58 protein-coding genes and 1 pseudogene (2 of these 59 cut by a window edge) are annotated in these 55778 nt (G+C 71.7%); 33 read left to right on the forward strand and 26 right to left on the reverse strand.

Features of this window, described 5'->3' with window-relative positions:
- On the reverse strand, positions 1-249 hold the start of the coding sequence (ppk1, locus tag G569_RS45525; RefSeq protein ID WP_037494742.1) for a polyphosphate kinase 1. 1890 nt of this gene lie to the left of the window's left edge; only the first 249 of its 2139 coding nucleotides appear in the window; its start codon is at positions 247-249; its stop codon lies off the left edge, out of view.
- 33 nt (positions 250-282) lie between these two features.
- Entirely contained in the window at positions 283-1155 is an 873-nt protein-coding gene (locus G569_RS57255; RefSeq protein WP_053225855.1) for a Ppx/GppA phosphatase family protein, read from the reverse strand.
- 33 nt (positions 1156-1188) lie between these two features.
- Here G569_RS57255 and G569_RS0104515 point away from each other — a divergent pair, with 33 nt between their 5' ends.
- The 5 genes from G569_RS0104515 to G569_RS0104535 all read left to right on the forward strand — a co-directional run bounded on the left by G569_RS0104515 (position 1189) and on the right by G569_RS0104535 (position 5099).
- Positions 1189-2043 (forward strand): ABC transporter ATP-binding protein, encoded by an 855-nt coding sequence (locus tag G569_RS0104515; RefSeq protein WP_037494902.1) that lies wholly within the window; start codon positions 1189-1191, stop codon positions 2041-2043.
- Positions 2040-2789 (forward strand): ABC transporter permease, encoded by a 750-nt coding sequence (locus G569_RS45535; RefSeq protein ID WP_053225856.1) that lies wholly within the window; start codon positions 2040-2042, stop codon positions 2787-2789. Before G569_RS0104515 ends, G569_RS45535 begins: the two co-directional genes overlap by 4 nt.
- A gap of 189 nt (positions 2790-2978) precedes the next feature.
- Positions 2979-3134, forward strand: coding sequence for a hypothetical protein (locus G569_RS62230; RefSeq protein WP_157591814.1), 156 nt, complete (start codon positions 2979-2981; stop codon positions 3132-3134).
- A 53-nt stretch (positions 3135-3187) separates the two neighbouring features.
- Positions 3188-4750 (forward strand): APC family permease, encoded by a 1563-nt coding sequence (locus G569_RS45540; RefSeq protein ID WP_053225857.1) that lies wholly within the window; start codon positions 3188-3190, stop codon positions 4748-4750.
- A 22-nt stretch (positions 4751-4772) separates the two neighbouring features.
- On the forward strand, positions 4773-5099 hold the full coding sequence (locus G569_RS0104535) for an ArsR/SmtB family transcription factor (protein ID WP_084284200.1): 327 nt from the start codon (positions 4773-4775) through the stop codon (positions 5097-5099).
- 77 nt (positions 5100-5176) lie between these two features.
- On the opposite strand, the gene G569_RS0104540 is transcribed toward G569_RS0104535, so the two are convergent.
- Positions 5177-5572: an SRPBCC family protein gene (locus G569_RS0104540; protein WP_028062540.1), complete on the reverse strand. Its 396-nt coding sequence runs from the start codon at positions 5570-5572 to the stop codon at positions 5177-5179.
- A gap of 52 nt (positions 5573-5624) precedes the next feature.
- Here G569_RS0104540 and G569_RS0104545 point away from each other — a divergent pair, with 52 nt between their 5' ends.
- On the forward strand, positions 5625-6029 hold the full coding sequence (locus G569_RS0104545; RefSeq protein ID WP_028062541.1) for a MarR family winged helix-turn-helix transcriptional regulator: 405 nt from the start codon (positions 5625-5627) through the stop codon (positions 6027-6029).
- A gap of 56 nt (positions 6030-6085) precedes the next feature.
- Positions 6086-6511: a methyl-accepting chemotaxis protein gene (locus G569_RS0104550; protein ID WP_157591816.1), complete on the forward strand. Its 426-nt coding sequence runs from the start codon at positions 6086-6088 to the stop codon at positions 6509-6511.
- An 8-nt stretch (positions 6512-6519) separates the two neighbouring features.
- Here the strand turns inward: G569_RS0104550 and G569_RS45545 are convergent, their stop codons facing one another.
- A complete protein-coding gene (locus G569_RS45545) occupies positions 6520-7503 on the reverse strand; it encodes an SDR family NAD(P)-dependent oxidoreductase (RefSeq protein ID WP_028062543.1) in 984 nt (327 codons plus the stop codon).
- A 24-nt stretch (positions 7504-7527) separates the two neighbouring features.
- On the opposite strand from G569_RS45545, the gene G569_RS0104560 reads away from it, so the two are divergent.
- Complete coding sequence (locus G569_RS0104560) at positions 7528-8106, forward strand: TetR/AcrR family transcriptional regulator (protein ID WP_028062544.1); 579 nt, start codon at positions 7528-7530, stop codon at positions 8104-8106.
- A gap of 49 nt (positions 8107-8155) precedes the next feature.
- Here the strand turns inward: G569_RS0104560 and G569_RS65870 are convergent, their stop codons facing one another.
- Positions 8156-9823, reverse strand: a complete 1668-nt coding sequence (locus tag G569_RS65870) for an ankyrin repeat domain-containing protein (RefSeq protein ID WP_053225858.1) — start codon at positions 9821-9823, stop codon at positions 8156-8158.
- A 42-nt stretch (positions 9824-9865) separates the two neighbouring features.
- On the opposite strand from G569_RS65870, the gene G569_RS0104570 reads away from it, so the two are divergent.
- Positions 9866-10753 carry a MerR family transcriptional regulator gene (locus tag G569_RS0104570; RefSeq protein ID WP_037494744.1) on the forward strand — a complete coding sequence of 296 codons (888 nt, stop codon included), beginning with the start codon at positions 9866-9868 and terminating at the stop codon, positions 10751-10753.
- Here the strand turns inward: G569_RS0104570 and G569_RS0104575 are convergent.
- The 3 genes from G569_RS0104575 to G569_RS0104585 form a co-directional block, all read right to left on the reverse strand.
- A complete protein-coding gene (locus G569_RS0104575) occupies positions 10742-11788 on the reverse strand; it encodes a hypothetical protein (protein WP_028062546.1) in 1047 nt (348 codons plus the stop codon). The two genes, G569_RS0104570 and G569_RS0104575, sit on opposite strands and share 12 nt — an antisense overlap.
- Before the next feature lie 118 nt (positions 11789-11906).
- Positions 11907-12335 carry a hypothetical protein gene (locus G569_RS0104580; protein WP_028062547.1) on the reverse strand — a complete coding sequence of 143 codons (429 nt, stop codon included), beginning with the start codon at positions 12333-12335 and terminating at the stop codon, positions 11907-11909.
- The gene (locus G569_RS0104585; RefSeq protein ID WP_028062548.1) at positions 12336-13685 is read right to left on the reverse strand and encodes an aminotransferase-like domain-containing protein; all 1350 of its coding nucleotides are present in this window, start codon (positions 13683-13685) and stop codon (positions 12336-12338) included.
- Between G569_RS0104585 and G569_RS60820 the strand changes: the two are divergent.
- Positions 13684-14811: pseudogene (locus tag G569_RS60820) on the forward strand (DMT family transporter); the annotation flags it as partial. The gene G569_RS0104585 and the pseudogene G569_RS60820 overlap by 2 nt on opposite strands.
- Before the next feature lie 81 nt (positions 14812-14892).
- Here G569_RS60820 and G569_RS65150 read toward each other — a convergent pair.
- Positions 14893-15516, reverse strand: a complete 624-nt coding sequence (locus tag G569_RS65150; RefSeq protein ID WP_084284206.1) for a GNAT family N-acetyltransferase — start codon at positions 15514-15516, stop codon at positions 14893-14895.
- 24 nt (positions 15517-15540) lie between these two features.
- On the opposite strand from G569_RS65150, the gene G569_RS45565 reads away from it, so the two are divergent.
- From G569_RS45565 to G569_RS0104615, 4 genes are all read left to right on the forward strand, one after another.
- Positions 15541-16206 carry a metallophosphoesterase family protein gene (locus tag G569_RS45565; RefSeq protein ID WP_053225859.1) on the forward strand — a complete coding sequence of 222 codons (666 nt, stop codon included), beginning with the start codon at positions 15541-15543 and terminating at the stop codon, positions 16204-16206.
- Entirely contained in the window at positions 16203-17249 is a 1047-nt protein-coding gene (locus tag G569_RS0104605) for a hypothetical protein (RefSeq protein ID WP_028062550.1), read from the forward strand. Before G569_RS45565 ends, G569_RS0104605 begins: the two co-directional genes overlap by 4 nt.
- Positions 17246-17917, forward strand: a complete 672-nt coding sequence (locus G569_RS0104610) for a ZIP family metal transporter (RefSeq protein WP_028062551.1) — start codon at positions 17246-17248, stop codon at positions 17915-17917. The genes G569_RS0104605 and G569_RS0104610 overlap by 4 nt, the downstream gene beginning before the upstream one ends.
- Positions 17918-18022: 105 nt before the next feature.
- Positions 18023-19309 (forward strand): hypothetical protein, encoded by a 1287-nt coding sequence (locus G569_RS0104615; RefSeq protein WP_037494750.1) that lies wholly within the window; start codon positions 18023-18025, stop codon positions 19307-19309.
- Here the strand turns inward: G569_RS0104615 and G569_RS62240 are convergent.
- Genes G569_RS62240 through G569_RS45580 form a run of 8 tightly spaced genes read right to left on the reverse strand, consistent with a single transcriptional unit; the run spans position 19306 to position 26708 of the window.
- Positions 19306-19476, reverse strand: a complete 171-nt coding sequence (locus G569_RS62240; protein WP_157591817.1) for a DUF1059 domain-containing protein — start codon at positions 19474-19476, stop codon at positions 19306-19308. The genes G569_RS0104615 and G569_RS62240 overlap by 4 nt on opposite strands.
- Before the next feature lie 14 nt (positions 19477-19490).
- Entirely contained in the window at positions 19491-19949 is a 459-nt protein-coding gene (locus G569_RS0104625; protein WP_028062553.1) for an RpiB/LacA/LacB family sugar-phosphate isomerase, read from the reverse strand.
- Positions 19946-20947, reverse strand: coding sequence for an ROK family protein (locus tag G569_RS45570; protein ID WP_053225860.1), 1002 nt, complete (start codon positions 20945-20947; stop codon positions 19946-19948). Before G569_RS45570 ends, G569_RS0104625 begins: the two co-directional genes overlap by 4 nt.
- Positions 20944-21630 carry a 6-phosphogluconolactonase gene (gene pgl, locus G569_RS45575; protein ID WP_037494752.1) on the reverse strand — a complete coding sequence of 229 codons (687 nt, stop codon included), beginning with the start codon at positions 21628-21630 and terminating at the stop codon, positions 20944-20946. Before pgl ends, G569_RS45570 begins: the two co-directional genes overlap by 4 nt.
- Before the next feature lie 3 nt (positions 21631-21633).
- A complete protein-coding gene (locus tag G569_RS0104640) occupies positions 21634-22683 on the reverse strand; it encodes a glucose-6-phosphate dehydrogenase assembly protein OpcA (protein WP_028062554.1) in 1050 nt (349 codons plus the stop codon).
- A complete protein-coding gene (gene zwf, locus G569_RS0104645) occupies positions 22683-24227 on the reverse strand; it encodes a glucose-6-phosphate dehydrogenase (protein WP_028062555.1) in 1545 nt (514 codons plus the stop codon). Before zwf ends, G569_RS0104640 begins: the two co-directional genes overlap by 1 nt.
- Position 24228: 1 nt before the next feature.
- A complete protein-coding gene (gene gnd / locus G569_RS0104650; protein ID WP_028062556.1) occupies positions 24229-25140 on the reverse strand; it encodes a phosphogluconate dehydrogenase (NAD(+)-dependent, decarboxylating) in 912 nt (303 codons plus the stop codon).
- 2 nt (positions 25141-25142) lie between these two features.
- Positions 25143-26708: a phosphoglucose isomerase-related protein gene (locus tag G569_RS45580; protein ID WP_053225861.1), complete on the reverse strand. Its 1566-nt coding sequence runs from the start codon at positions 26706-26708 to the stop codon at positions 25143-25145.
- A gap of 95 nt (positions 26709-26803) precedes the next feature.
- Here G569_RS45580 and G569_RS65875 point away from each other — a divergent pair, with 95 nt between their 5' ends.
- Positions 26804-28423, forward strand: coding sequence for a methyl-accepting chemotaxis protein (locus tag G569_RS65875; protein ID WP_037494754.1), 1620 nt, complete (start codon positions 26804-26806; stop codon positions 28421-28423).
- Here the strand turns inward: G569_RS65875 and tkt are convergent.
- Positions 28410-30437: a transketolase gene (gene tkt, locus G569_RS0104670; RefSeq protein ID WP_028062558.1), complete on the reverse strand. Its 2028-nt coding sequence runs from the start codon at positions 30435-30437 to the stop codon at positions 28410-28412. The genes G569_RS65875 and tkt overlap by 14 nt on opposite strands.
- A 389-nt stretch (positions 30438-30826) precedes the next feature.
- Here tkt and msrB point away from each other — a divergent pair, with 389 nt between their 5' ends.
- Positions 30827-31231 (forward strand): peptide-methionine (R)-S-oxide reductase MsrB, encoded by a 405-nt coding sequence (msrB, locus tag G569_RS0104675; RefSeq protein WP_028062559.1) that lies wholly within the window; start codon positions 30827-30829, stop codon positions 31229-31231.
- Here the strand turns inward: msrB and G569_RS0104680 are convergent.
- Together G569_RS0104680 and G569_RS0104685 are read right to left on the reverse strand one after the other, a co-directional pair.
- Entirely contained in the window at positions 31210-31671 is a 462-nt protein-coding gene (locus G569_RS0104680; RefSeq protein ID WP_028062560.1) for an SRPBCC family protein, read from the reverse strand. The genes msrB and G569_RS0104680 overlap by 22 nt on opposite strands.
- A 13-nt stretch (positions 31672-31684) precedes the next feature.
- A complete protein-coding gene (locus G569_RS0104685; RefSeq protein WP_028062561.1) occupies positions 31685-31981 on the reverse strand; it encodes an ArsR/SmtB family transcription factor in 297 nt (98 codons plus the stop codon).
- Positions 31982-32045: 64 nt separating this feature from the next.
- Here G569_RS0104685 and G569_RS0104690 point away from each other — a divergent pair, with 64 nt between their 5' ends.
- The 6 genes from G569_RS0104690 to G569_RS45585 all read left to right on the forward strand — a co-directional run bounded on the left by G569_RS0104690 (position 32046) and on the right by G569_RS45585 (position 40121).
- Positions 32046-32714 carry an ABC transporter ATP-binding protein gene (locus G569_RS0104690; protein WP_028062562.1) on the forward strand — a complete coding sequence of 223 codons (669 nt, stop codon included), beginning with the start codon at positions 32046-32048 and terminating at the stop codon, positions 32712-32714.
- Positions 32715-32841: 127 nt separating this feature from the next.
- On the forward strand, positions 32842-35142 hold the full coding sequence (locus G569_RS0104695; RefSeq protein WP_028062563.1) for an ABC transporter permease: 2301 nt from the start codon (positions 32842-32844) through the stop codon (positions 35140-35142).
- 2 nt (positions 35143-35144) lie between these two features.
- Positions 35145-36656 (forward strand): metallophosphoesterase family protein, encoded by a 1512-nt coding sequence (locus G569_RS0104700; protein ID WP_169542065.1) that lies wholly within the window; start codon positions 35145-35147, stop codon positions 36654-36656.
- A 62-nt stretch (positions 36657-36718) separates the two neighbouring features.
- On the forward strand, positions 36719-38953 hold the full coding sequence (locus tag G569_RS0104705) for a WD40/YVTN/BNR-like repeat-containing protein (RefSeq protein ID WP_211232909.1): 2235 nt from the start codon (positions 36719-36721) through the stop codon (positions 38951-38953).
- A 41-nt stretch (positions 38954-38994) separates the two neighbouring features.
- Positions 38995-39342 (forward strand): DoxX family protein, encoded by a 348-nt coding sequence (locus G569_RS0104710; RefSeq protein ID WP_028062889.1) that lies wholly within the window; start codon positions 38995-38997, stop codon positions 39340-39342.
- Complete coding sequence (locus G569_RS45585) at positions 39321-40121, forward strand: phosphotransferase (protein ID WP_053225862.1); 801 nt, start codon at positions 39321-39323, stop codon at positions 40119-40121. Before G569_RS0104710 ends, G569_RS45585 begins: the two co-directional genes overlap by 22 nt.
- Here the strand turns inward: G569_RS45585 and G569_RS0104720 are convergent.
- Positions 40111-41490, reverse strand: coding sequence for an MFS transporter (locus G569_RS0104720; protein WP_245602401.1), 1380 nt, complete (start codon positions 41488-41490; stop codon positions 40111-40113). The two genes, G569_RS45585 and G569_RS0104720, sit on opposite strands and share 11 nt — an antisense overlap.
- Positions 41491-41649: 159 nt before the next feature.
- On the opposite strand from G569_RS0104720, the gene G569_RS45590 reads away from it, so the two are divergent.
- From G569_RS45590 to G569_RS45595, 3 genes are read left to right on the forward strand one after another with little or no spacing between them, the layout of a single operon-like run.
- Complete coding sequence (locus tag G569_RS45590; protein WP_037494759.1) at positions 41650-42255, forward strand: TetR/AcrR family transcriptional regulator; 606 nt, start codon at positions 41650-41652, stop codon at positions 42253-42255.
- Positions 42256-42266: 11 nt separating this feature from the next.
- Positions 42267-44087, forward strand: a complete 1821-nt coding sequence (locus tag G569_RS0104730) for a M3 family oligoendopeptidase (RefSeq protein WP_028062567.1) — start codon at positions 42267-42269, stop codon at positions 44085-44087.
- A gap of 48 nt (positions 44088-44135) precedes the next feature.
- Positions 44136-45302 (forward strand): MFS transporter, encoded by a 1167-nt coding sequence (locus G569_RS45595; RefSeq protein ID WP_053225863.1) that lies wholly within the window; start codon positions 44136-44138, stop codon positions 45300-45302.
- Positions 45303-45499: 197 nt separating this feature from the next.
- On the opposite strand, the gene G569_RS0104740 is transcribed toward G569_RS45595, so the two are convergent.
- Entirely contained in the window at positions 45500-46720 is a 1221-nt protein-coding gene (locus G569_RS0104740) for a M20/M25/M40 family metallo-hydrolase (RefSeq protein ID WP_028062568.1), read from the reverse strand.
- A gap of 71 nt (positions 46721-46791) precedes the next feature.
- Between G569_RS0104740 and G569_RS0104745 the strand changes: the two genes are divergently transcribed.
- Complete coding sequence (locus G569_RS0104745) at positions 46792-47346, forward strand: ATP-binding cassette domain-containing protein (protein WP_028062569.1); 555 nt, start codon at positions 46792-46794, stop codon at positions 47344-47346.
- 83 nt (positions 47347-47429) lie between these two features.
- Positions 47430-47978, forward strand: a complete 549-nt coding sequence (locus G569_RS0104750) for a helix-turn-helix domain-containing protein (protein ID WP_028062570.1) — start codon at positions 47430-47432, stop codon at positions 47976-47978.
- Here G569_RS0104750 and G569_RS0104755 read toward each other — a convergent pair.
- Positions 47975-48757 carry an isocitrate lyase/PEP mutase family protein gene (locus tag G569_RS0104755; protein WP_028062571.1) on the reverse strand — a complete coding sequence of 261 codons (783 nt, stop codon included), beginning with the start codon at positions 48755-48757 and terminating at the stop codon, positions 47975-47977. The genes G569_RS0104750 and G569_RS0104755 overlap by 4 nt on opposite strands.
- Positions 48754-49380, reverse strand: a complete 627-nt coding sequence (locus tag G569_RS45600) for a class I SAM-dependent methyltransferase (RefSeq protein ID WP_053225864.1) — start codon at positions 49378-49380, stop codon at positions 48754-48756. Before G569_RS45600 ends, G569_RS0104755 begins: the two co-directional genes overlap by 4 nt.
- Positions 49381-49391: 11 nt before the next feature.
- Between G569_RS45600 and G569_RS45605 the strand changes: the two genes are divergently transcribed.
- Positions 49392-50369: a LacI family DNA-binding transcriptional regulator gene (locus G569_RS45605; protein WP_037494761.1), complete on the forward strand. Its 978-nt coding sequence runs from the start codon at positions 49392-49394 to the stop codon at positions 50367-50369.
- A 21-nt stretch (positions 50370-50390) separates the two neighbouring features.
- Here G569_RS45605 and G569_RS0104770 read toward each other — a convergent pair whose 3' ends face one another.
- A complete protein-coding gene (locus G569_RS0104770; RefSeq protein WP_157591820.1) occupies positions 50391-50768 on the reverse strand; it encodes a hypothetical protein in 378 nt (125 codons plus the stop codon).
- 64 nt (positions 50769-50832) lie between these two features.
- Here G569_RS0104770 and G569_RS45610 point away from each other — a divergent pair, with 64 nt between their 5' ends.
- Positions 50833-52287 carry an MFS transporter gene (locus tag G569_RS45610; RefSeq protein WP_037494763.1) on the forward strand — a complete coding sequence of 485 codons (1455 nt, stop codon included), beginning with the start codon at positions 50833-50835 and terminating at the stop codon, positions 52285-52287.
- A 59-nt stretch (positions 52288-52346) separates the two neighbouring features.
- On the opposite strand, the gene infA is transcribed toward G569_RS45610, so the two are convergent.
- Positions 52347-52565, reverse strand: coding sequence for a translation initiation factor IF-1 (infA, locus tag G569_RS0104780; protein WP_028061634.1), 219 nt, complete (start codon positions 52563-52565; stop codon positions 52347-52349).
- Between the two features lie 68 nt (positions 52566-52633).
- Between infA and G569_RS45615 the strand changes: the two genes are divergently transcribed.
- From G569_RS45615 to glgP, 4 genes are all read left to right on the forward strand, one after another.
- Positions 52634-53257, forward strand: coding sequence for a trimeric intracellular cation channel family protein (locus G569_RS45615; RefSeq protein ID WP_037494765.1), 624 nt, complete (start codon positions 52634-52636; stop codon positions 53255-53257).
- 102 nt (positions 53258-53359) lie between these two features.
- Positions 53360-53842: a methylated-DNA--[protein]-cysteine S-methyltransferase gene (locus G569_RS0104790; protein ID WP_028062573.1), complete on the forward strand. Its 483-nt coding sequence runs from the start codon at positions 53360-53362 to the stop codon at positions 53840-53842.
- Positions 53820-54839 (forward strand): aldo/keto reductase, encoded by a 1020-nt coding sequence (locus G569_RS0104795; RefSeq protein WP_028062574.1) that lies wholly within the window; start codon positions 53820-53822, stop codon positions 54837-54839. The genes G569_RS0104790 and G569_RS0104795 overlap by 23 nt, the downstream gene beginning before the upstream one ends.
- 269 nt (positions 54840-55108) lie before the next feature.
- On the forward strand, positions 55109-55778 hold the 5' end (the start) of the coding sequence (glgP, locus tag G569_RS45620) for an alpha-glucan family phosphorylase (RefSeq protein WP_169542066.1). The gene runs 1460 nt beyond the window's last position; 670 of the gene's 2130 nt are visible here — the first part of the coding sequence; the start codon lies at positions 55109-55111; the stop codon falls past the right edge of the window.

Consider the following 55778-nt stretch of genomic DNA (forward strand, 5'->3'; position numbering starts at 1 on the left):
CGCCTCGATCTGGTCGTGCAGACCGGCGACGCGCACCATGAAGAACTCGTCGAGGTTGGACGAGTAGATCGCGCAGAACTTGACGCGCTCCAGCAGCGGAACGGACGCGTCCTCCGCGAGTTCGAGCACACGCTCGTTGAACTGCATCCAGCTCAGCTCGCGGTTGTAGTAGAGCGCGGGATCCTGAAGATCCGGCGCAGCGACGGTCTCGGTCGCGCTGGTGGTCTCACTCACGGCGTTCTGAATCATCGCACCCTCGGTGGGTCGATCGTGAACGAGTTGTTACAGCCCGGCGAGGTCGATCAGGACGCCTTCGCGAAGCCCCCCGCAGCCGATCTGCAGCGGGCGGCCGAGCGCCTTCGCGGCTGCGTCGAGCGCCAGCAGGCCGGCGGGCATCAGCCGGACCCGCTGTGCGTCGAGGTCGAAGCGGGCGGCGACGTCCACCGCGGGACCACTCGCCAGTACCCGCAGCGCCTGCGCGAGGCTTGCGTCGTTGAGCTCATCGCCCACGAGCCGGCGCAGCGACGCCGCGCTCCCGCCCACCGCGAGCGCGTGGTCGATGGCGCCGGGATCGATCGGCGTCAGCGCGCGGACGGCGTGCATTCTCACGGCCGCCAGCTCCTCGTCGCCGGGCGGGTCGCCGCCGAGGTAGGCGTCGGCGAGGAAGCCGCTGCCGAAGGCGTAGGACTTCGCCCACTCGACGCCGTGATCGGTGGTCCCGATCGCGATCTCGGTCGAGCCGCCGCCGACGTCGACCACCGCGACGCGCCCCGGAAGCGGCCGCCCCGCGGTGCGGGTGGCGCCGAGGAACGCGAGCCGCGCCTCCTCCTCCCCGTCGAGCACGTTGACCTCGACGCCGCCGTGCGCCTTGATGGCCCGACAGAACTCGTCGCGGTTGGCGGCGCGCCGGATCACGGCGGTGGCGACGGCGCGGATCGTGCTCGCGCCGGCCTGCTCGGCGAGCGCGTGCAGCTCGGCGACGACGGCCGCGGTCTCGGCGATCCGGGCCGCCGGAATCGTCCCGCCCGGCGCCAGGCCACGGCCCAGGCGGGTGAAGGCGCGGCGCTGCAGGACCTCCCTCAGGCCACCAGGGCATGCCTCGGCGACCAGCACGCGGGTGGTGTTCGTCCCGATGTCGATGCAGCCGCAGAGCATTCGCTCGGAAGCGATGTTGCCATGATGGAGGTGATGACGAGCGGCGTTCCCGCGATCGAGGTCCACGGCCTCACCAAGGCCTACGGATCGCACGAGGCCGTGCGCGGGATCGACTTCACCGTCTCGCGGGGCGAGGTCTTCGGCCTGCTGGGCCCCAACGGCGCGGGCAAGACGACCACCGTCGAGGTGCTGGAGGGTTACCGCACGCGCGATAGCGGAACCGTCACCGTGCTGGGTTACGACCCGGAGAACCGCTCGCAGGCGATGCGCTCGCGCGTCGGGATCGTGCTGCAGAGCTGCGGCACCTACCCGCACCTGACGGTCGCCGAGACGGTGGAGCACTTCGCGTCGATGTACCCCGCGCCGCGCCGGGTCGACGAGGTGCTGGCGCTGGCAGGGCTCGACGAGTGCGCCGGGCGCCGGGCGCGGACGTTGAGCGGCGGCCAGGCGCGGCGGCTGGACTTCGCGCTGGCGTTGGTCGGCGACCCGGAGCTGATCTTCCTCGACGAGCCGACGACGGGCTTCGACCCGGGCGCGCGGCGCGCCGCCTGGGATGTGATCCGCGCGCTGCGCGACCTCGGCAAGACCGTCGTGCTGACCACGCACTACCTCGACGAGGCGCAGACCCTCGCCGACCGCGTCGCGATCCTCCAGGGCGGGCGGATCCTGGCCGAAGGGCCGCCGGACCAGCTCGGGGCCTCGCGCTACCGGGTCGCCTGGCGCGGCGCCGACGGGTCGTTGGAGGAGCGCTTCACAGAGAACCCGACGGTGCTGCTCGCCGAACTGACCGCCGAGGCGCTGGCCCGCGGCGAGCGGCTCGAGGAGCTCAGCGTGACGCGCCCGAGCCTCGAGGACGTCTATCTCGAACTGACGGAGACCTTCGCGTGAGTACGGCCGCACTCGCCTGGCGCCAGTACCGGCTCGAGCGCCGGATGTTCTGGCGCAACCCGAGCGCGGCGTTCTTCGGGGTCGTCCTGCCGCTGCTGCTGCTCGCGATCTTCGGCGCGGTGTTCGCCGGCCGCGACGAGGACCTCGACGTGATCGTCCCCGGCATCGCCGCGATGAGCGTGATGTCGGCGACGTTCACCTCGCTCGCCTACAACCTCACGACGCTGCGCGAGCGCGGGATCCTCAAGCGCCTGCGCGGGACGCCTTTGCCGACGAGCGCGTACCTGACCGGACTGGCGGCCAACGCCGTCGCCAACGCGGTCCTGCAGGTCGCGATCGTGCTGGTCGTCGGCCACGTCCTGCTGGGCGTCTCGTGGCCCGGCGACTGGTTCTCCCTGGCCGTCTTCGTGGTCGCGGGCGTGGTCTGCTTCGCGCTGCTGGGCATCGCGCTCTCGCACGCGATCCCCAATCCGGAGTCCGCGCCCGCCTACGTCAACGCGGTCTTCCTGCCGCAGATCCTGATCGCGGGCGTGTTCTACGACGCGCAGGACGCGCCGAGCATCATCCACGACATCGCGCAGGCGCTCCCGCTGACCCACCTGGTCGACGGACTGTCCGGAGCGATCGTCGACGACCAGGGTCTGACCCACCATTGGGTCGCGCTGCTCGTCCTCGGCTGGTGGGCCGCGATCGGGCTCGTGCTCGCTGTGCGGGGCTTTTCCTGGGAAGCGCGGAGAGTGCGCTGAGCGGTTTGCACGTAGTCCGCCGCAACATGTAGGGTCAGCGCCAATACAGCCGTCAACCGCTGTCCACGGTTAGAGCGGCACTATCGACCTGTCAGGAGAGGGATGGCAGCTGGCGTACACGGTCGGGCACGTATCGGTCGTTCGCTTTCAGCCGTAAGGGACGTCGCGTCCCTGCCGGGCTGGCTCCAGATGTTCGTCATCGTCGCGGTCGCCGCGACGATCGTGTTGATCGCCCACGTCGCCGGGGTGCCCGGCCGCTGGGCGCCGCTGGTGATCGGAGGAGCGCTGGGTCTGATGACCGCATTGGTCGCGGGCGCTCCGCGTCGGGAGGATGGAGAAGGCTAGGTCTGGACCACCGGTCCCATCCATCCCTCACTCGAATCAAGTGGGATGGGTTCATGTCGCTGGAACCGCACGCAGTTGACGAAGTGATCGCCGAGACCCAGGCGGCTCTCGACGAGAAAGCGAAGCTCAAGAAGCACTTCGGGCGCTTCGACATGCTGTTCTTCCTCATCTGCACGCTCGTAGGCGTGGACACGCTCGGCGCGGTCGCGAGCAACGGCCCGGAGGGCTTCACGTGGCTGATCGTGCTCGCGGTGCTCTTCTTCGTGCCGTACGCGCTGCTGACCGCCGAGCTCGGCGCGGCGTTCACCGACGAAGGTGGCTGTTACGTGTGGACGAAGCTCGCCTGGGGCCGCTTCGTCGCCTCGATCAACTCGGTCCTGTACTGGCTGTCGAATCCGGTCTGGATGGGCGGCCTGCTGTGCATCACCGCGGTCACGACGTTCAACACGTTCTTCGGTGACCTCGGCAACGTCGGCCAGTACCTGTTCTCGCTGGCGTTCATCTGGTTCGGCGTGTGGGCGGCGATCCTGTCGTTCGGCGTCGGCAAGTGGATCCCGACGCTCGGCGCGTGGGCGCGGATCGTGCTGCTCGCGTTCTTCACCTTCAGCGTGATCATCTACGCGTTCAAGCACGGGCTCCACTCTCCCGCGCTGTCGGAGTTCTCGCCCTCGTACACGCTGTTCATCGGGCTCGTGCCGCTGCTGTTCTTCAACTTCGTGGGCTTCGAGCTGCCGAGCGCCGCCGGCGACGAGATGAAGGACCCGCAGAAGGACGTGCCGTTCACGGTCCTCCGTTCGGCCGTCACGGCGGTCGTGCTGTACGGCGTGCCGATCCTCGCGATCATCATGGTCCTGCCGGCCGATCAGATCACCGGCCTGGGTGGCTTCATCGACGCCATGAAGACGGTCTTCACGGTGTATGGCGGCGAGGTGACCAAGAACGGCGCCGAGCTGAGCGGGTTCGGTTCGGTGCTGGGCAACCTCACGGCCGCGATGTTCATCCTCGTGCTGCTCTCCAGCGGGACGACGTGGCTGATGGGCTCGGATCGCTCGCAGGCGGTCGCCGGCTACGACGGCGGCGGGCCCCGCGTCCTGGGCACGTTCTCGGCGCGCTGGGGCACGCCGATCGTCGTCAACTTCCTCTCCGGGACCGTCTCGACGATCGTCATGGTGCTCGCGTTCCAGCTCTCCGGCGGCGACGCGGAGAAGTACTTCAACGCGGTGCTGAACGTGGTGCTGCTGTTCACCACGGTCTCGTACCTGGCGATCTTCCCGGCGCTGATCAAGCTGCGCTACTCGCACGGGCACGTCTACCGGCCGTACAAGGTGCCGTTCGGGATGGCCGGCGTGTGGATCTGCGGGGTGCTGACGACGTTCTGGGCGCTGTTCGCCTCGCTCGTCGGGTTCTTCCCGGGGCTGGGCGACGGGTCGTTGTTGAACGATTCCGCGCTGCCCGACGGGTTCTCGCGCGGGACGTTCGAGCTCGTGGTGTTCATCCCGTTCGCGATCACGCTGCTGATCGGGATCGGGTTCTACATCGCAGGGCGGGGGACGCGCGCGCGGCTCGCCCCGACGGCGCCGCCGTCGCTCCCGCCCAACATTCAACCTGTCGGTTGACAGTTCTGTTATTCTCAACCTCATGGTTGAGAGTCTGGACGCCGTCTTCCACGCCTTGTCCAGCGAGCCGCGCCGGGACCTCCTCGGCGCGCTCGCCGGCGGGGAGCGCACCGTCGGCGACCTGGCGGTCCCGTTCGACATCTCGCTCGCCGCGGTCTCCAAGCACCTCAAGGTGCTCGAGGGCGCGGGGCTGGTCGAGCGGCGCGTCGAAGGTCGGACGACGATCTGCCGGCTCCGGCCTGAGCCGCTGGGCGACGTGCGCGAGTGGGTGACGTTCATCGAGCAGTTCTGGACCGGGCGGTTGGAGCGGCTGCAGCAACTGCTGGAGCAGGAGCCCGAGGCCGTATGACGTTGTTCGCCCACGTCGCCGGCGTCCCGGTCGAGGAGCTGCTGCCGTTCGTGGTCGTCAGCGGCGCCGGGCTGGTCTCAGCCGCGCGCGGCTGGCTCAGCGAGCGCACGCACCGTGCGCAGCTCTTCCTCCACGACGGCCATCTGCGCGACGATCGCGGTCTCGTCGGTCCCGTCCGGGAAGAAGAGCGTGAAGAGGTACTCGCTCCCGGCGCCGTTGGGCACGACGCGACTGAAGGCGCCGGTCCGCGGGTCCGCGAGCCGCAGGATGTCGGCCGTCCCTAGGACGCGGTCCACGCGCAGGTCGATGTGGAGTTCGCCGTTGACGATCCAGTGATCGCCGTCGGGCTCCACCGTGGTCGCGAAATTCGGCGCCCAGCGGGGGAGCGCGCGGGCGTCGCCGACGATGTCGAGGACGTCGTCCGGCGCCGCGTCGATCGAGATCTGGCGCGTTTCCGATCTATTCGTATGCACGTGCTTATCGTAAGCGTGTGCATACGATATGTCAACGCGTACGATCCCGTGGGTGCGCGAGGACCTGGGAGCGCTGTTCGCCCGCATCACCCGCCGGCTGATCGAGCTCGAGCGGCCGATCCTCGACGCCCACGGGCTGACGATGTGGGGCTACGTGGCCTTGAACCACGTCGCGCTGTCGCCTCCATCGACCCAGCTGGCGCTGGCGGCGGCGATCGGCCACGACAAGACGCGCCTGATCGGGGTTCTGGACGGGTTGGAGCGCGACGGCCTGATCACCCGCTCGGCCGACCCTTCGGATCGCCGCGCCAAGCTCGTCCGGATCACGTCGGTGGGTGTGGAGCGCCACACGGCGGTCGTCGCCGACATCCGGACGATGGAGGACGAGCTGCTCGCGTCGCTGCCGGCCGGCGAGCGCGAGGCGCTGCTCGCGGCGTTGCGCCGGCTCGCGGCTTGACCGTTTCTTGACTTTCCCCGGACATCCGCTTGACCTCGTGGCCCGATACAGCTGTCGTGCCGTGCTTCAGTCCTGATCCCGCCCGCCCCGACGACCTCGTGGCGTCGATCGTCGCGCTCACCGAGCGCACGACCAAACTGGCGCTCGACTCAGCTATGGAGGCTGCTCAGGCTGACGCCCTGGGCAAGCTGAGCGTCGTCGTCGAGCACGTCTGCCGCCTCGCCGTGGGGTGCGGCGTCGCGGCCGGCGAGATCGGCTGGCTCGTGACCGAGCTCGGCACCGCGGGCGCCGATGAGGGGCAGCTCGCACAGGCCGAACGGGCGATCGCCGCGCTCCAGAGCGCGGTGATCTCGGTGGCCTGCGCCGTTCAGGAGTTCTCAGCCCTAGGTGGACCGGTCGAGCTCAGCTCCTCCGCCGATGCGTTGCGCCGCTCGGCGATGCAGCTCGACGACCGCCTGCTGGAGCTCCACCCCGCGGCCTAGGAGTCGGCCTAGCGGAGGTAGGCCGTATCCCCGCCGAGTGATTCGGCGGCCGTCAGCGCGTCCAGCCTTCCCGTCAGGTAGGCGCGCAACCATCCGAACGCTTCGGCTCCGAGGGGGAGCCGGAGCGGCGGATGCTCGGCCTCTACCGCGGCGATGATCCCCAACGCGCCGCGGTAGGGGTCGTTCGGCTGCGTGCCGTGGGCGGCGGTGAATGCCGCTGTCGCAGGCGCCAGCATCGGCGCGTAGGCGGGCATCGGCTTCGCGACCTTCAGCGATCGCCCGCTGAAGTCCGTCCGGAACGGGCCCGGCTCGACGATCGTGACCTTGATGCCGAGCGGCCGCAGCTCCGCCGCCAGCGCTTCCGACCAAGCCTCCAGGGCGGCCTTGGGCGCCGTGTAGCCGGTGCCACCAGGGCCGGACGTGACGCCCACGACGCTCGACATCTGCACGATGTGGCCGGCGCGTTGTTCGCGCATGATCGGCAGCACCGCGCGGGTCACCGCCATGGCGCCGAAGAGGTTCGTGTCGAATGCGTCGCGGAGCTCTTGGTCCGTGCACTCCTCGAAGGCGCCGAGCAGGCCGTAGCCGGCGTTGTTGACGAGGACGTCGATGCGCCCGTGGGTGTCGTGGGTGTGTTTGACCGCTTCCGCGATCGACGCTTCGTCGGTGACGTCGAGGCGGACGCCGTCTCCGTCGCTGCCGCTGACGCTGCGGCTGCGGCTGCGGCTGCGGCTGTCGCTGCCGCTGTCGCTGCCGCTGTCGCTGCCGCTGTCGCTTTCGCTGCCGTTGCCGTTGCCGTTGCCGTTGCCGCTGCCGCTGCCGCTGCCGCTGCCGCTGCGCCTGCCGTTGCCGCTGCCGCTGCCGCTGCCGCTGCGCCTGCCGTTGCCGCTGCGCGTCGTCGCCACCGCGATGTCCCCGTGCTCGTCTACCGCCCGCGCGAGCGCCGCGCCGAGCCCGGAGCTCGTTCCTGTGATCAGCCAGACCCTATTCATACAGTCAGTGTAAACTTTCGCTCGATGAACTCAGGACTGCGCGAGCGCAAGAAGGCGGAGACGCGCCAGGCAATCTCCGATGTCGCGACCCGCCTGTTCGAGGCGCGTGGCTTCGAGACCGTCACCGTGGCGGAGATCGCGGCGGCCGCCAACGTGTCGGCCAAGACCGTCTTCAACTACTTCCCGGCGAAGGAGGACCTGTTCTTCGACGCCGAGGACGCGGTCCGCGACGCGCTCGTCGCAGCGGTGCCCGACGTCCGCCCACTGCTGCTCGACGGGCCGGTCCTGGGCGCGCTGGAGTGCCGCTGGGAGGACTTCCACGGCGAACTGTACGAACGTATGCGGGTGTGGACGGCCACCGAGCACGCCTCCCCCGCCCTGCGCGCCCGCCGGCTCGTCATCACGAACTCGTGGGTGGCGCCGCTGTCCGTGGCGATCCACCCCGCCTGGGCCTCGATGCTCGTCGGCCTCATCAACCTCCGCAACGACACCTTCGCCCGCGCCCTCCTCGCGGGCCACGACGCCAAGAAGATCTCCGCCCACCTCCGCGCCACGGTCGGCCCGGGCCTGGACACGCTCTGGCACTCCCCCCGCTTTAGATAAACAACTCTGACCCCTTACCTGGCCTTTAGGTAAAGGGCCCGGGCCTGCTTTAGGAAAGGTGGGTGGCGAGGGACGTGTGGCCCGCGTGGGACGCCCAGCCGGCGGCGTCGGCGTTGAACTCGCGGTCGCGGATGGTGCGGTCGGCGCCCGCGGCGAGGAGGAGGTCGACGATGGCGCGGTCGCCGCGGAAGGCCGCCTCATGGAGAGCGGTGGCGCGGCCGGGCATCGCGTTGACGTCGGCGCCGCGTTCGAGGAGGAGGGCGACCGCATCGGCTTTGGAGGACGCCGCCGCGCGGGCGATCAGGCCGGGCGGCGGCGGGGCGGTGACGGAGACGTCGGCGGCCATGTAGGCGGCCTCGACCCGCTCGGCCTCGGTCAGCTCGGGCTCGGTGGCGCCCGCGGCACGCAGGGCGCGAACGACGTCGGTGTGGCCGTGGGCGAGCGCGAGCTCGAGGGCACCGCGGCCTTCGAGGATCGGGTGGGCCGTGCCGCGACCGTCGGGGTCGACGCCCGCGCGAGTGAGCAGCTCGACCCTGTGCGCGAACCCCTCGACCGCCGCCCACATCAGGCAGTCCTCGGCGTTCTCACGCGGGGTCGGGTGATTGCCGGCGAGGCGCGCATGCCACACGCCGCCATCCCCGCCGCCGAAGCCGAACTCCAGCAGCAGTTCGAGCCAGCCATCGTCGGCGTGCCAGTGCAGGTTGTAGACCGCCTGGGCGTCGTTCGGGTCCGCGCCCGCCTCGAGCAGCAGGCGGGCAAGCGCGAGCGAGTCGCGATGCGGCGGCGGGTCCCCCTCTCCCGACCCGAACGCGCCGGTGAGCGCGGTGAACGGCGGTGACAAGCCTTCCCAGAGGTAACCGGCGTTCGGGTCGGCGCCCGCTTCGAGCAGCAGCCGCGCGACGGCGAGTGCGTCACCGCCCGGCACACGCGAGTACAGGACGTAGAGCAGCGGCTCCCACCGATGAGGGCCGCCGAGGGCGTTGACCGCGGGCGGAGCGGCGGCGTCGCCCGGCGCGCTCGGCGCGGCGTCGCCCGGCGCGCTCGCCGCGGCGTCGCCCGGCGCGCTCGGCGCGGCGTCGCCCGGCGCGCTCGGCGCGGCGTCGCCCGGCGCGCTCGGCGCGGCGTCGCTCGGCGCGGGCGGAGCGGCGGCATCGCCCGGCGCGGGCGGAGCGGCGGCATCGCCCGGCGCGGGCGGAGCGGCGTCGCCCGGCGCGGGCGGAGCAGCGGCGTCGCCCGGCGCGGGCGATGCGGCGTCGACGGGGGCGGGCGGTGCGGGGTCACGCCGGGAGGCCGCGGCCAGGAATGAGCGCACGGCGTCGGCGTCGCCCGCTCCCGCGGCGGCGTGCAGCGACGACCGGGCGATCTCGGGCGCCGCGGCCAGCATGCGGGTGGCCGCCTCCCACCGTGCCGGATCGTCGCCCGAGTAGGTCAGGCACGCGAGGCGGAGGAACTCGTCCGCCGGGTCCGCGCACTCACCCACCGCGTGCGGCGAGCGGTTGAACCGCGCGACCACGTCGAGGTACGCAACCAGCGCGACCCACCCCTCGAAGCCGACGGCGCGCGCGACGACCAGCCGGGCGTCCTCCACCCCGAGCGAGGCCGGCGGGGACGGGTGGTACGCGCGCACCCACTCGCCCGCCTCCTCCCCGCCCGCGAGCAGCCGCTGGACGTAGCCGTCCATGCCCTCGAGCGTCGGGTTGTGCGGGAGGCGTGGCACCGGGCTTGACTCTCCAGTTGGTGGAGACTGCACGATGATCGCATGACCGCCCTGCTGAGCATCGGAGAGCTCGCGAGCCGCACCGGGTTGCCCGTGCGGACGATTCGCTTCTACTCCGACGAGGGTGTCGTGCCGCCGGCCGACCGCACCGACGCGGGTTACCGGCTGTACGGCCCGGACGCCCTCGCGCGGCTCGGGCTCGTGCGCACCCTGCGCGACCTCGGCCTCGACCTCGCGACGATCCGCCGCGTGCTCGAGCGTGAGGTGGACCTCAAAGACGTCGCCGCCGCCCACGCGGCGGCGCTGGAGGCGCAGATCCGCGTCCTCAAGGTCCAAAAGGCCGTGCTGCAGGCGGTCGCCCGACGTGGCAGCGACCCCAAGGAGATGCAGAAGATGCACCGACTCGCCCAACTGTCCGACGACGAGCGCAAGCGCGTCGTCGCCGACTTCCTCGACCACATCTTCGACGGCCTCGACATCGACCCCGGCTTCGAGCAACGGATGCGCAGCGCGGCCCCCGAGCTGCCCGACGACCCGACGCCTGAGCAGGTGGACGCGTGGATCGAGCTCGCCGAGCTGGTCCAGGACGGCGACTTCCGGGACACGATCCGGCGCATGTCCGAGCAGCAGTCGGCATCGCGTCAGGCGGGTGAGGAGCTGCCGGACATGCGTGCGGCGGCGGCCGCGGTGAGCGAGAAGGCGGACCCGTCGCTCGACCCCGAAAGCCCACAGGCGCAAGCGATCGTCGCGGAGATCCTGCCGGCGTTCGGCGAGGCCGACCGACACGCGCTCGCGGACCGGATCGCCGTCGGCACCGACGCGCGTGCCGAGCGCTACTGGCAGCTGCTGGCGATCATCAACGGCTGGCCCCCGGTGCCGACGACCGTTCCGAAGTGGGAGTGGTTCGTCGCCGCGCTCCTAGCGGACTGACGGCAGCTTCTGCTGGTCCGGGGCGTTGCGTTGATCGACCGGGCCGGCGGCCTGCTGGTTCCACTTGTCGACGGCGGCGCCGAAGGTGCCGGAGGGCTTGTCGCTGACCTTCGGCGCCTTCGGCACCAGGACGAAGTTCTCGTCCACGGTGAAGCCCCAGGCGCAGCTCGAATAGATCACGCCCTCGTCGCTGCCGCCCTTGCCCACGACCGCGGTCTCGAAGGACCAGTCGGTGCTCGGCACCGCCGCGCTCGGGCGGTCGGTGTAGCTCGCGAAGCCCGACGGGTTCTCGGGGTTCCACTCGGTGGCGTTCGGGCCTGGCTGGGCGTCTGTCGTGTACCCGGCGTAGCCGCTCTGGCCGCCGGTCGAGCGGTCGACCGCGGTGTGGTCGCCCGTCTGGCGCGCCTTGCTCTCCTTCTGCCAGTCCGCGTCGTCGTTGGTCCCCGTGTGGACGAGCCGGACGGTCTGGATGTAGGCGATCGCGGTGGCGCGCACGATGTCGGCGTCCGGCGCGAAGGAGAACGACATCTCGAGCGAATACGGGTTGCCGCTCACCGGCTGCCCGGCGAGGACGTTGAGCTTGCCGAACACCGACCCGGGCGCCTTGCCGAGCTTGGCCATGATCGGGTCGTGGACGCGCCCGGCGAAGCTCGGGATCTGCCGCATCGCGCCCGCGTCGAGCTGGCGCAGCTGGTTCTTGTTGAGCGTGGCGAGCATCCGCTGGATGTCCTCCTCGTTCAAGCCGTTCAGCCACTCCGCCGCATCGCCCCAGCTGCCCTTGGCCTTGGCGGCGTTGAAGCCGGCGATCTTCCGCGCTCGCTCGTCGACTTCCCGAGCCAGCGCGGCGGCGCGGGCGATCGTCGTGTTGCTGTGCCCGGCGACGAGCTTCGCGCGGGAGAGCGCGGCGCCGCCGCCGCGCATCCGGCCGGCGCGACTCAAGGCGCGCAGCGGCGCCGGAGCCAGTGGCATCGCCGCCGGTGAAGCCGGCGTCGCGACCATGGGCTCCGCGGGCGTCAGGCTCGCTCGCTCGTCCACGCGCGGAACCCTCTCAGATGGGGATAGAGGATGTGTGAGGGCGGGCTGAGAGGCGTCGCGGGGCGATGACGGGCGGGAGAGCGAGGCGCGCGGGCGGAGCGGCGCGAGCGAGGCGCGCCTACTCGGGCGCGTCGAGTGGGCGGCCGAGGAAGGCCTCGATCGCCACCCACGCGGCCTGGTGGGCGAGCGGGCCGAGGCGCAGCGTCGCGCCGCCCTCCTCGTCGTCGCGGACCGTCGCGTAGACGTTGACGCGCTCGAGGCGCGCCTTCTGCTGGGCGGCGCGGGCGGCGCCGCTCTCGCCGTGGTAGCGGGCGTCGATGCCGAAGCGGCCGCCCTCGACCGGCCAGATCGAGAGCTGATCGGGTGCGAACGTCGGCCCGGTCTCGGCGGGGAGCGCCATGTAGGGCACGAGGTCGGCGCGGGCGGCGCGCTCTGGGACGTTGCGGCGCGAGGACCAGGAGCGGTCGTCGGGCTGCGTGTCATCGCGCGGCTCGCGCGTGGGCACGAGATCGGTGGTCGGAGGCTTCTCGCGCTTGCGCCGCGGCATCTATTCCATGATGCCGCGCAGCCGCGCGACGGCCATCGCCAATCTGTCGAGCGGCTCGGCCGCGAACGTGAGCCGCAGGAACGGGCGCGGCGGCTCGCCCGCGAAGAACGGGCGACCGGGCGAGACGACGACCCCGGCGGCGAGCGCGCGCTGTGCGAGATCGCGGTCGTCGCCCTCGATCTCCAGCCACAGGTTCATCCCGCCCTCCGGCAGGCGGACCGAACCGCCCCAGGCCGCGGCGAGGGCGTCACGGCGCTCGCGCAGCACCCGCCGCAACCGGCGCAGGTGCGCGCGCCACGCCGGCGTGCCGACGAGTTCGAGCGCCGCCTCCTGCAGCGGCCCGGCGACGTAGAGGTCCTCGACGATCCGCGCCGCGCGCAGGCGGGCGAGCGCCGGGCCGCGGGCGATGACCGCCCCGATCCGCAGGCCGGGCGCCGACGGCTTGGTGAGCGAGCGGACGTTGACGACATGGCCGTCCGGGTCCTCGCCGAACAGCGGCGGCGGCGCGGGGCCGAAGCTGAGGTCCCGGAACGCGTCGTCCTCGATCAGGAACGCGTTCGCCGCACGCACCGCGTCGAGGACGGCCCCGCGGCGCTCGGGCGCGAGCGACGCCCCGTGCGGGTTGGCGTGGATCGGCTGGAGGTAGACGAGCCGGGCGCCCGAGCGCTCGAGCGCATCGGCGAGCAGGTCGGGCCGCACACCGCGCGCGTCCGTGGGCACCGGGACCGGGACGAGCCCCTGCGCCCGCGCGGCGGTGAGCGCGCCGAGGTAGGTCGGCGCCTCGACGACCACCGGCGCGCCCGGCGCCGCGAGCCCGCGCAGGCACGCCGCCAGACCCGCCTGCCCGCCCGGGCAGATCAGCACGTCGCCCGGCGCTGCGCCGACCTCCGCCGCGAAGTACGCCCGCAGCCCGCCGATGCCCTCGAGCGGGACGCGATCCCACGCGCCCGGCCGCCGCGCCGCCCGCGCCAGCGCCGCGCCGAGCGCCGCGGTCGGCTGCAGGTCGGCGGGCAGGTAGCCGGACGACAGCACGAACGCGTCCGGCGCCGGGGGCCGCAGCAGGGTCTCGAGCGCGTCGGCGTCGATCGCCCGCGCGCCCAGCGCGACCGTCTGCCAGGAGGGATCGGCCGCCGCCGGCACCGCCCGCGCGGCCACGAACGTCCCCCGCCCGGGCCGCGCCTCGACGAGCCCGCGGGCCGCGAGCGTCGAGATCGCCTGCTGGACCGTCGCCGGCCCCGCCCGGTGGCGGGCCATGAGCTCGCGCACCGACGGCAGCCGGTCGCCCGGAGCCCCGGCCTCCACCAGCGCCTCGAGCGCGGTGACGATCGCTGCCGTGTTACTGTTCGACATGGAAGACGCCAGTAACGCTACCGCCGGGAACCGGGTAACGCAAGCCGCTGCCGACGAGGCCGCGGCGACGCGCGGCGACGGCGTGGCGGGCGGCGACGAGGCGCGCCGGGCGGGACGCGGCGACGGCGCGGCGGGCGGCGACGAGGCACGCCGGGCGGGACGCGGCGACAGCGCGGCGGGCGGCGACGACGCACGCCGGGCGGGACGCGGCGACAGCGCGGCGGGCGGCGACGACGCACGCCGGGCGGGACGCGGCGACGGCGTCGCGGGCGGCGACGAGGCTCGCGCAGTGCCGCGCCGCGAGGCGGCGGGGCGTGACGCCGAGGTCGGGGCCGGCGCGGCCGCGCATGGCGTGTGGCGGCGGGCCGTCGTGTGGGGGTTCCTGGGGGTGCTCGGGTTCTCGTTCTCGCTGCCGGCGACGCGCCTCGCGGTCGAGGACCTCGATCCCACGTTCGTCGGGCTCGGGCGGGCGCTGGTGGCGGCGGTGCTGGCGGGGGCGTTGCTCGCGATCAGACGGGAACCGCTGCCGCAGCGCAGCGATCTGAAGCGGTTCGCGCTCGTCGGCGTGGGTGTCGTCGTCGGATTCCCGATCTTCACCTCGCTGGCGCTGCATCATCTGACCTCGGCGCACGGGAGCGTGATCACCGGGCTGTTGCCCGCCGCGACGGCGGCGATGGCCGTCGCGAGGGCGGGCGAACGGCCGCCGACGACGTTCTGGTTCGCGGCCACCGCCGGGCTCGTCGCGGTGCTCGCGTTCGCCGCGACGCAGGGGGTGAACGGGATCGAGACGGCGGACGTCCTCGTGCTGATCGCGGTCGCGTTCGCCGCGCTCGGGTATGCGGAGGGCGGCGCGCTGAGCCGGACGTACGGCGGGTGGCAGGTGATCTGCTGGGCACTGGTCTTCACCGCACCGTTTCTCATCGGACCGGTAACGGTTGCGGCGGCGACCCACGGCGTTCACGCGGGTGCGCACGCGTGGCTCGGCTTTGCCTACGTCTCGGTGATCTCGATGTTCCTCGGCTTCTTCGCCTGGTACCACGGGCTCGCGCTGGGCGGGGTGGCGAAGATCGGGCAGATCCAGCTCGCGCAGCCGGTGCTGACGCTCATCTGGGCGGCGTTGATCCTCGGCGAGACCGTCACGCCCGCGATGCTGATCGCGGCGCTCGTCGTGCTCGCCTGCGTCGTGGCCACGCAGCGCACGCGCGCGTCAGCGCACGACGAACGCGGGCGGCGCGGTGCCGAGAACGTCCACCGGGACGTCGAACAGGGGACTACGCTCCCAGGCCGCCCGGACCATGCCGAAGATGACGACGTCGTGCACGTGGTCCCCGTGCCGATGCCACGCGTTCAGCACCCCCTCGCGCCGGAACCCGATCCGCTCCAGCGCCCGCTGTGAGCGCCCGTTGCGCGTGTTCGCCCAGGCGGTGAGCCGCTCGACGCCGAGCTGCGAGAACGCCAGCGCGCAGATCATCGCCTTGGCCTCGAAGTTCGCGCCCGAGCCCCACCAGCGGTGCCCGAGCCAGGAGCCGACGGTGGCGCGCCGGTCGCGGCGGGCGACCTCGCTCAGCCCGGTGACGCCGATCGGCCCGTCGTCCGGGTCGACGATCAGGAAGTCGAGCAGGTCGCCCGCCTCGCGCCGCGCGGGCAGCGAGTTGATGTACGCCTCCGGCTGCGAGAGCGTCGTGTACGGCCCCCACGAGAAGAACCGCGTGACCGCGGGGTCGGCCGCGAGCTCGAACAGCCGCGGCACGTCGTCGGGCGTCGCGTAGCGGAGCGTCAACCGCGGCCCGCGAACGATGAGCGGGTCGGTCTCGTAGGGCCGCGGGGTCACGGTCCTCGATGCTATACACGGCCGATGCAGGCGCTGGTCTACGACGTGCACGGGAACCTCCCCGCGCTCGAGGCGGTCCTCAACGACGCCGAGGACGTCGATCGCTTCATCCTCGGCGGCGACTACGCGCTGTTCGGCGGATGGCCGCTGGAGACGATCGAGCGCCTGCGGGAGCTCCCGGCGCTGTGGATTCGCGGGAACGGCGAGCGGTGGACCGCCAACCCGTCCGACATCCCTGACAACCCGATCCTCCCGGGCGCGATCGCCGCCGCCCGCCAGGCGCTCGGCGACCAGCTCGTCGCCGACCTCGCCGGCCTGCCGTTCAGCGCCACCGACGGCGACACGCTGATCGTCCATGGCTCGCCGGTCTCGGACGTGCGCTCGTTCCTGCCGGAGCCGTCCCAGGACGAGCAGGAGCTCCTCGAAGGCGTCACGGCCAAGCGCCTGATCTTCGGCCACACCCACCTCGCGTTCAGACGCCAGAACGGCATCGAGCTGATCAACCCGGGCTCCGTCGGCATGCCCTTCGACGGCGACACCCGCGCCGCGTACGCCCTCGTGCACGACGACGGCACCGTCGAGCACCGCCGCGTCGCCTACGACCACCAAGCCAGCGCCGCCAAGGTCAGAAACCTGCAAGAAGACTGGACCGAAACCATCGCCCGCCGCATCGAGCAAGCGCGCCCGTGAGCGACACGATCCTCATCAACTTCTTCTACGCGCAGCCGGTCGGCCACGCGATCGAGGCGCTGCACTACGCGAACGGTCATCACCAGGCCGACCCCACCCGCCGCATCTCGGTGGCGCTCAACAACGCCACGCCCACCGAGCTCGGGGACCTGTGCCCGTTCGTCGAGCACACCTACGCGATCGACCACCCGTTCCTCGAAAGCGGGACCAACGAACTCACGCTGCCCCGCGACTGGGACTGGGTCCTCGACGACCCCCGCCGGTACCAGGCGTTCCAGACCGACGCGTTCCCCGGCATGCGCGATTACTACGCCGCCAGCGACGCGCACCTCAAGCCGACGCAGGGCCGCTCGATCGCCGGCTTCGGCAAGCTCAGCTACCTCCCCCACCAACCGCTGCGCCTCGACGTGCAAGCCAAGGAGCTCGAGCAGCGCACGATCGCGATCATGCTCGCCGGCTCGAGCGACGCGAGCCTCTATCCGTCAGAAGACGCCTGGCGGACGATCCTCGACGCGCTGCACGAGGCCCACCCGGACGTCCGCCCCGCGCTGATCGGCCGCACCGCCCACGACGCGCGCACCCGCAGCGCGCTCGACCGCGGCGCGTTCACCGACCACCCCAGCAACCCGCTCGACGCCTACGACCTCCCGATCGAACATCAGCTGCAGATCGTCAAGGCGTCAGAGCTCTTCCTCAGCCCGCACACCGGCTTCGGCCTCGCCGCGCTGGCCACCGGCACGCCCTGGCTGACGATCTCCGGCGGCCGCTGGTTCGAGTACTACTTCAACCACGTCCCGTTCCGCTCGATCCTCCCGGACCCCGAGCGCTTCCCGTCGTTCACGCAGTTCAGCGACGCGGACGCCACGAAGAGCATGTGCGACGAGCGGATCGCGAGCGACCTCGACCGGATCGTCACCGCGGCGACGGAGCTCCTCGAGGGCAAGCTCACCTACGAGCAAGCCCTCGACGACTACTTCACCGAGCTCAAGACGATCACGAGCGACATCTGGTCGATCGACGGCGTGCACCTGAGGTACGTGTGACCGCCGCGCTCGGCTGGGGCGCGCTCGCGGCGTCGTCGCTGGTGATCGGCGCGCTGCTCGGGATCGCGCGCCACTGGCCGCACGTGCTGATCGGCCTGGTGCTCGCCTTCGGCGCGGGAGCCCTGATCAGCGCGGTGAGCTTCGACCTCTTCGCGGAGGGCGTGAAGGAGAGCGGCGCGGCGGTCGCGATCGGCCTCGCGGTCGGCGGGCTCACGTACTGGGGCGCCAGCCACGCCCTCCCCGACACGGGCGGCACCGCGCTCGCGCTGGGCGCGTTCCTGGACGGCATTCCCGAGCAGCTCGTGCTGGGCATCGGCCTCGCGGACGGCCAGGGCGTCGGTATCGGCCTGCTCGCCGCGATCTTCGTGTCCAACCTCCCGGAGTCGATCGGTTCGGCTGCGGACATGAAGGCCTCGAAGTCGCGGATCATCGGTCTGTGGGTCGCCGTGGCCCTCGTGTGCACCGCGGCGACCGTCCTCGGCTTCGCCATCGCCGACACCGCCTCAGACACGCTGCGCGGCGGAATCAACGGCTTCGCGGCGGGTGCGCTGCTCGTGATGCTCAGCGACTCGATGATCCCCGACGCACGCGAGAAGGGCGGCGCCGTCTCGGGTCTGGTGACGGTCCTGGGCTTTTCGGTAGCGGCGGCTCTGAGCTTCCTGACGTAGTCTGGCGCCGTGCGTCGGCTTCTCATCTTCACTCTCGCCGCGGCTGCGGCGCTCCCCGCGACCGCTCAGGCTCATCGGAGCCCCGCGGGCTGTACCAGCAACAGCATGCAGCTGACGCTCTCGTCGCCCACCACGGTCCGCCCCGGCCGAGTGGTGGACTTCACCGCGCAGGCCACGAACCTCTCCGCCACGGCGTGCGACGTGTCGCTGTCGTCGATGACCTTCACCCCGCCGACCGGCCTGCCGGTCCCGTTCGGCGCCGTCGAAGTCCCGGTCGCGGCGACCGTCAAGCAACTCGCCACCGGCCAGTGGACCGCGCCGGCGGCGACGGGCGACTACACCGCGAAGTTCGCCGTCGCCGGGACAGCGCACGACGGGCCCGACAGCCCGTTCAGCATCGAGAAGACCCGCGTCGTGAAGGTCGTGGACCCGAAGCTCGAGTTGACGATCACGCCCACGCCGGCGAGCGGCCCGGCGCCGCTGACGGTCACCTTCCACTACTTCATCAAGAACACCAGCACGCCGGCCGGCGACCTGACGACGCCGTCGATCAACCACCCGGAGTGCAAGACCCCGGTCTACGCGAGCGGCGACGCCAACGACGACAAGGCGATCGACACGGGCGAGACGTGGGAGTTCACCTGCACGACCACGTACCAGACCCGCGGCGCGTACTCCGCCAACGCGGTCGCCACCGCGACCAGCGCGCTCGACGGCGGCAACGTCAGTGGCGTCGGCCCGACGACGACCGTCACGGCCGAGAAGCCCGCCTCGACGGCGCACCTGACGCTGACCCGCTCCGACACCCCCGCGACCGGCTTCGCGCCGCTGAGCGTCGCCCGCAGCTACACCGTCGTCAACGACGGGCCGTCGACCCCGATCGCCGACGTCCAGGTCCAGGACGGGGCGTGCAGCCCGGTCGTCACGAGCGCCGCGAACACACCTCTGGCCGCGAACGAGAGCCGCGTGTTCACCTGCTCGGCGGTGTTCGGGAACATCGGCACCTTCACCAGCACGGCGGTCGCGAGCGGCGTCGACACGATCACCGGCGACCCGGTGGCGAGCGCCCAGGTGCCGGCGAGCGTGACGGTCGCGCTCCCGCCCGAGACGGTCCCCGCGACCCGCGACGACGAGACCCCGTCGACCAACGTCAAGTTCAGCTACACCGGCCGCTTCAGCCCCGCCCGCTCCTGCAAGGGCACGGTCACGCTGACGCTCAAGGCGGGCACCAAGAAGCTCGCCACCAAGCGCGTCAAGCTCGACTCGAAGTGCCGCTACAAGGTCAGCTTCACGATCGCCCGCACCCGCCTGGGCACCGCGACCAAGGTCACCGTCACGGCGAAGGCGGGCAAGCGCAGCGGCTCCCGCACCTTCGCCGTGCCGAAGTCTTAGGAATCGCCCGCGTCGTAGGCCTCGCGGTCGATCGTCTGCTGGATCTCGTCGTCGCTCGGGGACTCATCGTGCTCCTCCGCCAAGTGGTCCTTGAGGCGCGTGAGGAGCTCCTCGTCGTCGGCCGCGGTGATCGGCTCGCCGCAGGTGTCGCATTCGATCGTGCGCATGGCTCAGGTCTCCCCTAGATGTCGTCGCGCAGAAACTCGCGTTCGATGCCGTCGATCTTCGCCAGCCGCCGCTTGTGGCGGTCCTCGCCGGTGAACTCCGCCCCCAGGAAGACGCGGATGATGTCGGCGGCGAGCGCCGGCCCGATCACCCGCCCGCCCAGGCAGAGGATGTTGCAGGCGTCGTGCTCGACGGACTGGTGCGCGGTGTAGGTGTCGTGGGCGACGACGGCGCGGATGCCGGGGAACTTGGACGCCGCCACCGCCACGCCGGCGCCCGAGCCGCACACCAGCACCGCGCGATCGGCGTCGCGCCGCACCGCCTCCGCGGCAAGCCGCGCGGTGTCCGGGTAGTCGACCGGGTCCGTCGACCAGGTCCCTAAGTCGACGACCTCATGGCCCTCGCCGGCGACGGTCTCGACGACCACCGCCTTCAGCGGGAACCCGGCATGGTCGAACGCGCACGCGATCCTCACGAGCCCTCCCCGGAAATGGCGCCCTGCAGGTTCTGTCCCGTGTCCTCGGCGTATTCCTGCGCGGCGATCAGCGCCGCGCCGAGGACGCCCGCCCGCGGCCCGTGGCGCGCGATGCGGATCGTGGTGTTCAGACCCAGCCCGGGCACGACGTGCCGGAAGGCGGCATCCCGCGCGGGCTCCAGGAGCAACTCTCCGGCGCGCGACACGCCGCCGCCGATCACGACCTCCAACGGATCGAACGTGTTGATCGCGTTGGCGATGCCGATCCCCAGCCGCTCGCCGAGCACCCGCAGGCACCACAGCGACGGCTCGTCGCCCGCCTCGGCGCCCGCGACGACGTCGTGGCCGTCGATCGAGCCCTTGGAGGCGAGCATCTTGCCGATGTAGGAGTCGCGGTACTGCACCGCGGCGTAATCCGCCAGGCGGTCCAGCGCGCGGCCGGAGGCCAACGTCTCCAGCGACCCCCGTTGCGGGAACGGGTCGCCCGGCACGTTGTTGCCGAACCCGAGGTCGCGGCCGATGATCGTGTGCCCGACCTCGGCGGCCGACGTCGTGGCGCCGCGGTACAGGCGCCCGTTGAGGACCCATCCGCCGCCCACGCCGGTGCCGATCGTGAACATGACCAGCGACGGGACCGTCATCCGGCCGTCCTCGAACGCCTCCGCCAGAGCGGCGCAGCCGGCGTCGTTCTCGACATAGACCGGCACGCCGAGCCGCTCGGTCAGCAACTGGCGCAGCGGGATGTCGTGGAGCGGGATGTTGACCGAGGCGAGGATCTTGCCCGTCGCGAACTCGACCACGGACGGCATGCCGATGCCGATGCCCTTGGTCTCGTCGGTGATCGAGCCCTCGACCGCCGCGGCCAACTGCTCGACGAGCGCGTCCTGCGACGCCTGGTTGGTGGAGACGACGCGCGAGTCCGAGAGCTCGCCGCCCTCGAGCACCGCGACCGCGATCTTGGTGCCTCCGACGTCGACACCGATGAACTGGTCACTCACGACAGACCCTCCGCGGCGGCCTCGTCAAGGATCAGCGTGAACTCGCCCGCCGTCGGCCGCACATGCGCGGCAGGAGAGGATGGGTCCCGGGGATCGCCGAAGGCGCGCTTGACCGCCTTGGCCTTGTCCTTGCCGGTCACGAGGAAGACGACGCGGCGCGCGCCGTTGATGGCCGGCAGCGTGAGCGAGATCCGCGGGACCTGCGGCTCCATCCCGGCGAGCTCGACGCCCGTCACGAGCCGCTGACGCTCCTCGACTTCCGGCTTGCCCGGGAACAGCGACGCGCAGTGCGAGTCCGGCCCGAGGCCGAGCAGCACGAGGTCCCAGCGCGGGGAGGCGCCGAGGTGCTCGCGCACGAGCGCCTCGTAGGCGGCGGCGCCGGCGTCCGGGCCGACCTCGCCTTCCATCCGCATCACGGACGGCCGCTGGTCGCGCATGATCCGGCCCAGGAGCGCGTCAGTGGCCATGCGGAAGTTCGACAACCCGCTCTCGGGCGGTACGCAGCGCTCGTCGCTGAACCAGACCGTGGACCCGTTCCAGTTCGCGTTCTTCGCGGCGGCCGTCTCATACGCCAGCTTCGGCGTCGAACCGCCGGTCAGGACGATGTGCGACCCGCGCTCCGCTGCCTCCACCAGCATCTCGGCGACCGTGGCCGCCGGGTTCTCCTCCACTCGGATGTCCATTCCTCAAATCACCATCGCCTCGGCAGATTGCAGCGCGGGACGATAGGTGGGATCGCGCAGCAGCGCTTGGCGGACCCCCTCGCCGAGGATTCCGCCCTCGCCGCGGGAAGCTCCCATGACCGTCCACGTGCGCTCGGTGCCGTCGCGGTCGCGGCGCATCGCCCGCAGCCCGCCGGGCGAGCGATCCAGCGCCATGGCGGCGCCCGAGGCGAGCTCGATCGTCACGCCGGCGAGCCCCGGCGCGCTCATCTCGACCGGCTCGAGGTGCAGCTTGATGTCCTGCCGGCGCGTGTGCGCGGTCCCACTCCAGTGCCCGCGGGCCTCCGCCAGCGCGCCCGGCTGCCAGCCGAGGCGGGAGGCCAGCCAGCCGCAGAACAGCAGCCCGGACGCGAGCGAGTCCTCGCGGTGGCGCACGGTCACGCCGCTGATCCGGGCGAGGTCCGGCCGCCGGCGCGGCGAGTCGAACGCCGCCGCGATCCGCTCACGCCACGGGGTCGAGCGCAGCCACGCGAGGTCGACCACGTACATGTCCTTCGAGAGCGAGTCCGCGCGGGTGAGGGCGGACTCGACGTCAGGCGCGTCCTGAGAGTCGATCAGCACGATCTGCGCCAGCCGCCGCAGCGCGTCGACCGCATCCATGTGCCGGTGCGGCGACCAGACCATCGTCGTCAGATCGCTCACGACGAGCGGGTCGACGATCGTGTCGAGCTTCGCGAGATGGCGGTCGCCGACCTGCAGCTCCACCCGCTCGCGGCCGACCGAGATCGCGCCTGAGCGGGCGTCGTCGTCGGTGCCGATCCGGACGACCGCCGACAGCCGCTTCCGGCCGGGCTCGACCGCGACCAGGATCAGCCGCGACGGGTGGAAGCGCCCGACCCGCTGGAGCCGGTTCTCGACCTCGCCGCGGAAGTCCTTGTCGACGATCACGACCATGTTCATGACGCGCGCGGGCACGTAGGCGCGCTCCTGCTTGTGACGCTCGGCGAACAGCTTGCGCAGCGCGGCCTCGATCGCGCCCGGGGTGGTGTCGTCGTCGCGCCAGATGTCGTCCATCAGAGGCCTCGCCAGCGGTGCGGGGCGATCAGCTCGTCCGCCGCCTCAGGGCCGCCGGAGCCGGAGACGTACGTGTGCAGAGGCTCGGTGTCGGCGGCCCACGCCTTCAGGATCGGGTCGATGATCGACCACTGGGCGATCACCTCGTCCGACCGTGTGAAGAGCGTCGCCTCGCCGCGCATCGCGTCGAGGATCAGCCGCTCATAGGCCTCCGGCGACTGCGACATGAACGCCGAGCCGTAGAGGAACTCCATGTTCACCGGGCGGATGCGCATCGAGGAGCCGGGGATCTTCGCCCCCAGCGACAGCGACACGCCCTCGTTGGGCTGCATCGTCAGCACGAGCTGGTTCGGCTTGACGCCGACCGACCCGTGCGACTGGAACGCAAGGTGCGGGACCGGCTTGAGCTGGACCGCGATCTCGGTGACCTTGCGCGCGAGGTGCTTGCCCGTGCGCAGGAAGATCGGCACGCCCGCCCAGCGCCAGTTGTGGACCTCCAGGCGCAGGGCCGCGTAGGTCTCGGTGCGCGAATCCGCGGGGACGCCGTCCTCCTGCAGGTAGCCGACGACCTCCTCGCCGCCCTCGACGCCGGCGACGTACTGCGCGCGCACGGTGTCGCGCCGCACCTCCTCCGGCGTCGGCGGCGTGATCGCCTGCAGGACCTTGACCTTCTCGTCGCGGACCTTGTCGGCCTCGAAGGAGGCCGGCGGCTCCATGCAGACCAGCGTCAGCAGCTGGAGCATGTGGTTCTGGACGAGGTCGCGCAGCGCTCCCGACCGGTCGTAGTACCCCGCCCGCGAGCCGATCCCGATGTCCTCGGCCGCGGTGATCTGGATGTGCTCGATGTAGTTGCGGTTCCAGACCGGCTCGAACATGAAGTTCGCGAACCGGAACGCCATCACGTTCTGGACGGTCTCCTTGCCCAGGTAGTGGTCGATCCGGTAGACCTGCTGCTCGCGGAAGACGTGGTCCACGACCTCCTGTAGCTCCAGCGCGGTCTTCAGGTCGGTGCCGAACGGCTTCTCGATGATGCAGCGGACGTCGACGTCGGAGTCGTAGTTGAGGTCCGCCGACTTGAGCGCCTTGACGATGACCGGGAAGTACTCGGGCGCGGTCGAGAGGTAGTAGCCGCGGTTGAGCTTCCCGCCGCCGTCCTCGTCGAGGCGCTCGATCAGCTCGCGCAGCTGCGAGTAGGCGGGCTCGTCGTCGAACGAGAACCCGACGTAGTGCATGCGGCCGAGCAGGCCCTCGAGCACGGTCGCGTCCGGCTCGCGGCGCGAGTACTTCTCGATCGCCGCCTTGGCCATCGCGCGGAACTCGTCGCTCGGCATCTCGCGGCGGGCGACGCCGACCAGGTTGAAGCGCTCGGGGAGCGCGCCCTCGTGGGCGAGGTTGTAGAGCGCCGGGAGCAGCTTGCGGTGGGCGAGGTCGCCCGTGACGCCGAAGATCGTCAGCGTCGTCGCGGGGACCGGCAGGCGCTCGAGTCCCTCGATCAGCGGGTTCTCGCCGAGCGCCTGGGGATCGGGCTTGACGTCGACCGCCATCTCAGGTCTCCTCGACCTTCTTCACCGCGTGGCCGCCGAACTGGTTGCGCAGCGCGGCCAGCACGCGGGCGGCGTAGTCGCCCTCCTGGCGCGAGTAGAACCGGGCGTAGAGCGACGCCGCGAGCGCGGGCGTCGGCACCGCCATCTCGATGCCGTCGGCCATCATCCAGCGGCCCTCGCCGGAGTCGTCCACGTAGCCGCGCAGGCTCTTGAGGTCGTTGCCCTCCTGGTCGAACGCGCGCTCGGCGAGCTCGCACAGCCAGGAACGCACGACCGAGCCGCGGTTCCACAGCCCCGCGACCTCTTTGAGCTCGATCGGGAACTCCGACTGATGCATGAGATCGAAGCCCTCGGCGTACGCCTGCATCATCCCGTACTCGACGCCGTTGTGGACCATCTTCACGAAGTGCCCGGCGCCCGTGGGGCCGAAGTGGCGCCAGCCGTCCGGCGGCGCCAGCACGTCGAGGATCGGCGTCAGCTGGGCGATCGACTCGTCAGGCCCGCCCGCCATCATGCAGTAGCCGACCTCGAGGCCCCAGATGCCGCCTGAGGTGCCGACGTCGGCGTACTTGATGCCCTTGGGCGCGAGCTCCTCCGCCCGCCGCTGGTCGTCGTGCCAGTTGGAGTTGCCACCGTCGACGATCGTGTCGCCCTCGTCGAGCAGCTCGGCGAGCTTGTCGATCGTCGACTGGGTGATGTTGCCCGACGGCACCATCAGCCAGATCATCCGCGGCTTGTCGAGCTTGGAGACGAGCTCCTCGAGCGAGGAGGCACCCACCGCGCCGTGGCCCTCGGCCGTGCTGACGGCATCCGCGTTGGGGTCGAAGGCGATGACCTCATGGTCCGAGTCGCGCCTGATGCGATGGACCATGTTGCCGCCCATCTTGCCGAGGCCGACGAATCCGATCTGCATGTCTAGAGCTGCTCCTTGATCGCGTCGATGTCACCGACGCTGACGCGCACGGCGGGGAGGCCGTGGTTGCGCAGCGTCTGCAGATCGCCGTCCGCCTGGGCACGGATCAGCGTGGCAAACGTGTAGGGCTCGCCCGGGATCTCCAGGTCCTCCGTGGGCTCGTCGATGAGCTGCAGGAAGCGCCCGGTCTTCGGGCCGCCCTTGTGGAACTGCCCGGTCGAGTGCAAGAAGCGCGGGCCGTAGCCCCACGTGGTCGCCACGTGGTAGCGCTCGATGACCGCCTCCCGCAGCCGCGCGATCGCGGCCGCGGTCTCGACGGAGTACGGCAGGTAGCCCATGATCGCGAAGTAGTGCGGCGGCTCCAGGCCATCGCTCAGCTCGCTCACGCTGCCCGCCTCCAAACCCGGCGAACCCTCGTTGAGCACGCGGTTCGTGTTGTCCTTGGCCTCTTGGACGTTGGGCTGGTCGAACGGGTTGATCTCGAGCACCCAGCCCGCGACGGCGACCGCGAACTCCGAGAGGTAGAAGATCCGGCCGAGGTCGTTCGGGCCGAGCGCGCGGATCGTGATCACCGGGTGGCCGGCGTCCTTGAGCGCGGCGACCTTCGCGGCGTTGTCGGCGTCGCCGACCGCGATGTGCAGGAAGACGCGATCCTCGCCATAGGCCTCCGGAGCGAGCAGCGGCTCATCCGCGATCGGCAGGACGCCTGTGCCCTGCTTGCCGGTCGACTCCGCCCACAGCTGCTCGGCCCAGATGCCGTAGCTGGTCAGCGGCGCGTCGGCGACGAACGTGAGCTTGTCGCGGCCCTGGCGGGCGAGTTCGCCGATCGCGCAGCCGAGCCACAGGCCGGCGTTGCCGTGCTCGGAGCGGCACTCCTCGGCGGCGCCGATCGCGGAGTCCAGGATCGCCTGCAGGTTGATGCCGGCGGCCGCGGCCGGAACCAGGCCGAACGGCGACAGCGCGCTGTAGCGGCCGCCGATGTCCGGGTCGCCGTGAAAGACCTGGCGGAAGCCGTTCTCGCCGGCCATCGCCTCGAGGCCTGAGCCGGGGTCGGTGACCGCGGCGAAGTGCGAGCCGTCGTTCTGGCGCGCGTGGAACGCCTTGAACATCGACATCGGCTCGATCGTGCCACCCGACTTCGATGAGACGATCATGAGCGCGCGGTCGAGGTCGATCCGGTTGAGGACCTCGGTGACCTCCCGCGGGTGCGTCGAGTCGAGGACGTGCAGCGTCAACCCGTTGACGAGCTTGCCGAACGACTGCCGGAAGACCTCTGGCGCGAGGCTCGAGCCGCCCATGCCGAGCACGACAGCGTCGCGGAAGCCCTCCGCCTTCAGGCCTTCGGCGAACGCCTCGTAGTCCGCGACCTTCTCGCGTTCACGGTCGGCGATGTCCAGCCAGCCCAACCGGTTCGTTACCTCCGGCGTCCCCTCCGGCGCCCACAACGTACCGTCCTTGCGCCAGATTCGAGCGACGACGTCCTCGTCCGCCGCCCGCTGCAAACGGGTGGAGACCGCATCCGCATAGCGCTCGGGGACGTCGGCTTCGATCGTCGTGACGTCGCTCATGGTCGGTTCCTCCCTGCAGGGCGTTCAGATCGCCTTGGCACGCTAGCGAACGCGAGGGCTAAGGGTCGTCGCCGTCCCGGTCGATTAACGCGGGTATGACTGCCGTCCCCTCACCCGAGGATCAGCTGCTCGAGGTCCGCCGTGGGGCGGACAGATTGCTGAGCCTCCTCCTCGTCCTGCACTTCCCGGCCGCACTGGGCCTCGCTGCCGTACACGGCACGTGGCTCGCCGCGATCCTGGTGGGCGGTGGAGTATCGGGCGGCGCGTGGCTGCTCGCGCAGCGCGCGCCCGGGGCGTTCGGGACGCGGCTGTTCATCGCGTGCGGTCTGATGACCTACTCCGCGCTGTTCATCTCGCAGTCGCACGGGCTGATCGAGATGCACTTCCACATCTTCGGCGCGCTCGCGTTCCTGCTCGTCTACCGCGACTGGAAGACCGTCGTCGCGGCCGCCGGGTTCATCGCCATCCATCACCTCGGCTTCATGGTGCTGCAGGACGGCGGCGCGCCCGTGTGGATCATGAACCACGGCCACCTCTCGCTCGGCATGGTCCTGCTGCACGCCGTCTTCGTCGTCTTCGAGACCGTCGTCCTGGTGATCCTCGCCCGCTCGCTGGAGACCGAGACCCTCGCGACCGCGCAGCTGCGCGTCGACGACGCCGCCGAGCGCGCGCAGCTCTCCGCGTTGGCCGAGGCGCTCGAGCGCCGCGACCTCCGGAGCGTCGCCGGTGACGCGGGCGACGGCGCCACGGCGATCCTGCGGTCCGGCATCGGCCACGTCGCCACGCTCGTGCAGACGATCCAGACCGCAGCCGTCGACATCACCCAGACCTCGCAGGAGGTCAGCACCGCCTCCGCCGACTCCGAGCGCGCGTCGACCGAGATCGCCGACGCCGTCACCAGCGTCGCCTCGACGACCGAGCAGCAGTCGCGCCTCGTGCTCGACGCGGGCGACGCCGCGGGCGAGGTGTCCGCCGCCGTCGAGCGCGCACTGCACGCCGCCGAGGCCGCCTCCGACGCCGCCGGCGCCGCGCTGGCCGACGCCGAGCGCGGCATGGGCACCGCCGACGAGGCGCGCAACGCGATGAGCGCCGTCGAGGAGTCCGCCGCGGCCATCACCGAGGCCTCCGACGCGCTCGTGCAGCGCTCCTCCGAGATCGCCGCCTTCGTGGTCACGATCACGACGATCGCCGAGCAGACGAACCTGCTGGCGCTGAACGCCGCCATCGAGGCCGCGCGGGCGGGCGAGAGCGGCAAGGGCTTCGCCGTCGTCGCCGACGAGGTCCGCAAGCTCGCCGAGCAGTCCGCCGAGGCCGCCAACTCGACCAACGAGATCGTCACCGACATCAACCGCATGACCGAGCGCGTCGCGCGGCTGGCGGGCGAGGGCGCCTCGCGTACCGAGACCGGCGCCCGCACGGTCGACCTGTCGCGCGGTGAGTTCGAAGGGATCGCCGCGCGCGCCCGCGAGGTGGCCGAGCGCGTCGACGCGATCACGCACGCCTCGCGCGAGGCCGCGGCGCACGCGTCCGACTCGCGTGGGCGGATGACCGAGCTCGCCACGCTGGCCGAGTCCTCTTCGGCGACGACCCAGGAGGTCGCGGCGTCCACGCAGGAGACCGCCGCGACCGCGGGTCAGCTCGCGTTGTCCGCCAAGCGCCTCGACGCTGCGGCCGAGGCGCTCAACGGGCTCGTCGTTCAGTTCACGACCGCGTAGCGACCGCTTCCAGCACGGCGCGGGCGCGGGCGGCGACGTTCTCGCCCGTGAAGCCGAAGTGCTTGTAGAGGGCGCCGGCCGGGGCGCTGGCGCCGAAGGACTCCATCGCGACGACGTCGCCGTGGTCGCCCACCCAGCGGTGCCAGCCCAGCGCCGCGGCGGCCTCGACGGCGACGCGGGCCTTCACGCCGGGCAGGAGCACGCTGTCGCGGTACTCCTGGTCCTGCTCGACGAAGCGGTCCAGGCAGGGCGCTGAGACCAGGCGCACCTTGACGCCCTCCTCGGTGAGGAGCTTCTCGGCGTCGTGGGCGATGTGGACCTCCGTGCCGGAGGCGATCAGGATCAGCTCGGGCTCGCCCTCGCAGTCCTTCAGGACGTAGGCGCCGCGGTCGATCGCGTCGGCCGGCACGGCGCTCGGGTCCCACGTGGGGACGCCCTGGCGGGAGAGCGCGAGGGCCGTGGGCGTGTGCGTGGCCTTGAGCGCGAACTGCCAGGCGAGCGCGGTCTCGTTGAAGCCGGCCGGGCGGACGACGTTGATGTTCGGCGTCGCGCGCAGGGCCGCGAGCTGCTCGATCGGCTGGTGGGTCGGGCCGTCCTCGCCCACGCCGATCGAGTCGTGCGTGAAGACGAAGGTGCTCGGGATCCGCATGATCGCGGCCAGGCGCAGCGACGCCTTCATGTAGTCGCTGAAGATGAAGAAGCCGGCGCCGAAGGCCCGCAGCCCGTGCAGGTTGAGGCCGTTGACGATCGCCCCCATGCCGTGCTCGCGGATGCCGAAGTGGAAGTTGCGGCCGCCGTAGGAGCCGTTCTCCACGCTGCCGCCGCCGTTGATCAGCGTCAGGGTCGACGGGGCGAGGTCGGCCGAGCCGCCGACCAGCTCGGGGACCTGGCCGGCCGCCCACTGGATGACGTCCTGGGACGCCTTGCGGGTGGCGATCGCGCCCGCCTCCGGCCCCTTCTTCGGGACGTCGGCGTCCCAGTCGGCCGGGAGCTCGCGGCGCAGGATGCGCTCGAACTCGGCCGCCTCGGCGGGGAACTCGGCCTTGTAGCGGTCGAACTTCGCCTGCCAGGCCGCCTGGCGCTCCTTGCCGAGCTCGACCTGCTCGCGGAAGTGGGCGAGCGCCTCGTCGGCGACGTAGAAGGGCTCCAGGCTCGGGTAGCCGTAGACCTCCTTCGTCAGGCGGATCTCCTCCTCGCCGAGCGGGGAGCCGTGCGCGCCGTGCGTGTCCTGCTTGTTCGGCGAGCCGGGGGCGATGTGGGTGCGGACGATGATCAGGCTCGGGCGGTCGGTGACCTCGCGGGCGTTGTTGAGCGCCTGCTCGATCCGGTCCAGCCCGATGTCCTCGCCGAGGTTCTGGACGTGCCAGCCGTACGCCTCGTAGCGCGAGGCGACGTCCTCGGTGAACGAGAGCTCGGTGTTGCCCTCGATCGAGATGTGGTTGTCGTCCCAGAAGCTGATCAGCTTGCCGAGGCCGAGGTGGCCGGCGAGGCTGGAGGCCTCGGACGCGACGCCCTCCTGAAGGTCGCCGTCGGACGCGATCACGTACGTGTAGTGGTCGACGATCTCGTGGCCTTCGCGGTTGAAGCGCTCCGCGAACATGCGCTCGGCCAGCGCCATGCCGACCGCGGTCGAGATGCCCTGGCCGAGCGGCCCGGTGGTGGTCTCGATGCCGGCCGCGTGGCCGTACTCGGGGTGGCCGGCGGTCGGCGAGCCGAGCTGGCGGAAGTTCTTCAGGTCGTCGAGCGTGAGGCCGTACCCGGTCAGGTACAGCGTCGAGTACAGGAGCATCGACGCGTGCCCGCAGCTGAGCACGAACCGGTCGCGGTCAAACCAGTCGGGCTGGCTCGGCGAGTGGTCCATCACCCGCGTGTAGAGGACGTAGGCGAGCGGCGCGAGCGCCATCGGCGTGCCCGGATGACCGGAGTTCGCCTTCTGGACCGCGTCCATGGACAGAGCGCGGATCGTGTTGACGCAGAGCTCGTCGAGGGTGGTCCGATCTTCTGCGACGGACAACGAGGGCCTCCAGGGGTTCGCGGGTTCGAGGACGGGCGGTCCGAGACGCTAGCGCGAGTGCTCGCTCAGGTGCGCGGCGATCCGCGGCTACCCCCTAAGTGGGTGGCGTCTCAGGCGTAAGGGGTGTCCGGTGCCAGGTCGGCCTGAGTGCCCGATGTGGGGGTTCCGTCTCAGCCCGAATATGGTCAGCATGCATCCGACCCTCATGGCTATGTACGCCGACGCTCGCCAGCAGAGCCTTCGCTCCGCCGCCGAGTCACGCCGGGGCCGCGTGGTCCGTTCCGGCACCCGCCGATTCATCGTCCTTCCGCGTCGCCCGCGCCGTTCGGCGCGGGTCGCGCACGTCTAGAAGCGCGTAACAAAGCGCCCTGTAGCCTGACTACATGGGCATGGAGACTGTTCAGAAGACTGACGCGCAGTGGCGCGAGGAGCTGACGCCCGAGCAGTACCAGGTACTGCGTAAGGCCGGAACCGAGCGGGCGTTCACCGGCAAGTACTGGAACAACCACGACGACGGCATCTATCGCTGTGCCGGCTGTGGCGCGGAGTTGTTCGGGTCCGACACGAAGTTCGAGTCGGGCTCGGGCTGGCCGAGCTTCACCGAGCCGAAGGTGGCCGAGGCGGTCACGCTCAAGCGCGACATCTCGCACGGGATGATCCGCACCGAGGTCGAGTGCGCCCGCTGCGGCGGCCACCTGGGCCACGTGTTCGACGACGGCCCGCGCGACGCCGGCGGGCTGCGGTACTGCATGAACTCGTGCGCGATGGACTTTCAGCCCACCGCTTCCGAGTAAGCCCGCAGCAGGCCGTTCCACCCGCCTTCTCCGCCGACGGCGCCCTTGAGCTCGTCGGCCGCGGTGTGGCGGTCCAGGTGCCGGTGCTCGAGGGTGACGCGGGTCGCGTCGCCCTCGGGCGTGAAGGTCACGTCGATCTCGCTGGAGCGCGCCGGGTCGGTCTCGCACTGCCACGTGCCGCCGATCCGCCATTCGAGCGTCAGGCGCGTGGGCGGGTCGTAGGTCAGGATCGCGCCCCATTCGGTCGTGCTGCCGTCGGTCCCGACCTCGTACCAGCGCATCGTGTCCGGGTCGATCACGGCCCTGGCCAGATCCGCCTGGCCGATCTTGTGGCTGCGCGGCCACCAGCTGTCGAACTGCTCGGCGAAGACGAAGAACGCCCGCTCGGGTGTGGCGTTGACGGTGATCTCGCGGCGAACTGCCGAGTCCGTTGCCTGCATGCCTCGTTTCCTCCTACGTGGGGTTCTCGACCGCTTCCTTGAAGGCGGCCAGGGCGTGCATCCAGAACGCGTCGAAGTAGTCGCGCAGCTGGGCGATGCCGCTCGGATCGAGCTGGTAGAGACGCTTGGTGCCCTCGGCGCGATCGGTGACCAGACCCGCCTGCTTGAGCACTTTCAGGTGCTGTGACACCGCCGGGCGGCTCACCGGGAGGTCCTTGGCGATCTCGTTGACCGGCGTCGGGCCCTTGGCCAGGCGCTCGAAGATCGCGCGGCGCGTCGGGTCCCCCAGAGCGTCGAATCCGTTAGTCATCGCTTACCGTAAGTTGTAGCTTACGGAGGGCGGGTGTGTCAACTCGCGGGTACGGTGGACTCGGATGGCTGTCGTCGCCGCCTCGGGCGTGGTGAAGACGTTCGGAGAGGGCCGCGCCGCGCGGCGGGTGCTCGACGGCGCGTCTCTGAACGTGGAGGCGGGCGAGGTCGTCGCCATCCTCGGCCGGTCCGGCACCGGCAAGTCGACGTTCCTGCACCTCGTGGGTGGGCTCGACCGGCCCGAGGCGGGTGAGATCTCGGTCGCCGGCGTCGCCGTCACGGGCGCGTCCGAGCGGGCGCTGTCGCGGCTGCGTAGAACCCGTATCGGGTTCGTCTTCCAGTTCTTCCATCTGCTGCCCGAGTTGTCGGGAGAGGCCAACGTGCTCCTGGCCGGGCGGGTGCGGGGTGCGTCGGTCGATGCGGCGGCGCGGGGACATGAGCTGATCGACCGGCTCGGGTTGCGTCCGGTGGCGGGGTCGCTGCCGCACCAGCTGAGCGGCGGCGAGCAGCAGCGGTTCGCGATCGCGCGGGCGCTGGTCAACGACCCGGCGCTGCTCTTGGCCGACGAGCCGACGGGCAACCTGGACGTGACGGCGGGCGCCGAAGTCCTGCGCCTGCTGCGCTCCGGCGCCGACGAGGGCCGCGCGGTCGTGATGGTCACCCACGAGGCGTCCGCGACCTCGATCGCCGACCGCGTCCTGACGCTCCGCGACGGCCTGCTGGTCGAAGCGTGAGCACGCGCGTCGCCGCCCGCGGCCCCACAGTGCGTGTCGCCGCCCGCGGCGTCACCCCGCGCCGCCTCACCCCGCGGGTCGCCGCCGGCCGCCTCACTCCGCGCGTGGCCGCCCGCCGGAGCCCGCGGTGATCCGCGACGCCCTCGCCGCCCTGCGTGCGCGGCGGTCGCGCACCCTGCTGGCGGCGGTCGGCGTGCTCGCCGCGTCGCTCGTCGTCGGGACCGCGACCACGGTCGGGTACTCGCTGGCGACCGGCTTCGATCGTGCGGCGGAGCGGTCGGACCTGCCCGACGTGCTCGCCCGCTTCACCCGCGCGCCGCGCGCCGAGGTCGACGCGCGCGTCTCGGCCCTCCCGAACCTCGAGGCGCGCTCCTACCGGAACGAGCAACTCAACCAGCGCGTGTCCTCCGGCACGCACACGACCGGGAAGGGCGCGGTGACGGCCGTGCTCGGCGGGCGGCGCGGGTACCTGATCAGCGACGGGCGCGACCTGCGCGACGGCGAGGTCGGCGAAGCCGTCATCGAGCGCGGGCTCGCTCGCGAGTGGGGCATCGGCCCCGGGGACACGATCACCGTGCACGGCGGGCGCAACCGCCTCGGGCTCGGGGAGTTGCGCGTCGTGGGCGTGGCGGTCTCGCCGGACAACGTCGCGTTTCCTTTGGCGAGCGCGGCGCGGGTCTACGTGTCCGAGCAGGAGTTCATCAACGCGTTCGGGCTCGGCCGGCGGGTGCGCCCGAACACCGCGCTGCTCTGGCTGAACGACCCGTCGAAGACCGACGTGACGTTGACGCAGGCGCGGGCGGTCGCGTTCGGTCTCGGAAAGCTGCAGTTCATCACCCGCACAGGCGTCCGGATCCTCCTGTCGCAGGCGGCGGGGATCGTGATCTCGCTGCTGGTCGCGTTCTCCTTGGTCGCGCTGTTGGCGGCGGGGACGATGCTCGCCGCGGGCGCGCACTCGGAGGTCCAGCGACGCCTCACCGGCTTCGGCGTCCAGCGCGCGCTCGGCTTCGGACCGGGGCGGATCGCCGCGCAGCAGGCCGTCGAGGCCGCGGTCGTGGCCGTCCCAGCCGCTGCGCTGGGCATCGCACTGGGCGCCGTCGTCGTCGCCAAACCCGCGGCCGACCTGCTCGCGGCGCTGAACGAGGTCGGCCCGGGCGTCGCGCTGATCGCCCCGCTCCTCGCCGCCCTGCTCGCGGTGGTCCTGGTCGTCGTGACCGCCGCCACCTGGCCCGCCTGGCGCGCTGCGCGCCGCCCGCCGGTCGAGATCCTCCGCGGCGGCGACCTCGCCCGCCGCCCCCGCCACCGCGCTCGAAAGGGGTCAGACCCCGTATCTGCGGGTGGTGGGTTGTTCGCGCTGGGTGTGCGGTTCTCCACCGCGGCGCGGGGGCGGTGGGTCGCCGCCGTCGCGACCATCGCCGTGTGCGCGGGCGTGGTGACGTTGATGCTCGCGCTCGCGTCGTTGCTCGAGCGGTTGCGGGAGGACCCGGGGACCGTCGGGAAGCGCTATCAGCTGGCGGTGTCGCTCGATGCGGGGACGATCCCCGACGCGCGGCGCATCCCCGGCGTCGATGCCGTCGGGCAGCGGTACTCGATCGACGCGGCGGACTCGTTCCGGCTCGGAGAGCCCGTGCGGCTGGTCGCCTATCCCGGCGATCACACGCAGTTCGAGGACCCGCCGCTCGCCGAGGGGCGAAGGATTCGGGGGCCGAACGAGGTCGAGGTCGGGCAGGGGATGGCGGACGCGCTCGGGCTGCGGCCCGGCAGCGTGCTGGCGACACAGATCCCGGACGGCGGCGAGGTGCGCTTTCGCGTCGCCGGCGTCGTGCGCGCGCTGGAGAACGACGGGCGGATCGCGTGGGTGCGGCCCGACAAGCTGCTCGCCCTGCGCCCCGACCTCAGCCCGCAGGTCGTCGTGCGGCTGAAGTCCGGCGCGGACGCGGCCGCCGTGACGCGGCGTCTGCGGGAGTTGGGTGCGGCGTTCGCCACCGTCGGCGCCGCGCAGACCGACAACGCCGCGTTCCTGTCCGTGCTCGCGGCGGTGCTGCGCGGGGTCGGGCTCGCGGTCGGTCTCGTCTGTCTCTACGCGCTGATCCAGGCGCTGACGGTGACGGCGCGAGAACGCCGCGGGGCGGTCGCGCTGCTGCGGGCGGTGGGCGCCGACGGCCCCTCGGTTGGCCTCGTCCTGGCCGGCGCGGCGATCGCTGTGGCGATCCCCGCCGCGCTCGCGGGGATCGCACTCGAACTGCTCGCCTTCGGCCCGCTCGTCGCCCGCCTCGCCGCGGGCTTCGCGGCGCTGCCCCTGTCGCCGACCCTCGGCCAGCTCGCGCTGGTGACCGGCGGCCTGCTCGCGCTCGCGGTGCTGGCCACCGCGCTGGTCGCACGACGAGTGCTGCGCGAACCCGTCGTCGCGGGGCTGCGGGAGGAGTGACCGTGCACGCGAGCGTCGACATCCGCGAGCAGAGCGCGAGAAACTCGACGCTCGCGCGCGACGAGGCGCGCGGCGGCGCGGAGGCGCACGGCGGCGCGGAGACGCGCGGCGGCGCGGCGAGCGCCACGCGCGGTGTGGCGCGGGCGCTCACGACGCTCGCCGCCGCGGCGGTGCTCGCGGCTTGTGGCGGCGACCAGCGACCGGCCGCCACGCCCGCGGGCGGGTCGACGCTCCAGGCCACGTATGTCGACAAGGACGGCGACGGGTTCCTCGAGCGTGGGGCGGGCGAGCCGTTCGTCGACCGCGGGCGGCGCGCGAAGCTCGGCGCCACCCTGGCCACGTTCGCGCAGCTCACGGACACGCACGTCAGGGACGAGGAGTCGCCCGCGCGGGTGCCGTTCCTGGACCGGATCGGGGCGCCGTTCACGTCGACGTTCCGCCCGCAGGAGGCGTTCAGCACGCAGACGCTCGACGCGGCGGTGAGGGCCGTCAACCAACAACGCCCGCAAGCCGTCTTCATCACCGGCGACATCACCGACAACGCCCAGCGCAACGAGCTGACGATGGCGCTGGACACGCTGAACGGGAAGACGGTCCACCCCGACACCGGCAAACGCGGATACGACGGGGTCCAGGACGCGGACGAAGCCGACCCGTTCTACTACCGCCCCGACCACGACGCCCCCACCCACCCGGGCGCGATCGAGCAGGCGCAACGCCCGTTCAAGGCCGCCGGTCTGAACGCGCCGTACTACCCGCTGGTCGGCAACCACGACGTGCTGGCGCAGGGCGAGGTCCCGCCCACCCCGGCGATCGACGCCTTCGCGACCGGCGACCGGCTCGTCCCCAGCCTGGACCCCGACCTCCGCCCACCCACGAGAGAGGTCGACGCCAAACAGGCCGTCGCCGCGCTCCTGTCGGGCAGCGTCCCCCTCGACACGGTCCATACGCCTCCCGACCCGGACCGCGCGATGAACAAGCCCGGCGAGGCGGAACGCCGCCTCGGCCACCCGAACATGGACTACACGGTCGACCTCGGCGCCCGCGTCAAAGCGATCCTGATCGACACGGTCAACCGCGACGGCTCCTCCCAGGCCCGCATCACGCCGCCGCAGATCGAGTGGTTGAAGACGCAACTGAACACCCCCAAATGGGTCCTCGTGTTCAGCCACAACCCGCTGACCGACGCCGCGCTCGAACAGCTCGACGCGCACCCCAACGTCGTCGCCAGCATCGCGGGCAACAGCCACAAGAACCGGATCGCGCAACGCGGCCGGTACTGGCAGATCACCACGTCATCCCTCGCCGACTTCCCGGAACAGGCCCGGATGTTCCGTCTCAGAGCAACGGATGACGGCGTCGCCCTCGAAACCTGGATGGTCGATCACGACGGCAGAGGCCTCGCGGGCATCAGCCGCGAGCTCGCCTACCTCGATGCGCAGGGCGGCCGTCCTCAGCATTTTGCGGGGAAACGGTCTGACCGGAACGCAACGCTCTTTTTGTCAGATCCGTAATCGCAACACCCGCCTCCCGCTTCCGTTCTTAAACGCAAGCAGTCATTCGAGAGGAGAAGTACGTGAAGACCAGGGCTTTCCTGGGCAGCTTGGCTGCCCTGAGCCTCGCCGCCGCATGCGCTCACACGGCTGACGCAGCAGTCCAGGTGAGCCAGTCCGGCTGGCAGTGGGGCAATCCGACCCCACAGGGCAACACCATCCGCGCGATGGACTTCATCTCCGGCCGCGGGTACGCGATCGGCGACGACGGCACCGCGCTGCGCACCGACGACGGCGGCGCGACCTGGGCCGGTCTTGCCACCGGCACCTCGCAGGACCTGACACGCCTACAGGCCGTCACGCCGGACGTGATCACGATCCTCGGCGGGGACGGCTGCGTCGTCCGCCGCTCCGACGACGGCGGCGCGACGTTCCACAAGATGTTCGTGCTGGCCGAGACCAACTGCCCGGACCGGGTCGCGGCCTCGTTCTTCGTCAACCCGCAGATCGGTTATCTCCTGCTGCGTGACGGGAACGTGCTGCGCACCACGGACGGCGGGCAGACCTTCGGCCGCGGCACCGCGGTCCCCGGCACGCCCGCCAGCGCCGCCGGCGGCCAGGGCACGCCCGCCGACGCGATCTTCACCACCCCCGACGCCGGCATCGTCTTCCTCAACGGCTCCAACACGGCGTACAAGACGACCGACGCGGGCGCCTCGTGGACCCCGGTCGGCGGCGTCGACCCGGGCAGCGTCACCCGCATGAAGGTGATCAGCCCGACCGCGTTCTTCGCCTTCGGCCCGGACACGCTGCTGCGCTCCACCGACGGCGGCGTGACCTGGCAGAAGCGCGCGGGCAGCGCCGGCAGCACGATCACCGGCATCGGCTGCGCGACGGACGACGTCTGCCTGCTCTCCACCGACAAGGGCGACAAGCTGCTGCGCACGGAGGACGGCGGCGCGACGTCGACCCCGGTCACGGCCAGCACCGCGCCGATCTTCGCGGCCGGCTTCGCCAACGTGAACCGGGCGGTCGCGGCCGGTTCGGGCGGCGCGACGGTGATCTCCGACGACAGCGGCAAGAACTACGCGCCGGTCGGCGGGGACATCGCGGGCTCGTTCCAGTTCGGGCTGCGGCTCGGGCCGACGCCGGAGATCGCGCTCGCGCTCGGCGCCAAGGGCCAGCTCGCCCGCACGACGGACAACGGCGTGACGTGGAAGGCGATCAACGTCGCCACCTCCGCCGACATGCAGGACACGTCGTTCACCGACGCCGACAACGGCTACGCGCTCGACCAGCGCGGCGGCCTGTTCCGCACGACCAACGGCGGCGCGAGCTGGGCGCCGATCGACCCCGGCACGACCTCGGCGCCGAAGGCCGTGATCGCGAGCGGCCAGACCGTGCTCCTGGCCGGTCCGCGCGGCATCCGGCGCGCGGCGCAGGGCGGCGAGTTCGAGCTCGTCCAGGTCAAGGCGGCCCGCGGCGTCGCCGTCAACCAGTTCGACCGCGGCGCCAACGCGATCTTCGCGTACGGCTCGACCGCGATCGTCCGCACCACCAACGCCGGCGAGTCCTGGACGAAGCTCGTCGGCCCGACGCGCAAGCAGGGCAAGAAGACCGTGCCGCTGCGCCTGCGCGACGTCGACATGACCTCCGGGAACGCCGGCTACGCGCTCGACACGAGCGGGCGGGTGTGGCACACGAGCAACGGCGGGAAGAAGTGGGCGGAGCTGCCGGGCGTCGGCACCGACTCCGGCCTCGCGCTCTCGTTCGGCTCCGCGACCAGCGGCTACCTGACGATCGGCGCCTGGCCGGCGGACGAGGGCGTCGCCTACGTGCTGCGCACCACCGACAGCGGCAAGCACTGGCGTCCCCAGCGCATCGCCAGCGGCCAGTTCCCGGGCACGGAGGGCGTGATCAGCCCGTCGGGGACCCGCGCCTACGGGCTGACGTCCACCCCGTCCGCCGCCAGCGGCACGTTCCGCAGCCTCTTCACCACCGGCACCGGCGGTGACGCGGGCAGCGCCTCGACGCTCTCGCTGACGACCAACACCAAGAAGGTCACCAAGAAGGTCAAGCGGATCACCGTCGGCGGCGCGCTGAAGGGCGCCCAGGGCGGCGAGCCGATCGTCGTCTCGGCCCGCAGGGTCGGCTCGACCTCGTGGAGCGAGCAGGTCGTGACCGCGGGCGCCAACGGCGGCCGTTTCACGGCGACGTTCAACATCAAGGGCCCGGCCGAGTTCGTGGCCCGCTGGGCCGGCGACTCGGGCCGCCAGGGCGCGGGCTCGAGTGTGCTGACCATCACACTCAAGAAGTAACGCTCACTTGAGGGCGCGGGGCGCTCGTACCCTCGGTACGGATGTCCCGCGCTCTCCTCGGTATCGGCTTCATCGCCGCCGGCGTCCTGCACTTCGTCAGGCCGCGGATGTATGAGGCGATCATGCCCCGCTACCTGCCGGCCCACCGCGAACTGGTCTACGCCAGCGGTGTCGCGGAGATCGTGGGCGGAGCGGGCGTGCTGCACTCCAGGACACGTCGGGCCGCGGGCTGGTGGCTGATCGCCACGCTGGTCGCGATCTTCCCGGCGAATGTCGAGATGGCCGTACACGCCGAGCGCTTCAGGCAATTTCCCCGCGCGCTGCTGTGGCTTCGGCTCCCTTTGCAAGGCGCATTGATCGCCTGGACGTGGCTGACCGCGGCGCGCTGACGGCGGCCGTCGCGGTCGCGCGGGCGCACGGCCTGCGCTGCGACGACGCCGTGATCCTGCGCGACCAGCTCAACGTCCTCGTCCACCTCAAGCCCGCACCCGTCGTCGCCCGCGTGGCGGGGACGATCGCCGCCGTCCGCCCGGGAACGGCGTGGCAGGCGCGCGAGCTGGCGATCACCGCCCACCTCGCGCGGGCCGGCGCGCCCGTGGTCGCACCCTCGGGCGAGCTCCCGCCCGGCCCGCACGTCCACCAAGGCCGCGTCATCAGCTTCTTCGAGTACGCCGAGGTCGTCGACGAGCCGGCCGACCCGGTCGCCGCCGGAGAGGGCCTGAAGTTCTGCCACGAGGTGCTGCGCGACTTCCGCGGCTCGCTGCCCGTCCTGTCCGGCGTGACCGAGGCCGAGGCGCTGCTGACCACCCTCGCCGCCGAGGAGTCGATCGACGGTGCCAACGCGCATCGGCTGCTCGATCACATTCTCGAGCTGCACTCCACGCTCGGCACGCTGCGCGCGCCGATCCGCCCGCTGCACGGCGACGCCCACCTCAACAACGTCCTCAACACCGCGAACGGCCCGCTGTGGAACGACTGGGAGGACACGTGCCTCGGCCCGCTCGGGTGGGACGCCGCCTGCCTGAAGCTCACCCGCGACGGGGGAGAACGAGCGGAGGCGGCTCTCGCCGCCTCCGGGATCGACCTCGACCCGGGCGAGCTCGCGCTCTGGGAGGAGGCCCGCTCGTTGCAGGTCGCCGTCTGGCGCGCCTACCTCGCTACGTCGTGACGGGCACCAGCTCGCCGTCGATGTTCGGCTCGGTCTCGATCGAGTCGACCAGCAGGAACGCGAGGATCGCGCCGACGATCGCGAACCCGGCGCCGACCATCAGCGCCGTCTGGAAGCCCTCGGTGAGCGCGACCGGCATCGGGCTGCCGGCCTCGGCGACCGAGTCCGTGCGCGAGTTGGCGACCGCGGCCAGGATCGCCAGGCCGAGCGCGCCGCCGACCTGCTGCGACGTGTTGATCATGCCCGAGGCCAGGCCGGCCTCGTGCCCGTCGACGCCCGCGACCGCACCGACCGTCATCGACACGAAGGCGAAGCCGAGGCCGAAGGCCGAGATCAGCGCCGGGAACAGGATGTCGCCCACGTAGCTGCCGTTCGGCGAGATCTGGGCGAACCAGAACAGGCCGATCGCCGTCAGGACGAGGCCGAGGATCAGCGCCGGCTTGACGCCGAGCTTGGTGATCATGTTCGACGCCAGCCCCGCCGAGATGATGATCCCCACCGCCAGCGGCAGGTAGGCGATGCCCGCCTCGAGCGCGTCGTAGCCCAGCACCTGCTGCATGTACAGCGAGATGAAGAAGAACATCGAGAACAGCGCCATGGCGATCAGCAGGCCGACGATGTTGACCCCGCGGATGCTGCGCACACGGAAGATGCCCGGGAACGGGACCAGCGGCGCCTTGGTGGTGAGCTCGATGACGACGAACGAGATCAGCAGGACGGCCGCGATCGCGAACAGGACGAGCGTCTCGACCGAGCCCCAGCCCGCCTGGTTGGCGTTCACCAGCGAGTAGACGAGCAGCGACAGGCCGGCGGTCACCGTGACCGCGCCCGCGAAGTCGAAGTTGCGCTCACCCTCGTTGCGGCTCTCAGGCAGCAAGCGCGGAGCGAGGAACGCCGCCACGAGGCCGATCGGCACGTTGACGAACAGCACCCACTCCCAGCCGGCCCACTGGGTCAGCATCCCGCCGAGGAGCACGCCGGCCGCGCCGCCGGACCCGGCGACCGCGCCCCAGACGCCGAGCGCCTTGTTGCGCTCCGCGCCCTCTTCGAAGATCACCGTCACCAGCGACAGGGCGGCGGGGGACAGCAACGCGGCGCCGAGGCCCTGGACGGCACGCGCGGCGATCAACCAGATGTCGCTCTGGGCGAGGCCGCCTGCAAGCGAGGCGCCCGCGAACAGGATCAGGCCGGCGATGAAGAGGCGCCGTCTACCAAGCAGGTCGGCCATGCGGCCGCCGAGCAGGAGGAAGCCGCCGAAGGTGAGCGTGTACGCGTTGACGACCCACGACAGGTTGTCCTGCGAGAAGTCCAGCGCGGTGCCGATCGACGGCAGCGCGACGTTCACGATCGAGGCGTCGAGGACTACCACGAACTGGGCGAGTGCGAGTAGTGCTAGCGCGACCCATTTGCGCTCATGCGTTTGAGACATTTTGCGTTGACCCCTGGGGAGGAAGTGGAGATGGAGTTCCGGTTCTGGTTTTGAGAATACGGAATTGACGTTCCGTTTGTCAAGCAATACAGTCGACGTATGGACCAACTCGCTCCCCGCCCGCTCAGAGCCGACGCGCGGCGCAACCGCGAGCGGGTCATCACCGCGGCCGGCATCGTCTTCGCCGAGCAAGGGCGCGATGCCCAGATGGACGACGTCGCCAAGCGCGCCGGGGTCGGCGTGGGCACCGTCTACCGCCATTTCCCGACCAAGGAAGCGCTGATCGAGGCGCTGGCGGTCGATCGCTTCGAGAAGATCCTCGCGACGGGCAAGGAAGCGCTGCTGAACCCCGATCCGTGGGAGGCCTTCCAGGGCGCGATCTGGGCGGGCGCACAGCTGACAGCCTCCGATCGCTCCTTCACGGAGATCGTCGGCGAGCTCTCCGGCCCGATGCCGCTGCCAGAACGGCTCGAACGCGAGATGCGCGAGACCTACGGCGAGCTGATGCGGCGCGCGCAGGAGGCGGGCGAGCTCCGCGCGGACGTCGTGTTCGACGACATCCCGATGCTCATGTGCGGGATCGGCATGGGCGCGCTCAAGCCCCACGTCTGCCCGGACGCGTGGCAGCGCCACGTCGCGATCGTGATCGACGGTCTGCGGACACAGAACGCCACCACTCAGCTTCCTACTTCTCGCTGCTCCTAGTCTGTGGGGCTATGACCCCCGAGACCGTCACGGATCCCGATCTCCAAGAGGTCGCGTGGGACCTCTCCGACCTGATCGACGGCGCGGACGCCGATGCCGCCCAGGCCGCCGTCGACGCCCTGCTGGGCGAGGCGCAGACCCGCGCCGACGCGTTCCAGGCGCAGTACGCCGGGAAGGTCGCTTCGCTCGACGGTCCCGGGCTGATCGCCGCGATGAAGGAGCTCGGCGAGATCGAGGAGACGGCCGGCCGCGCGGGCACCTACGCGCACCTGTCCTTCTCGGTCGACACGGCCAACCCCGCGTTCGGCGCGCTGCTGCAGCGCGTCGAGGAGAAGGGCACGGCGATCGAGACCGCGCTGCTGTTCTTCCACCTCGAGTGGGCGGCGCTGGACGACGACCGCGCCGAGGAGCTGCTGGCCACTGACGGGCTGGACTTCGCGCGCCACCATCTGAAGACCGCGCGCCGCTACCGCCCGCATCTCCTGACCGAGCCGGAGGAGAAGATCCTCGCCGAGAAGGCGCTGAGCGGGCGCTCCGCGTGGGTGCGGCTGTTCGAGGAGCAGACGGCGGCGATCGCGGTCGACCTGCCCGAGGCGGAGGAGCCGGTGGCGCTCGACGTCGCGCTCTCGCGGCTCTTCGACGGCGATCGCTCCGTGCGCCAGGCGACCGCCCAGGCGGTCACCGACGCGCTGCAGCCCGGCCTGCGCACCCGCGCCTACACGTTCAACACGCTGCTCGCGGACAAGATGACCGACGACCGCCTGCGGTCCTACCCGCACTGGCTGGCGTCGCGCAACCTCTCCAACGAGGCGTCGGATGAGTCCGTGCAGGCGCTGATCGACGCCGTGCGCGGGCGCTACGAGCTGCCGCGGCGCTGGTACCGCCTGAAGGCGCAGCTGCTCGGCATCGACCGGCTCGCGGACTACGACCGCATGGCCGCCGTCACGCAGGACACCGAGAAGGTCGGCTGGCCCGAGGCCAAGCAGATCGTGCTCGACTCGTACACGGGGTTCTCCGGCGAGCTCGGCGCGCTCGTCCAGCGTTTCTTCGACGAGTCGTGGATCGACGGGCCGGTGCGGCCGGGCAAGCGCGGCGGCGCGTTCTGCTCCTACGGGGTGCCGAGCGTGCACCCGTACGTGCTCCTGAACTACACGTACCTGCGGCGCGACGTCCTGACTCTCGCGCACGAGCTGGGCCACGGCGTGCACGCGGCGCTGGGCTCCAAGCAGGGCGTCTTCCACATGGCGACGCCGCTGACGCTGGCCGAGACCGCCTCGGTGTTCGGCGAGACCCTCGTGTTCGAGCGCCTGCTCGACGCGGCGCCGTCCGCCGAGTCGCGCCTGTCGCTGCTGGCCGAGTCGATCGAGGGCTCGATCGCGACCGTGTTCCGCCAGGTGGCGATGAACCGCTTCGAGCACGTCGTCCACACCGCGCGGCGCGACGAGGGCGAGCTGTCCGTCGACCGCTTCGGCGAGCTCTGGAAGGACTCACAGGAGGAACTGCTGGGCGACGCGGTCGAGGTCACGGAGAACTACCACTCGTGGTGGTCCTACGTCCCCCACTTCATGGCGTCGCCGGGCTACGTCTACGCGTACGCCTACGGGCAGCTGCTCGCGTTGGCGGTCTATGGGCGCTATGAGGAGGAGGGTCCCGGGTTCGCGGACGCCTACCTCGAGCTGCTCTCGGCCGGCGGGTCCAAGTCGCCGGAGGAGCTGGGCGAGATCGTCGGCATCGACCTCGCCGACCCGGGCTTCTGGGACAAGGGCCTGGACATCGTGGAGCGCAAGCTCGACGCGGCCGAGGCCGCCGCGCGGGAAACCGGCCGCGTCTAGCAGATGAAGGCGCAGCCCCTCCGCCCCACCCCGATCATCCGACCTTAGTTGCGTGAGCTCCTGCGCGGGGGCGACTCCGCGCGGTTGTTCGTCTCGTCGCTGATCGGTCGCGCACCCGCGACCGCGTTGTCGCTCGTGCTCGTGCTGCGGACGAAGGAGTTGACCGGCTCCTTCGCCGCCGCGGGCCTCGCTTCCGGCGGGAACGCGCTGGCCAACGCGGTGTGCTCGCCCGTGCTCGGGCGGATGCTGGACCGGCGGGGACAACCGCCGATCCTGCTGTTGAGCGGGCTGGTGAGCACGGTCGCGATGGTCGCGTTCGCGCTGCTCCCGCACGGGGTGTCGCTGGCGGCGATCCTGCCGTGCGCGGTGGTCGCGGGCGCGACGCTGCCGCCGCTGGGCGCCTGCCTGCGGACGTTGTGGCCGGCGTTGCTGCCCGCTGACCGCGTCCACGCGGCGTTCGCGCTGGACGCGGCGGCGATCGAGATCGTCTACATCGCCGGGCCGGTGCTGATCGCGGGGGCGCTGGGCTCGTGGTCGCTGGCCGCGTCGGCCGTCGCGTGCGCGGTCCTGCTCGTGGTGGGGACGGTCGTGTTCGCGACCTCACCGTCGTCGCGGGCGTGGCGGCCGCGCGGACACGATGGCGGCGGGGGCGCGTTGCGCGCGCCGGGCGTGCGCACGCTCGCGGTGCTGTTCGTGCTGATCGGCCTGGCGTTCGGCGCGATCGAGGTGGCCGTCGCGGCGGTGGCCGACGACGCCGGCACCCGCGGCGCGACCGGACCGCTCCTGGGCGCGTGGGGGTTCGGGTCATTCGTCGGCGGGATGCTCGCCACGCGCGCGAGCGCCCCACCGGATCCGGTCCGCCGCCTGCTCGGCTTCCTCGTCGTGTTGACGGCCGGCCACCTGCTGCTCGCGCTGCCGGTGAGCCTGCTCGCCCTCGGCGCGCTGCTGTTCGTCTCCGGCGCGGCGATCGCCCCGGCGTTCGGCCTCGCCTACGGCCTCGTCGAACGCGCCGCCGCCGCGGGAACCGTCACCGAGGCCTACACGTGGCTGTCGACCGGCCTCGCGGCGGGCATCGCCGTCGGCGCCGCGCTCGCGGGCGCGCTCGCCGAAGGCGCCGGCCCGGCCGCGGGCTTCGTGCTGGCGGCGGCGGGCGCCGCGCTGGGCGCCGCCACCGTCGCCGCGCGGCGCGAGACGCTCGCCACCGCGCCGCGCTGACCGGCGCGCCGCCGCGCCACAGCGCCGCGCCCCGCCGCCCCACGCCGCGCCCCGCACGCCGCGCCGCCGCGCCACAGCGCCGCGCCCCGCCGCCCCACGCCGCGCCGCGCACGCCGCGCCGCCGCGCCACAGCGCCGCGCCCCGCCGCCCCACGCCGCGCCGCGCACGCCGCGCCGCGCACGCCGCGCCGCCCCACGCTACGCGGGGCGCCAGCGCAGCACGGCGCGGATGATCGTTCTCGCCACCGTCGCGAGCTCGTCGAGCGAGGCCCACTCGTCGACGGCGTGGGCGCGTTCGATCCCGGTGGTGCCGACCATCACGGTGGGGATGCCGCGGGCGGTGAACAGGCGCATGTCGGCGCCCCAGGGCACGCCCGCGAGGGGTGCGTCGCCGGTCTCGTCGCGCAGGGCGCCTCGGACGGTCTCGGTCCAGGGGTGGTCGATCGCGGTCTCGCCCGGGGCGAAGGCGCCGCCCTCCCAGACGAGCTCGCAGGGCGGCTCGCCGTCGTCCAGCGCGCGGTCGACGACTGCCTGCAGCTCCGCTCGGGCCGCCGCGAGGTCGGCGCCCACGGGGACGCCCAACCGGCCCTCGAACTCGACGCGGTCGGGGACCTGGCTCGACCAGTCGCCGCCGTGCACGCGGCCGATCAGCAGCGGATACGGCAGCGGGAGCTCGCGCATCAGCGGATGGGCGACGCCCGCGTTCACCGCGACCTCGTGCTCCGCGAAGGCGAGGTGGACGCGGACGTAGCGGTCGATCGCGCTGGAGCCCGCCAACCGCTCGGCCGCGTGGGCGGACCGGCCGCGGATCACGCCGCGGAACGTCAACGCGCCCGCCTGCGCACAGACCACCCGCAGGCCGGTCGGCTCGGGCAGCAGCGCGGCGTCGAAGGCGTCGTCGCGCTCGAGGGCGGCGAAGGTGCCGAGGCCGCCGTCCTCCTCCGACGGCACCGCCATCAGCACGACTTCGGGCGTCGCGGCACCCGCCCGCCGGATCGCCGCCATCGCGTGCAGCGCCGCGAGCACGGCGCCCTTCATGTCGACCGAGCCGCGGCCGTGGAGGCGCCCATCCGCGACCGCACCGGAGAACGGGTCGCGCGACCACGGCTCGTGCCCCGGCCCGACGACGTCGATGTGGCCGTTCAATGCGAGCCGGCCCGCCGCGGTGCCGGGCAACGTCGCGGTCGCGCCCCAGAGCTCGCTGCGCGCGGCTTCCTCGCCCGGGTGGTCGGGGTGCTCGCGCAGGGCGGCGAGGTCATGGACGTGCAGCTCCGCGCCGAGGCCGGCGGCGTCGGCGCGGGCGGCGACGAGCTCCGCCGCGGCCCGCTCGTCGCCCGTCACGCTCGGGATGCGGACCAGGTCGGCGGCGTCGCGCGCCAGCGCGTCGAGGTCGAGTGCGGCGAGAGCGGCATCCTCCATCCGTCCGACCCTAGCCGAGCCTGGACCTTCGTCCAGCGCACCGGAAAGTCCCCACACAAGAAGATCAGGTCATGCAGTCCTGCATCGAGGTCAGCTCGCTCGCGTGTGCTCACGGCACGCGGACGACGCTTGAGGGTCTTGATCTGGTGCTTTCCCCCGGGCAGGTCCACGGGGTGCTGGGTCCGCGCTGGGCGGGCAAGACGACGCTTCTGTGGCTCCTCGCGGGCGAGCTCGAGCCGAGCGCCGGGCACCTGCGGGTACCGGCGTCGGTCGTCCTCGTGGGCGACGACGGCCGCTCGCCGATCGAGGAGCGCCTCGACCCGGCGACCCGCCGGCGGGTATCGCTCGCCCGCGCGGTCGCGAGCGCCCCGGACGTCCTGCTGCTGGACGAGCCGGCGGCGGGCTTCGACGCGGACACGACCGCCGTCACCCGCTCACTGGTCAGGCGCTACACGGCCCAAGGCGGGATCGTGGTGTGGGCGACGCGCCGCCTCGGCACGCTCACCGGTGTGGCCGATGGCGTGACGCTGCTCGCGGACGGGCGCGTTCGCTACCAGGGAACCGCCGAGGCCTTGGCGGAACGCGCGCTCGGAGGCCTCGTGGCACAGTTGCGGCACGTTGCGTAGTCCCTAACCGGTAGCCCAGTCCCGATACGGCCATGGGTTAGTGGTGACAGTTTCTCGTGATTCAGGCGTTAGTCTGAAACACGGTGCTTAGCAGTCATTTCCCCACCAACGGTTTTGAGACGGATCTCGGAGCGCGCGTTCGCGCGCTCCGCCGGGAGCGCGGGCTGACCCTGAAGGGCCTCGGCAAGAAGGCCGGCCTCTCGCATCCCTTCCTCAGTCAGGTCGAGCGCGGCCTCGCGCGGCCGAGCGTCGGCTCGGTCGAGCGGATCGCAGCCGCGCTGGACGTGTCGGTCGCCCGCCTATGGTCGCCACCCCGGGTCGGCGAGGCGGTCGAGATCGTCCGCCAGTCCGAAGGCGGCGACGAGGACGGCCTGCGCGATCTCGGCGGCGTCCCCGGCGCCCCGGTGCTGCGCGAATGGTCCTCGCGCTCGCGCCGCTGGCCCGACACGTACGACGTCCAGGACGGCGAGATCGCGATCTACGTCGCCCGCGGCGCGCTCGAGGTGGAGGTCGACGGCACCGTCCACGAGCTCGCCGAAGGCGACACGATGCATTTCGACGGCACGACGCCGCATCGCCTCCGCCGCACGGGCGGGACGACGACGCGCGCCGTGATCGTTTCCGCGGCTTAGGCGCGGAACCCCAGGTCCGCGGGCGGGTCGCCGCCCGCCAGCAGCGTCTCGGCGGCGCGGGAGAGCGCGGCCATCGCGACGCCCAGCGGGCCAGGCCCGTAGCTGACGCGGGCGACGCCGGCGGCGGCGAACTGGGCCAGCGTCGGGCCGCCCGCGCCACCGATGACGCTGATCGGGCCGCCCATCTCCTTGGCGAGCGTCGCGATCGCGTCGAGGTCGCGGACGAACGGGACGAAGATGCAGTCCGCGCCCGCTTCCAGATACGCGGCCCCGCGCTCGAGCGCGGCGACGATCTTCTCCTCGGCGGGGATCGAGGCGTCCAGGTAGACGTCGGTGCGGGCGTTGATGACGATCGGGACGCCCGCCGCATCGCCGGCGGCCCGCGCGGCGGCCACGACCGCGGCGTGCTCCTCCGCCGGCCACACCGAGTGCGAGCTGTCGGAGTCCTCGAGGTTGCAGCCGACCGCGCCCGCCTCGATCGCGGCCTCCAGCGTCATCCGCGCGTCGCCGAACCCGCGCTCGAGATCGGCCGTGACCGGCAGCTCGACCGCGCCCGAGACGATCCGGACGCCATCGATCATCTCCTCACGCGAGATGTTCTCGCCGTCCGCGTACCCCCGCGACGCCGCGATCGACCAGCTGGCCGTGGCGATCGCCTTCGCACCCGCCGCGGCGACGACGCGCGCGCTCACCGCGTCCCAAGCATTGACCAGCACCAACGGCTCCGGCGCCTCGTGCAACCGGCGCAGCTCCTCGGCCTTCTCCCTTTGCGAGCTCATGGCGTAGAGCGTCGCAAACGCAGGTGATGAACGCCGCCCGACGGGATCTCGGCGGCGGCGCGCGAGTCCACGGTGAACAGCTCCGCGACCGCATCGAGGAACGGTTCCGCCGCGGCGCGGCCGGGGTCGGCGAGCCAGATCTCTCCACGCTGGTCGACAAGACGCGGCAGCAGCGGGAGCAGCGCGACCCCGTTGCGCGGCTCGTAGAGCACGTCGGAGGCGAGCACGAGATCCCACGGGGCGCGCTCCACCAACAGCGACGGCTCCGTCCAGGAGACCGTGAGCGCCTCGACCTTCAGCCCGTTGCGCTCCGCGTTGCGCGCGAGCATCGCGGTCGCGTCCGCGGCCCAGTCGGTCGCCGTGACCCGCCCGCCCGCGACCGCCGCGGCCAGTGACGGCAACCCGAGCCCGCAGCCGAGCTCCAACACCCGCGCGCCGCGCAGCGCACGCACGCCCACCGCCCGCGCCAAGGCCGATGCCGACGGCCACAGCTCCGCCCAATACGGCAGGAACTCGTCGTCCTCGAACGCCTCCTCCGAGAGCAGCGCCTCGGCGTCGCGCGGGCGCAGCACGGACAGGTCGCGCCCGCCGACTCCCACCACCTCTTCGACGAGATCGTCCACCCGCGCCTAGGATGCCGTACATCAGCGCTCCGCCACGCGTCACCAGCGTCGACGTCGCTCGGAAGGCCGGCGTCTCGCAATCAACCGTCTCGCTCGTGCTCTCCGGGAAAGCGGCCGGGCGGATCTCCGCGCGCACCGAGGAGGCCGTCAAGGCGGCCGCGAAGGAGCTCGGCTATCGCCCGAACGTCGCCGCCCGCGCCCTGCGGACCGGCGTCGCGCGCAGCGTCGCCCTCGTCGTCCCCGACATCACGAACCCGTTCTTCGGCCGGGTGCTGCGCGGCGCACAGCGCGCCGCCCAGCAGGCCGGCTACACCGTCGTGCTCGTCGACATCGGCAACGACCGCGCCTGGGAGGCCCAGTCATTGCAGGCGCTGCTCGCCGGCCCCGCCGACGGCCTGCTGCTGTTCGAGGCCGAGCTCCCGCCCGGCGCGACCGAGCACGCGATCCAGATCGAGATGCGCCCGGGGAAGCTGCCGGTCGTCCGGGTCGACGTCGAGGCGGGCGTCGACTGCGCGCTCGACCATCTGCTCGAGATCGGCCACACGCGGATCGCCCATGTCGCGTCGAGCTTCGTCGCGCCCACCTTCGACCTCCGCCGCGAGCGCGTCGTCGCCAGGCTGGGAGAGACCCCGGTCGTCAAGGCGCCGTTCGACTTCGAAGGCGCGGCCAAGGCGGCCGGGCCGCTGCTGGACCAAAACGGTTTCACCGCCGTCTTCTGCGACGACGACATCCTCGCCGGCGGCGTCTACCTGGCGGCGAGAGAGCGCGGCATCCGGATCCCCGAGGACCTGAGCGTGATCGGCTTCGACGACCTCGACTTCGCCCGCGTGCTGGCGCCTCCGCTGACGACGGTCGCGATCGACGCGGAGCACCTCGGCGCCGCGGCCTTCGACGCGCTCAAGCGCGACCTGTCGGGGGAGACGATCGCCGCCGAGCAGGTGATCGGAGTGACGCTGCGGGTACGCGAGTCGACCGCGCCGCCTCGCTGAGCGAGGGGCGCGGCCGCCGCGCTAACGGACTTCGATGAAGCGCGTGTCCGGGTAGCGGGCAGCGACGGGGTCGATCGCGATCCGGCGATCGACGCCGATGGTGAGCACCTCGTCGTACCGCGAAGCGGCCAACAGGTGCGTCGCGCCGAGTTCCTCGGCGGTGGTGTTGGTGACGCGCAGCTGCGCGCCACGTTGTGCGGCGATGTCGCGCGCTCGAGCGACCGTTGCGGGCTGCTCAGCGGCCTGTCCGGCGACCACGACGGCGACCTTGGGCTGATCGCCCTCGGCCGTCAGCGCGGCGGCGCCGGAGATCGCGAACACCGCCACGACGGCAAGAGCCAGTTGTCGGATGCGGTGATTCATACGTATGAGCATAATACGTATGACTTCGGCGGACAAGGGAAGAACTTGAGACCCGGATTCGAACCGGAAGCCCGGCTCCGGATTGCGCTAACTTCCCCCGATGGCCGATCGCGAAGACAACCGCTGGGTGACGCTGGTCCTCGTCTGCCTCGCGCAGTTCATGGTCATCCTCGACGCGACGATCGTGAACATCGCCCTCCCCACGATCCAGGAGGACCTGCACTTCTCGGAGGCCGACCTGCAGTGGGTGGTGAACTCCTACACGCTGCTGTTCGGCGGGTTCCTGCTGCTCGGCGGCCGCGCGGCGGACATCGTCGGCCGCAAGAAGATCTTCATCGCCGGCACGATCGTCTTCTCCGTCGCCAGCCTGCTCAACGGCCTGGCGACGAGCAGCGAGATGCTGATCATCTTCCGCGGCCTGCAGGGCCTCGGCGGCGCGCTCGTCTCCCCCGCCGCGCTGAGCATCATCACCACGACCTTTCCGGAAGGCCCGGAGCGCACCAAGGCGCTCGGCGTCTGGAGTGCGATCGCGGCCGGTGGCGGCGCCGTCGGCCTGCTGCTCGGCGGCATCCTCACCGAGACGCTCAGCTGGGAGTGGATCTTCTTCGTCAATGTGCCGATCGGCGCCGCCGCCGCGGTGCTCTCGGCACGGCTGATCACCGAGTCCAAGGCAGAGAAGACGGGCTCGTTCGACATCGCCGGCGCCGTGACCGTGACGGCGGGCCTGATGGTGCTCGTCTACGCGATCGTCAAGGCGGAGGCCTTCGGCTGGGGCTCAGCCAGGACGCTCGGGCTGGCCGCGGTCGGCGTCGGCCTGCTCGCGATCTTCGTGCTGATCGAGTCGCGCATCGAAGGACCGCTCGTCCGCCTGAGCATCTTCAAGATCCGCAGCCTCACGGTGGCCAACGTCACGCTCCTGCTGGTCGCGGGCGGCCTGTTCGCGCTGTTCTTCTTCGCCACGCTTTACGTCCAGCGGGTGCTCGGCTTCAAGCCGATCAAGGCGGGGTTCGCCTTCCTGCCCGTGGCGATCTTCATCGGCGTCGGCGCGGGCACCGCGCAGGTGCTGGTCAAGCGGCTCGGCGTACGCCTGAACACGCTGTTCGGGATGGTGCTCGCCGCGATCGGCCTCTTCTACCTGTCGCGCGTGCCGGTCGACGGCAACTACTGGACCGACCTGTTCCCGGGCCTGGTGCTGATGGCGTTCGGAATGGGCAACACGTTCGTGCCGATCACGCTGATCGCGACGACCAACGTCGAGCCTGAGGACGCGGGCCTGGCCAGCGGCCTCTTCAACACGTCACAACAGGTGGGCGGCGCCTTGGGGCTGGCGGTCCTGTCGACGCTCGCGGCGGACAAGACGGTGAGCTACCTGCAAGGCCTTGGCCACCAGCCGGGGCCGCAAGATCGGGCGGCGGGGCTGGTGGAGGGCTTCCAAGTCGCCTTCACGTCGGCGGCGATCCTGGTCACGGTGGGGGCGATCCTGCTCGCCCTGCTGCTCCGCAGTCGCGATGTCGCGAACGTGAACCCGGAGCAGGGTGTGTCTGTCGTCGCGTAAGGCACGAGTGCCTTAAGGTCGGATGATCGGGGTGGGGCGGTGGGGCTGCCCCGCCTTTCCTACTTGTAGCGGTAGACGATGCGGCCGCGGTTGAGGTCGTAAGGGGAGACCTCGACGCGGACCTTGTCGCCGGGAAGGACGCGGATACGGAACCGGCGCATCTTGCCGGCGAGATGCGCGAGGAGCTCGTGATCGTTCTCGAGCTTGACGCGGAACAACAGGTTCGGCAGGGCCTCGGTGACCTCGCCGTCGATTTCGAGCTTCTGCTCGACTGCCATAGGCACACTTCCTTTCAGCGGGCACGCGGAACGGGGCGTCCGCGCGGGACTCTTTCATTCTAGAGAGCGTGGATACCCTCGATGCGTTCCGTGTTGTCGACTTGTTAGGCGTCGCCGCGGGAGCGGCCAGCGGCGCGCTGGCCGCGCGGCGACAGGACAGCTTCGACTTCGTCGGCGTCCTCGGGCTCGCGTTCGCATGCGGACTCGGCGGCGGCCTGCTGCGCGACCTGCTGCTCAACGCGAACACCCCGGTCGCGCTGACCGACGCGCTCTACCTGCCGACCGTGATCGCCGCCGCCGTGGTCGTGTCGGTGATCGCGGGCGAGCCCGGCCCGCGGGTCCTGCGGGCGGTCCGGGTCCTGGACGCGCTCGCGGTCGGCTTCTTCGCGGTGTCGAGCACGCTGCTCGCCCGCAAGGCCGGCGTGACCGTGCCCGCGCAGCTGCTGATCGGCGTGATCGGCGGCTCCGGCGGCGCGCTCCTGAGGGACGTCCTCACCGCCAAGACCCCGGAGATCTTCCGCCACGGGGAGCTCAACGCGCTCGCGGCGCTGGCCGCGGCGATCGTCTTCGTCGTGGCCGACACGCTCGTCGCGACCACGACCGCGATGGCGATCGGGCTGGTCGTCGGCTTCGCGCTGCGCGCGGCGGCGATGCGGTACGGGCTGCGCGGTCCGGCGCCGCGCAAGCCGTAGCGCAACCGCCGCCTCGGGATGCCCGAAACCGCACGCATGATGCACCGACTGCCGCTGGCCGGGCTCCCTCACGGAACGGCGACCCGTAGCGTTGTACGAGGCATGAACGCGCTCCTCCCCAGCCCGCTCGGCCCGCTCTACGTCGAGGCCGACGAGCACGGCCTCACGAAGCTCTACACGGCCGAGCACCACCTGCACGCCGACGCCGGTCCGGACGACGGCACCTTCGCCGAGGTCCAGCGCCAACTCGACGAGTACTTCGCCGGCGAGCGCACCGAGTTCGACGTCCCGCTCTCCGAGCACGGCACCGAGTTCGAACGCGCCGTGTGGGCGCGGCTGCGCGAGATCCCGCACGGCGAGACCGTCACGTATGGCGAGATCGCCCGCGAGCTCGGCAGCGTCGCGCGCGCCGTCGGCCGCGCCAACGGCCGCAACCCGATCTCGATCATCAACCCGTGCCACCGCGTGATCGGCGCCAACGGCTCCCTCACGGGCTACGCGGGCGGCCTCGGCGCCAAGCGCGCCCTGCTCGACCACGAGCGAGGGGTAACGTCGCTGAGCCATGGAGTACCGCACACTCGGTAGGACCGGCGTCCACGTCAGCCCACTGTGCCTCGGGGCGATGATGTTCGGCGCCTGGGGCAACACCGACCACGACGACTCGATCCGGATCATCCACGCCGCGCTCGACGCGGGGATCAACTTCGTCGACACCGCGGACGTCTACAGCCAGGGCGAGAACGAGGAGATCGTCGGCAAGGCCCTCAAGGGCCGCCGCGAGAACATCGTCCTCGCCACGAAGTTCCACGGCCAGATGGGCGACGAGATCAACCACCAGGGCTCTTCGCGGCGGTGGATCATCCAGGAGGTCGAGAACTCGCTGCGAAGGCTGCAGACCGACTACATCGACCTCTACCAGGTCCACCGCCCGCGCGAGGACACCGACGTCGAGGAGACGCTCTCGGCGCTGACGGACCTCGTGCGGGCCGGGAAGATCCGCTACTTCGGCTCCTCCACGTTCCCGGCGTCGCAGATCGTCGAGGCGCAGTGGGTGAGCCGAGACCGCGGCCTCGAGCGCTTCAAGACCGAGCAGCCGCCCTACAGCATCCTCGTGCGCGGCATCGAGGCCGACGTCCTCCCCACCTGCCAGCGCCACGGCCTCGGGGTGATCCCGTGGAGCCCGCTCGCGGGCGGGTGGCTGAGCGGCAGGTACCGCAAGGGGCAGGACACGCCGTCGTCGACGCGCTCGGACCGCCTGCCCGGCCGTTATGACCTCAGCCTCCCCGGCAACCAGCGCAAGTTCGACGCCGCGGACGCGCTGGGCGCGCTGGCCGACGAGGTCGGCATCCCGCTGATCGAGATCGCGATCGCGTTCGTGATCAACCACCCCGCGGTGACGAGCGCGATCATCGGCCCGCGCACGATGGAGCACCTGGAGTCCCAGCTCCCGGCAGCGTCACGGACGCTGGACGCCGAGCTGCTGGACCGCATCGACGAGATCGTCCCGCCCGCGACGAGCTTCCAGTACGCGGACACGGGCTACGCCAACCCGGCACTCGAGCCGGCACGGCGGCGGAGGTAGGTGCTTGCCGCCGGGCGGCCATCCAGGCCGCCCGGCGTCGCGCTTGATCAGCGTGTGGTGTTCATCGCGCCACCGCAGTGCGGGCAGCTTGCCCGCTCCGCGTAGCGCTCGCCCCACAGGCGAAGGCAGCGAAGGCATCGGATCATGGTGATCCTCCTTTCCGGTCAAGGGAGCCGCAGCGTTGAGCTGGCTGCGCTCGGGCCTTGACTCGTTCAAGGGTATCGGCAGCTCGTGACGGGAACCTAAGGCAAATGCCTATCCTGCGCGACGTGCAAGCTGGCCGACAGGATCTGGAGCGAGCCGCCCAGGCGCTCGCGACCCGCCTTCCCGAGCCGTTGGGCGTCTTCGCCCGACTCGCCTACAACTACCGCTGGGCCTGGGATCCGGACGGTCCCGCGGTCTTCCGCGACGTCGACGCCGACCGCTGGGACAAGGTCGCCGAGAACCCGGTGCGCCTGCTCCAAGAGGCCGCCGCGGACAAGCTCAAGGCCGCCGCCGGCAACGCGGAGCTCCTCGCCCGCGCCGCCGCGCTGGAGGAGCGGATCGCCGCCGACCTCGGCCGCCCGCGCCGCGACGAGATCACCACGCCCGAGCGGCCGATCGCCTACTTCTCCGCCGAGTACGGCTTCCACGGCTCGTTCCCGATCTATTCGGGCGGCCTTGGAGCACTCGCCGGCGACATCCTCAAAGAGGCCTCCGACCGCGCCTGGCCGCTGGTCGCCGTCGGCCTCCTCTACCGCAACGGCTACTTCCGCCAGCGCATCGACGCGGGCGGCTGGCAGCACGAGTACTGGGTCGACACCGACCCGGAGCGGCTGCCCGCGGCGCTGGTCACGGGCGACGACGGCGAGCCGATCACGATCACGGTCCCGATCGTCGACTACGAGGTCACCGCGCAGATCTGGCGCGTCGACGTCGGCGGCATCCCGCTCTACCTGC

The sequence above is a fragment of the Solirubrobacter soli DSM 22325 genome (assembly GCF_000423665.1).
GTDB classification, from domain to species: Bacteria; Actinomycetota; Thermoleophilia; order Solirubrobacterales; family Solirubrobacteraceae; genus Solirubrobacter; species Solirubrobacter soli.

Bases quoted from the DNA above. Each gene is read 5' to 3' on its own strand.
- G569_RS57255 (WP_053225855.1), bottom strand. From the start codon at position 1,155: ATGCTCTGCGGCTGCATCGACATCGGGACGAACACCACCCGCGTGCTG.
- G569_RS0104515 (WP_037494902.1), top strand. From the start codon at position 1,189: ATGACGAGCGGCGTTCCCGCGATCGAGGTCCACGGCCTCACCAAGGCC.
- G569_RS62230 (WP_157591814.1), top strand. From the start codon at position 2,979: ATGTTCGTCATCGTCGCGGTCGCCGCGACGATCGTGTTGATCGCCCAC.
- G569_RS45540 (WP_053225857.1), top strand. From the start codon at position 3,188: ATGTCGCTGGAACCGCACGCAGTTGACGAAGTGATCGCCGAGACCCAG.
- G569_RS0104535 (WP_084284200.1), top strand. From the start codon at position 4,773: ATGGTTGAGAGTCTGGACGCCGTCTTCCACGCCTTGTCCAGCGAGCCG.
- G569_RS45545 (WP_028062543.1), bottom strand. From the start codon at position 7,503: ATGAATAGGGTCTGGCTGATCACAGGAACGAGCTCCGGGCTCGGCGCG.
- G569_RS0104560 (WP_028062544.1), top strand. From the start codon at position 7,528: ATGAACTCAGGACTGCGCGAGCGCAAGAAGGCGGAGACGCGCCAGGCA.
- G569_RS0104570 (WP_037494744.1), top strand. From the start codon at position 9,866: ATGACCGCCCTGCTGAGCATCGGAGAGCTCGCGAGCCGCACCGGGTTG.
- G569_RS0104580 (WP_028062547.1), bottom strand. From the start codon at position 12,335: ATGCCGCGGCGCAAGCGCGAGAAGCCTCCGACCACCGATCTCGTGCCC.
- G569_RS0104585 (WP_028062548.1), bottom strand. From the start codon at position 13,685: ATGTCGAACAGTAACACGGCAGCGATCGTCACCGCGCTCGAGGCGCTG.
- G569_RS45565 (WP_053225859.1), top strand. From the start codon at position 15,541: ATGCAGGCGCTGGTCTACGACGTGCACGGGAACCTCCCCGCGCTCGAG.
- G569_RS0104615 (WP_037494750.1), top strand. From the start codon at position 18,023: ATGCAGCTGACGCTCTCGTCGCCCACCACGGTCCGCCCCGGCCGAGTG.
- G569_RS62240 (WP_157591817.1), bottom strand. From the start codon at position 19,476: ATGCGCACGATCGAATGCGACACCTGCGGCGAGCCGATCACCGCGGCC.
- pgl (WP_037494752.1), bottom strand. From the start codon at position 21,630: ATGGACATCCGAGTGGAGGAGAACCCGGCGGCCACGGTCGCCGAGATG.
- G569_RS0104640 (WP_028062554.1), bottom strand. From the start codon at position 22,683: ATGGACGACATCTGGCGCGACGACGACACCACCCCGGGCGCGATCGAG.
- zwf (WP_028062555.1), bottom strand. From the start codon at position 24,227: ATGGCGGTCGACGTCAAGCCCGATCCCCAGGCGCTCGGCGAGAACCCG.
- gnd (WP_028062556.1), bottom strand. From the start codon at position 25,140: ATGCAGATCGGATTCGTCGGCCTCGGCAAGATGGGCGGCAACATGGTC.
- G569_RS45580 (WP_053225861.1), bottom strand. From the start codon at position 26,708: ATGAGCGACGTCACGACGATCGAAGCCGACGTCCCCGAGCGCTATGCG.
- G569_RS65875 (WP_037494754.1), top strand. From the start codon at position 26,804: ATGACTGCCGTCCCCTCACCCGAGGATCAGCTGCTCGAGGTCCGCCGT.
- msrB (WP_028062559.1), top strand. From the start codon at position 30,827: ATGGAGACTGTTCAGAAGACTGACGCGCAGTGGCGCGAGGAGCTGACG.
- G569_RS0104680 (WP_028062560.1), bottom strand. From the start codon at position 31,671: ATGCAGGCAACGGACTCGGCAGTTCGCCGCGAGATCACCGTCAACGCC.
- G569_RS0104685 (WP_028062561.1), bottom strand. From the start codon at position 31,981: ATGACTAACGGATTCGACGCTCTGGGGGACCCGACGCGCCGCGCGATC.
- G569_RS0104690 (WP_028062562.1), top strand. From the start codon at position 32,046: ATGGCTGTCGTCGCCGCCTCGGGCGTGGTGAAGACGTTCGGAGAGGGC.
- G569_RS0104710 (WP_028062889.1), top strand. From the start codon at position 38,995: ATGTCCCGCGCTCTCCTCGGTATCGGCTTCATCGCCGCCGGCGTCCTG.
- G569_RS45590 (WP_037494759.1), top strand. From the start codon at position 41,650: ATGGACCAACTCGCTCCCCGCCCGCTCAGAGCCGACGCGCGGCGCAAC.
- G569_RS0104730 (WP_028062567.1), top strand. From the start codon at position 42,267: ATGACCCCCGAGACCGTCACGGATCCCGATCTCCAAGAGGTCGCGTGG.
- G569_RS0104740 (WP_028062568.1), bottom strand. From the start codon at position 46,720: ATGGAGGATGCCGCTCTCGCCGCACTCGACCTCGACGCGCTGGCGCGC.
- G569_RS0104745 (WP_028062569.1), top strand. From the start codon at position 46,792: ATGCAGTCCTGCATCGAGGTCAGCTCGCTCGCGTGTGCTCACGGCACG.
- G569_RS0104755 (WP_028062571.1), bottom strand. From the start codon at position 48,757: ATGAGCTCGCAAAGGGAGAAGGCCGAGGAGCTGCGCCGGTTGCACGAG.
- G569_RS45605 (WP_037494761.1), top strand. From the start codon at position 49,392: ATGCCGTACATCAGCGCTCCGCCACGCGTCACCAGCGTCGACGTCGCT.
- G569_RS45610 (WP_037494763.1), top strand. From the start codon at position 50,833: ATGGCCGATCGCGAAGACAACCGCTGGGTGACGCTGGTCCTCGTCTGC.
- infA (WP_028061634.1), bottom strand. From the start codon at position 52,565: ATGGCAGTCGAGCAGAAGCTCGAAATCGACGGCGAGGTCACCGAGGCC.
- G569_RS0104790 (WP_028062573.1), top strand. From the start codon at position 53,360: ATGAACGCGCTCCTCCCCAGCCCGCTCGGCCCGCTCTACGTCGAGGCC.
- G569_RS0104795 (WP_028062574.1), top strand. From the start codon at position 53,820: ATGGAGTACCGCACACTCGGTAGGACCGGCGTCCACGTCAGCCCACTG.